Source organism: Sphingomonas swuensis (assembly GCF_039538045.1).
GTDB classification, from domain to species: domain Bacteria; phylum Pseudomonadota; class Alphaproteobacteria; order Sphingomonadales; family Sphingomonadaceae; genus Sphingomicrobium; species Sphingomicrobium swuense.
The window spans coordinates 220,480-265,000 of record NZ_BAABBQ010000001.1 but is presented as its reverse complement, the minus strand read 5'-3'; the positions used below and the strand labels follow the sequence as shown (position 1 = coordinate 265,000).

The following is a 44,521-nucleotide window of genomic DNA, read 5'->3' as shown; positions in this document are numbered from 1 at the left end:
TTCCTCAGCTCGGGCTCGGGCCACGACGAGGAAGTGCACCGGCACGTGAACGAGACTCACAAGGAGAATGACGAGTGACGACCAACGACCCGCGGCAGCCGGTCCTGCGGGTGACCCCGGGACCGAGCGACATCAACTCGAACGGGCACATCTTCGGCGGCTGGGTGCTGAGCCAGATGGACATCGCCGCCGGCATCGTCGCCGCGCGGCGCGCCAATGGCGCCGTCGCGACGGTCGCGATCGAGCGGATGGAGTTCATCGCCCCGATCGAACTCCGCGACCTGATCAGTGTCTATGCCGAGGTCGAGAAGGTTGGCCGGACCAGCATGCAAATCCGGATCGAGGTCGTCGCCGACCGCGATCGCGGCGAGCATCAGATCAAGGTGACGGAAGGACTGTTCACCTTCGTCGCGCTGGACGAGCAGCATCGGCCCCGTCCGGTCGACGCGGCCTAGCGCCGGAGCCGATAGCCAAGCTCGACCGAGCCGTTGGCGGGTATGACCGTCTCCCACAGCGTCTCGCCGTCACGGCGGACGAGCCTTCCGCTCGGCCCGAGAATCGGCGCATCGTCGTCGGTGCCGAGCACCACCTCGGCGGTGACCGGATGGGGGCGGTCGCTTGTCAGGAGAAGACGGTAGCGGGCGGCCGTGGCGCTCTGTGCGGTCCGGGTCAGGCGGGCGGTGACGCCCGGGGTCACTCCGGTCCGGAACTCGACCTTCTCGCCGACCGCGCGGTCGTCCATCGCCCGCTCGCCCACCAGCAGCGGCCGTGACGCCCCGTCGCGCAGGATGACGACGTTTCCGGCGGGGAGCGGCAGCCCGAGCCCCTCCTCGGGGCGGTTGCGGGTGCGCAGGATCAGCGTGGCGTCCTGCGCGTCCTCCTCGCTGTCCGCCGCAAAGCCGAATCGGTAGACCGGGGTGACCCTGACGGCCGGCTGATCGATCAGCCCGACCTGCTTCTGCGCGTTGGCGGCGACCGTGACCGGAAGCGGAATGCGATAGAGCTGCAGGTCGCCGAGGCGCTCGCGCGCGGCCATGACCCGCGAGCCAGCCACGACGATATCCTCGGCGCCAACCTCCATGACCGGCGCCGGCGCGGCCATTACCGGTGGGGGTGGCGAAGGCGGCGGTGGAGCGGGCGGCGCGATCTGGGGCACGACGCTGGTCGTGCCCTGCGGCCAGCAGCGCAGCCGGATAGCGGGCGCCTCGACCGGCGGGACCCTGGCATCCTCCCGGTTGACCCTGCCCGCCACCGCCTGGGTCGTCGCATCAATGAAGCTAGTGTCGTCGGTGCTTGCCAGCGTCAGCCCGGCCTGGAGATCGAGCGTCCGCTCGTCGGCCGAAAGCCGGCCGACATAGTCCGCCTGCCAGTCGAAGCCGGTGGCGAGATAGGAGAGGGTCACGGTTGCGGTGAGCGGCTGGCGCGAACGCATTCTGACCGACAGGGTCGGCCTGGCGGTGAGCCCCGCAGGAACGGCCCGATAGGTCAGCGTCTCGCCGAGCCCCGAGCAGCGGAGCGCCTCGATCCCCGCCGGAGTCTCGAGGACGACACCACCGTCGCTCCCGGTGCGGACGACCGCCTCCTGCTCGGTGACTCTGCCCGTAGCCCGGCTGGTGCGGCGCAAAGTCACCCGCTGGCCGAGCGAGCGATCGATCAGGCTTCCCGCCGAGAGCAGCAGCGCATCTCGATTGCGCTCGACGATGCCCTGCGGAAGCCCGCCGACGATCGCGCTCTGCGGAATGATCCCGCTTGCCACCCCTTCAAGGCGCAATTCCGATTCGCCCGCCGGGATGGTGACGGTGCGGGTCTCGCTGATCAGCGCATATCCGTTCAGCCAATCGCGCTCGAGCCGCCGGTTGCCGCGCGAGAGATCGCGATAGACGGTGACCTCGACCCGCTCGGCGCGCGGCGAGGTGACCGGCACCTGCGCGTGCGCGGGCCAAGACAGGCCGGCGGCGAGGAGAAGAGGCAGGCGCACTGGCCGCCGCCTGCCTAGAAGCGGGTATCGAAGGTGGCGGTGACGCTCACCTCGGCATTGGCCGGCACCGCGACCCGCCACAGCGCCTCGTCGGCCGAGCGCCGCTCGCTCTTCTGGCTTTCGGCGGTGATCCGCGTGTCGCCCCACAGTCCGCTCTGGACGAGTTCGACGGTCACCGGCCGCGGCCCGGCATTCGTCAGCCGGTAGCGCATCGCGGTCCGCCAGCGGCTTCCGTCCCCGCCGAGCCGGGTCCGCTGCTCGACGGTCGGCTGGACCTTGATGTCGAACGCCTGGCCGGTGGTGAGCCCCAGCTCGCTCCCCATCGGCGTGTGCCCGATCGACGATTCGCCGACGAACTGCGGGGTGCCGCGACTGTCGCGCTGGTAGACCCGCACCGTTCCAGCCGGAAGCGCATCGCCGAGGCCTTCCGCCCTGCCGGTCGAAAAGCGAAGCACCGAATTGACGCTGACGGGCTGCTGCGCGGTCGAGAGCCATCCGACCCGATATTCGTAGCTGCGCTGCGCCGGGCTTCCGGAAACGTCGAGGAAGCTGACCTGCTTCTGCTGTGCCTGAGCGATCGTCGTCCGCTCGGCCAGCGGGTAGAGATAATAGTCGCCGATCCGCTCGCGCCCGGCGGTTTCGACCCCGGCCCTGCGGACCGGCCCATTGCCACGCTGCCCGTCGGCATTGGCAACCAGAACCACGTCGGCGTTGCGATAGGCCGTGCCGCTCTGGTTGTTGAGCGTGATCCAGCCCTGCACGTCCATGCGCCCCGCGGCTTCGTCGAACAGGGCGACATAGTCGGCGCTCCAGGCGAGCCCCGGGGTCAGGTAGGTCAGCGTTACCGGCTGGCGCCCACCGCGCGGGGCGGTCAGCGTCACCGACAGCGTTGGCCGCGGCCTCAATCCCTCCGGCACCTTGTCGAAGATGACCCGGACCGGAAGCCCGTCGTCGCGAAGCACCTCGATGCGATCGCCGATCTGGAGCACGACTCCGCCGTTGGCGGCGAGCACGCGGGCGCGCTCGCGGGTCTCGGCACCGGTTGCGGGGTTGATCCGGACGATGGTGATCGTCTCGCCCACCGCCTTCTGCATCAGCGCCGCGGGACTCAGCAGGTCATAGTCGAAGTTCTGCTCGACGATGCCGAGCCCGTTGCCGGCGAGGGTCACCGTCTCGGCGCGGATCTGGGCGGAGACGTCGGGAAACTCCTGCCGCGACCGGCCCGCGGGCAGGTTCAGCTCGCGCCGGTCCTGCACCAGGGCGAGATCGTCGTTGTAGATGGTGATCGCGACCGAGCCCTGGGCGCTCGCCTCGGGCGCGGGGATGGTCTGCGCCGCTCCGGGCAAGCACGCCGCTGCCGCCAACAAGCCGACCAACATCCGCATGCGTCCCACTCCTACCCCGTTGGGGGCAGAAAGTGTGACATTATCACATGGACGTCAACCGGCTTGTGAAGGCGGTCAGAAGTCGAAGCTGGCGCGCGCCTGGACGCTGTCGACGCCGTAGCGGCGCTCGTCGATCGGCTTGGTCGAGAGCGGCCTCACGGTCGCCGCGAGCGGACCGCCGGTGATCCGCGCATGGCTGTACTGGAGGTAGAAGCGGAACCAGTCCTCCGGGCTCCAGACGAGTGAAGACAACAGCCCGAGCTGGGTCCCGCCACGGCCGAGCGCGACCGAGGGGGTCGAGGCGCCGGTGCTGAAGTTGGTCGCGAAACCACGCTTCAGCTTGCCCGAGTCGAGGTCCAGCCAGTCCACCCGGCTGTTGACCTGCAAAGCGCCCCAGCCACCCTTGCTGAAGGGCTTGGCGACCTTGGTGCGGTTCCACAGCGAATCGCGGAAGCCGCGGCTTTCCCCGGTCAGATAATAGCCGACCTCGGCATAGGCGCCGAAGAAGCCGGGATCGCCATCGGGCGTGATCTGGGTGAGACTAGCGAAGGCGTCGAGGGGATCGCCGCCGAGACGGCTTCCGGGCGCATAGGCGTCGACCCGCACCCATTGCGCTTCGCCGGTGAGGTGCAGGGGACCGAAGATGCCCAGCGCCTCGAGGCCGAGGATCGTGTCGCCGCGGGCAGCGAAGGCACCGGTGTCGACGAAGCGAACGTCGGTCAGCTGGCTGAACGGCCGCGCGCGAAGCCGCGCAAGCTGGTTGGTCGAAGGTGCCCCTGCCGATGTCGAGGCCGTGCCGCCATTGTTCGATTGATATTCGCGCATCTGGACACTGGCACCGAACTGCAGCTGGTCCTCGCCGAGCTTGGGCGACCAGGTCAGGCGCGAGGCGGCGATCCACCCGTCATTGTCGAGGCTGCTGTCGATCGAATGCGCGGCGAATAGGCCCGCCGACCAGCGCAGTTCGTCGGCCTTCCAGGTGCCCGCGAGACCGAGCCGGCGCGTGTTGACGAAGGCGTCGTTGAAGGCCGAGCGCTCGGCGAAGCTGATGAAGCGCGAGCTGGTCATCTGCTCGAGACCATTCAGGGTCTCGAAATTGCCCGCGGTCACCTCGTAGGGCTTGCCCGAAGGCGCATAGCTGAGCGTGACGTCGCCGAACCCGACCTGCGCATTGGCGAAGTCGGCCTCGACCTTGTAGGCGAAGCCCCCGGGGATGGTGCCCTCGACCCCGAGCCTCAGCCGGCGAACGCGCGTGTTGAAGCCGAGATTTCGGGTGACGACCGCGTCGCCGGGATTGCTGACGGTGCCGGCATCGAGCATCAGTCGCCCGCGCGGCTTGAAGCTCCAGCCGGCGGCCTTGTCCTCGAACTTCGGTGCCGCACCCCAGGTCGGGGTGACCTTGACGCTGGTCGCCTTGAGCGCCTCCACTTCCTTGCGGAGCGCTTCGATCTGCTGCTGGAGCTCGGCGATCTGCGCGGCCGGATCGGGCGCGGCCTGCGCCTCTGCTGCTTCCGGCGCCGCCAGCGCCAGCACTGCCGCCATCGTCATATTCAAGGTCATGTCGCCCGCCCTCGGTCCGAAGCGGGGCTTCGGACACGAGGACGCATTGCGACAATCCTATGACATTATCGTGACGAATTACGCAGCCGGTGCGATCTCCTCATCGCCCTCGGCAACGCGCGGGCGGCGGGTGCGGCGACGGGGGCGCGGTGCCTCCTCGGCCTCTTCGGCAAGACTCGGCTCGTCGCTGACGACCGGGCCGATCGCCGGCGGAAGGAAGTCGGCGATGCCGCCGGGCTGCTCGGACTCGCGCTCCTCGGACTGCTCCTCGTCGCGGGGACGACGCTCGAGCCGCTCGCGGCGCGGACGCTCCTCGCGCGGGCGGTCGTCGCGCGAACGATCCTCACGGGGACGGTCGTCACGTGAACGCTCTTCGCGCGGACGATCATCACGCGGACGATCCTCACGCGGACGTTCGTCGCGCGGACGCTCGCTGCGGTCGCGGCGCTCGTAGCGGTCCTGCCGCTCCCCACGGTCCTGCCGCTCGCCACGATCCTGGCGATCGCCGCGCGGCTGGCGCTCGGATCGCTCCTGGCGGTGCTCGACGATCTCGTCGCCGTCCTCGCCGTCGATCATCTCCTCGTCGCCATCGTCCTCGTCGTCGTCGTGACGCGGACGCTGGTCCTCGAAGCGCGAGCGGGTCTCGCCCAGCACCCGGAAATAGTGATCGGCGAACTGGAGATAATATTCGGTCTGGACGCGGTCGCCGGCAAGCTGGGCGTCGCGCGCCATGTTCTTGTACTTCTCGAGGAGCTGCGCGGCGTTGCCGCGGCTGCGCTGCTCGCGACCACCGCCGCCGCCGCCACCGCCTCCCCCGAGACCCTGCGGACGCTGACCCCCACGACCGCGACGGCGGCCGCCCTGGCGATTGTTCATCAAGCGTTGAGTTCCTTGACCACTAGCGCCGAAAATATCCTCGAAGCGCATGAACTGGTGTGCCGGACGGCGACCCTTTCGCTGTCCGGAGCCCCTCTGTCGTCGGTGTCGCGCCGAAGGTCGGCGCAGGCCAGGCGATTTCGTCGGGGGTCGCCTCGGTCGGCTCCACGAAGCGGACCGGTGCTGACAAGAGATGTAGCGGTCGCCGCCGCCTTTTCCAAGCCCTTATTGTGGGGCCGCTATGGTGAGGACCCTGGGCCGCCCGCCAAGGTCGCGGACCAGCGTCGGGATCAGGCCGTGCGAGGCGAACAACGCGGCGGCACTGTCGCGCTGGTCGAAGCCGATCTCGATCGCCGCGAACCCGCCCGGCGCGAGCAGGCGGCCGATCTCGGGAGCCAGCCGGCGATAGTCGTCGAGGCCGTCGGGACCCGCGAACAGGGCCTCCGCCGGCTCGTGCTCGGCGACGCCCGGCCCGAGCTCGGCATCGGCGGCGACGTAAGGCGGGTTGCAAAGCAGCAGGTCGAAGCGCTCGGTCACGCCGTCCGCCCAGTTGCCGCGGCGGAAGTGCGCCCGCGGGGAAAGCCCCAGCCGGTCGGAGTTGCGGCGGGCATAGGCGAGGGCCTCGGCGCTTCGGTCGATCCCGACCCCGGTCGCGCGCGGCCATTGGTCGAGCGCGGCTAGCAGCAGCGTCCCGGGACCGGTGCCGAGGTCGAGGATACGCTCGGGACCGTAGCTCCCGGCGAAATGCTCGATCGCGGCGGAGATGAGGGTTTCGCTGTCGGGCCTCGGGATGAGCGCGCCTGGCCCGACCTCCAGCTCGATGTTCCAGAAGGCGCGACGACCGACGATGTAGGCGACCGGCTCCCCTGCGCAGCGCCGGTCGAGATAGTCGGCGAAGCTTTCGGGGACCGGCCCCTCGGGCGGCGACAGGATCAGGCGGTCGCGCTCGATCCCGAGCGCATGCGCCATCAGCAGTTCGGCATCGAGCCGCGGCGTGTCGGTGCAGGAGGGCAGCCGGCGGACCGCCTCGTGCAGCGCGCGCTCGACGGGCTTCACGCCTCTTCGAGCCCCGCCAGTCGCTGCGCCTCGTCCTCGGCGATCAGCGCCTCGGTGAGTTCGCGCAGGCCCGGTCCCTCGAGAATCTCGGGAAGCTTGTGCAAGGTCAGGTTGATCCGGTGGTCGGTCACCCGCCCCTGGGGAAAATTGTAGGTTCGGATCCGCTCGGAGCGGTCGCCCGACCCGACCATGCTCCTGCGTGCACCCGCGCGCTCGTTGGCGAGCCGCTCGCGCTCAAGCTCAAACAGGCGGGTCCGGAGCACCTTCAGTGCCTTGGCCTTGTTCTTGTGCTGGCTCTTCTCGTCCTGCTGGATGACAACCAGCCCGCTCGGCAAGTGGGTGATGCGGACCGCGCTGTCGGTCGTGTTGACCGACTGCCCGCCGGGTCCCGACGAGCGGTAGACGTCGATGCGCAGATCCTTGTCGTCGATCTGCACGTCGACTTCCTCGGCTTCAGGCAGCACGGCGACGGTGGCCGCCGAGGTGTGGATCCGGCCGCCGCTCTCGGTCGCGGGCACGCGCTGGACGCGATGCACGCCGCTTTCGAACTTGAGCCGGGCGAAGACGCCGTTGCCGTTGATCGAAGCCACTGCCTCCTTGTAGCCGCCGACCTCCGACTGCGAGGCGCTGATCAGCTCGAATTTCCAGCCGCTCTCGTCCGCGAAGCGCTGGTACATGCGCAGGAGGTCGCCGGCGAACAGCGCGGCCTCGTCGCCGCCGGTTCCGGCACGAACCTCGAGCATGGCCGCGCGCTCGTCGGCCGAATCCTTGGGCAGCAGCTGCAGCGCCAGCGCGCGCTCGGCCTGGGGCAGCTTCTCCTCGATGAGGGAAAGCTCCTCGGCGGCCATGGCGCGCAGTTCCTCGTCGCCGTCGCGGGTCATCGCGCCGAGGCTCTCGCGCTCGGCGCGGAGACGGCGGACCTCGCGCGCGGCGGCCGCGACCGGCTCGATCTGCGCATATTCCTTGCTGATCCGGACGAAGGCGTCGGGCGCGAGGTCTCCGGCGGCCATTGCCTCGGACAGTTCCTGCCGCTTCGCCTCGATCTGGGCGATCCGCTCGGACGAGATCTGGGTCATGCGCTAAGCGCCGCGTGAAGCATGTCGAAGGCAACCGCGCGCTGCTCGCCCGTGGCGAGGTCCTTCACCTGCGCGGTCCCGCTCTCGACCTCGGTCTCCCCGAGGATGATGACGTGGGCGGCGCCCGACGAAGCAGCGCGCGCCATGCGCTTCTTCATGTTGCCGCGCAGACCCATGTCGGCGGTGATGCCCGAGCGGCGAAGCTCGGCCAGGATGCGCACTCCGGCCTGCTCGGCCGCCGTCCCCATCGGCACGATGACCGCCAGCGGCGCTTCCACGGCCGGCGCGTCGATCATCATGCTTAGCCGCTCGATGCCGGCGGCCCAGCCGATCGCCGGCGTGTGCGGGCCGCCGAGCGCCTCGATCAGCCCGTCGTAGCGCCCACCCGCGAGCACCGTGCCCTGCGCGCCGAGCGCGTCGGTGACGAACTCGAACGCCGTGTGGCGATAGTAATCGAGCCCGCGCACCAGTCGCGGCGCCCGTTCCCAGCGCACGCCGGCGGCATCGAGGCCCGAGGTCACCGCGGCGAAGAAGTCGCTCGCCTCGCTCGTCAGATAGTCGTCGATGACCGGCGCCGAATCGACGATCGGCCAGTCCTGGTGCGCCTTGCTGTCCAGAATCCGGACCGGGTTGCGGTCGAGCCGGTCGCGGCTGTCTTCGCTGAGGTCGGCACGGTGCGCGGCGAAGTGGCCATGAAGCGCGTCGCGCCAGGCCGAGCGGGTCGCCGGATCGCCGAGCGTGTTGAGCTTGCACACCACCGTGTCGCCGAGCCCAAGCTCGCGCAGCAGCTGGTCGGCGAAGCAGAGCACCTCGACATCGGCCTGTGGCTCGCCGGCGCCGAGGATCTCGGCGTCGAGCTGGTGGAATTGGCGGAAGCGGCCCTTCTGCGGCCGCTCGTAGCGGAAGGCCGGACCGTGGGTCGCGACCTTCAGGGGCGTGAACTGCTGCCAGCCCTCGGTCAGGAAAGCCCGGGCGATCCCAGCGGTGAACTCGGGGCGGAGGGTGACGCTGTCGCCCGAGCGATCCTCGAACGAATACATCTCCTTGGAGACGACATCGGTCGTCTCGCCGAGCGAGCGGGCGAAGACCGCAGTCGGCTCGAGCACCGGCAGTTCGACCCGCTTGAATCCGAACAGGCGCCGGACGCGATCGAAGGTCGCGACGACATGCGCGAAGCGGTCGGCCTCTTCGCCAAGGAGCGACTGCATGCCGCGGATCGGTTGGGGAGTGGAAATCTGAGCCATTTATCTGCGCGCCGCCACTAGCGGGTGGCGGCGCCGATGGCTAGGCGGATGCCATGCGTAACTTGGTCCTGCTCGCGGCACTGGCCGCTTCCACCGCCGCCTTCGCGCAGAACAGCGCTCCACTGGCCATCCCTCCCGTCTACAGCGTGCCCGCGGCCCGCGACGTTCCCTATCCCGGGACGATGCAGCTCGAGGTCGACGTCACGGACAGCGACCGGGCGATCATGAAGGTCCGCCAGCTCATCCCGGTGGCGGCCGCGGGCGACCTCGTCCTGCTGCTCCCGCGCTGGCTTCCCGGTGCCCATGGCCCCGATCAGAAGCCCGACAAGCTTGCCGGTCTCGAGATTCGCACCGCCGAGGGCGCGATCCTCCCCTGGGTCCGCGACACGGTCGAGACCAGCGGCTACCGCGTCAACGTCCCCGCCGGCACCCGCGCGATCGAGGCCCGCTTCCAGTTCGTGTCCCCGACCCAGCCCAACCAGGGCCGGATCGTGATGACTCCGTCGATCACCAACGTGCAGTGGGAAAATGTCTCGCTCTATCCGGCGGGCTATTACACCCGGCGGATTCCGGTCGAGGCGACCCTGGTCCTTCCCACCGGCTGGCAGGCGGCGACGGCGCTGCGCCCGAACGGTGCCGCCGCTGGTAGCGGCAACCGCATCCGCTACGGCACCGTCTCCTACGAGACTCTGGTCGATTCGCCGGTCTTTGCCGGCCGCTACTTCCGCAAGGACGACCTCGGCCATGGCGTGACGCTCAACAGCGTCGCCGACGCGCCCGAGGAGCTGAAGATCCCGGCCAACGTGCTCGCCAAGCACCGCGGGATGGTCGACCAGGCGATCAAGCTGTTCGGAGCCCGCCACTACGACCACTACGACTTCCTCAACGCGGTGACCGACGAACTCGGCGGCATCGGCCTCGAGCATCACCGTTCGACCGAGATCGACTCCTCGCTCGGCTACTACACCGAGTACGACAAGCGGATGTACGACCGGAACGTCTTCCCGCACGAGTTCGTGCACAGTTGGGACGGCAAGTTCCGCCGCGGTGCGGACCTGTTCACGCCCGACTACCAGACCCCGATGCGCAACAGCCTGCTGTGGGTCTACGAGGGTCAGACGCAATTCTGGGGCACGGTTCTCGAGGCGCGCGGCGGGATGACCTCGAAGCAGGACATCCTCGACCGGCTCGCGATGACCGCGGCCGGGCTCGACACCCAGCCCGGAAAGGCCTGGCGCCCGCTGCTCGACACCACCAACGATCCGATCATCCAGAACCGCGCGCCCGAACCCTGGGGCAGCTATCAGCGCTCCGAGGATTACTACAACGAGGGCATGCTGATCTGGCTCGAGGCCGATGCGATCATCCGCAGCGGGACCAAGAACCGGCGTGGCATGGACGATTTCGCCAAGGCCTTCTTCGGCATCCGCGACGGCGACTGGGGCACGGTCACCTACACCCGCGAGGATGTCATCGCGACGCTCAACCGCATCCATCCCTACGACTGGACGACCTTCCTCCACGAGCGGGTCGATCAGGTCCGTCCACGGGCGCCGCTCGAAGGCTTCACCCGCTCGGGCTACCAGCTCACCTACACCGACGAGCCGACCTCGGCCTGGAAGGCGCGCGAGGCGCTCGGCGGCAATGTCGACCTAAGCTACTCGCTCGGCTTCACGGCCAAGGGCGGCAAGCTGACCGGGGTGAAATGGGGCAGCCCGGCCTTTGCCGCAGCGCTTCGCACGGGCGACGAACTGGTGGCGATCGGAGAGCGCGCCTATTCGGACGACGCCTTGCGCAACGTCATTCGCGATGCCAAGGGCACTACCGCGCCTATCCGGCTGACCTACAAGCGCGGCAATGCCGTTCGCACGGTTGCGATCCCTTATGCGGACGGCCTGCGTTATCCGCGCTTTACCAAGGTCGGAAAGACCAAGGGCGCACTCGATATCCTTCTGGAGCCAAAGTGAACCTAGATCTCGTGCCGGCGGGGACCAACCCGCCCGAGTCCATCAACGTCGTGATCGAAGTGCCGATCGGCGGCGAACCGGTGAAGTATGAGCTCGACAAGACGTCGGGCGCGATCTTCGTCGACCGCATCCTGCACACCGCGATGCGCTACCCGGCGAACTACGGCTTCGTGCCCCACACGCTGGGCGAGGATGGCGATCCGCTCGACTGCCTGGTGATGAGCCGCTGGCCGTTCATGCCCGGCTGCGTCGTCCGCGCGCGGCCGATCGCGGTCCTTTTCCTCGAGGACGAGGCCGGCGGCGACGAGAAGTTGCTGGCGGTGCCCGAGGTCAAGACCTCGCCCTACTACACCGACATCAGCGAGGGCGATCACCTGCCGCCGATCGTGCTCGACCAGATCGCCCACTTCTTCACCCACTATAAGGACCTCGAGCCCGAAAAGTGGACCCGGGTGGGCCATTGGGGCGGACGCGAGGACGCGATGAAGGTGATCGTCGACGGGCTCGAGCGGGCCAAGCGCGAAGGCTTCTGAGGCCAGACCGGACGAAAAGACCCGCGGAAGCTCCGGCCTCCGCGGGTCTTTTTATGTCTAGCGGTTGCCGGCCTGCCCCTGCTGGCCGGCGCGGCGGACGAAGCGAAGCGGGATGAACAGCTTGCGGAAGCTGATCCCCACGGTCCGCCCGATCGGCTCAAGCCGGTCCGCCTGATAGGCGAAGGGGATCGTCCCGATGCCGTCGACCTGCGGCCGGGCATTGAAGATGTTGTTGATCTCCAGCCGGACCGAGCTGCCGCGGAAGAAGGGCGCCTTGGTGACGAGGTCCAGGCGCTCGCCGAGATTGGCGAACAGCCGGAGGTCGAAGGTCGCGTAGGGCGAGAAGCGCAGGTCGTCGCCGGCGCTGAATACCCTGGTCGCGCTGCGCCAGTCGGCCGACAGGCGAAGGCCGAGCCCGTTGTTGTAGTAGCCGCCCTCGACCTCGACCTGGTGGCGCGCCCGCCCGCCGGTCGCGCCGCTCGCCTCGCCATCGAGATAGTCGAGCACCGGAAGACCCGGCCCGATCACGAGCTCGTCGGCAAGCGTCACCGTGTGGGTCGCCGACAGGGTCAGGCGCCCGCCGCGGCCGCCGCCGCCGAACGGCCCGCCGCCCCCGCCGCCGCCACCGCCGAACCGGAAGCCGCCGCCACCACCTCCACCGCCACCGGCGCCGCGGCCCGCGCCGCGCGGCGCTCCGTCAGCAGTGGCGGCGGGCGGCTGACCATCGGCCGGCGGTGTTGCGCCGGGAGTGCCCGGAGCCGGAGGCGTGGCTCCCGCCCCGCGCGGTCCCGCGCCGGGAGGAATGAGCCCTTGCTGGCGGGCCCGGTCGACCAGCCGGTTGATCGTCGCCGGCGACGGTCGCTCGGTCCGAAGCGACTTGGTGAAGTCGAAGCCCCAGCGGAAGGTCTGGCGGCGCGAGCGTTCGGCATTGACCGGACGAAGGTCGACGCTGACCAGCCGCCCGCTCCCGTCGCGCACGAAGCGGTCGGGGAAGGCTGCCGCCAGCGCCGGGGTGACCGCGGGGAAGCCGATCTGCGGCGAATCGATGCTCTGCCGGACATATTCGGCGCGGAGGCGAAGGTCGGGATCCTCCAGCGGCTGCCAGTTGCCGCCGACCTTGAACACGTTGCGGCGGTCCGAATCGAGGTTGCGGTTGCCGCCGGTAAGGGTCGTCACCGTCACCGTCTCGCCGCGCACCGCGTCGAAGAACGGCACGCCACTGGTCTCGAGCAGGGGATCGCCGAGCTGCTGGAGCGAGGGCGCGCCCTCCTCCCGGGTCCAGCTGGTCAGGAAGCTGAGCCGCGGCACCGGCGACCAGTTGAGCCCCGCGCCGAGCGAGGACAGCGTCCCGAAGTCGCTCAGGCGACGGAGCCCGCCATTCACATTGGCAGTCAGCCGGCCGATCGACGACGCGCGCTCGGTGAGCGGCAGGTCGACGTTGGCCGAGCCCTCTAGGATCCGGCGGCTGAGGTCGGCCGAGGCCGGCACACCGCTGCGGCGGCTTCGGCTGTCGATCCCGAGCGCGCTCGCCCCGACCTTCAAAGTGACGTTGGCGGTTCCGGCCGGAAGGGTGAGCAGCGGCCCGTTGGCGGTGCCGTCGAGCACCAGCGACTGGCGGGTCGAGCGGCTGAGATCGCCGGTCAGCTCGGTATCGGCTTCGCTCCGCACCCGCTCGGCGTTGGCGGTCGCCGACAGGCGCCAGCGATCGATCTGCCCGTTCAAGGATCCGCCGAGCCCGAGCGTGTCGCTGTTGGTGCGGCGGGACAGGAAGTCGCCGTCGAGCAGGCCGAGCCCGCTGCTTCCGCGGCGGCGCTCCGCCTCGCCCGTCAGCGTGCCGCTGAAGACCTTGGAGACCGGCCTGCTGACGGTGCCCGACAGCCGCACCGTCTGCCCGGCGCCGGTGAGCGTCCGGAAGGGGCGGCTGTCGACCGTCTCGCCGGCGCGAAGGGCAATGTCGCGCTCGCTCTCGTAGAGCGGGTTGTTGCCCTCGACCCTGAGGTTGCCCGAGGTCCGCATGTTGTCGCGGATCATCAGCTTGCCGACGTCGGCGCGGCCCGTCGCATAGCCGCCATCGGTCGCAACCCGGCCGCCGACCTCGACCTGCGTCGAGTTGAAGCGGCGGCGGAGCACGATGTTCACCACCCGCTGGTCGGCCGCATAGCCATACTTGAGCGCGACTTCCTCGGGCAGGATCTCCATCCGCTGGATCGCCTCGGGGGGGAGGTCGCGGAGCTCACGGAAGCCCGAGATGCGCTGGCCGTTGAGCAGCACCACCGGCGGCCCGCTCGAGCGTCCGCGCGCGCTCCCGGTCTGCGCCGCAACCGAATCGAGCAGTTCCGAAATGCTGGTCGCGCCGGTCGCCCGGATGTCGCGGCTGTCGAGGACATTCTCCGCCGGGATGTTGCCGACCACCGATCCGCGCGGTCGCTGCCCCGTGACGGTAATCTCCTGGTCGACCGCTTCCTCTTCCTCCTCGCTGCCCTCCGCCGGCTGCGCGTCGGCCGGTTGCGCCGAGGTCGTCGAGACGACCGGCTCCGCCGCGACCGGGGGAACGGTCTGGGCCGCGGGAGGTGGCACCGGAGCCGTGGCGACGGGCGGCGGCGCATCCTGCGCTTGGGCGGGGACGGCAAGGATCGCGGCAGAGGAAAGCAGGAGCGGACGGATCATGGTTCTGGCAAACACTCGGGAGGACAAGAAGGAGCCACGCGGCTTGCCGCCCTGCGCTGAACCTGAAATGTCTTGCCACCTGCCCTTTCGACCAACGGGAGCGATGCTTTGACCAACGGTATGCGCCTACTGCCTCTCGCCGCCCTGCTGCTCGGAGGCTGTACGACGATCGCGGTCAGTCCCGGCTTCGATGATCTCGAGGACGGCACGGCGCCGGTCATGGCGGCCCCGCCGCCGCCGGGCCCACCCCGGCTGGAGAGCTTGTCGGCGGTGGAAAGCGTCCGCTCGGCGCAAGGCTGGATCGCCGCCAACGACCGCGTACTTCAGGCAGTCATCGCGCTCGATCCCACCGCGCTCGACCAGGCTGCCAGAGTCGACCGTGCGCCGCCGGGGAGGGGCCCGATGCGCGGCCGGCCGATCCTCATCAAGGACAATGTCGAGGTCGCCGGGATGCCGACCACCGCCGGGAGCCTGGCGCTGGCCGCCAACACCACCAATCGCGATGCGCCGATCATTACCCGCCTGCGCGAAGCCGGCGCGGTGATCCTCGGCAAGAGCAACCTCAGCGAGTGGGCGAACATCCGCTCGACCACTTCCATCTCAGGCTGGAGCGCGGTCGGTGGGCAGACCCGCAACCCCTGGGCGCTCGACCGCAACACCTGCGGCAGCTCGAGCGGCAGCGGGGCGGCGGTCGCGGCGGGCTATGTCGACTATGCGATCGGGACCGAGACCGACGGCTCGATCGCCTGCCCGGCCAGCTTCAACGGGGTGGTCGGCCTGAAGCCGACCCTCGGCTTCGTCTCCCGCACGCATATCGTGCCGATCAGCCATTCGCAGGACACGGCCGGGCCGATGACCCGCACCGTGCGGCAGGCGGCCGAGCTGATGAACGTCATCACGGGAAGCGATCCCGCCGACCCGGCGACCGCGCAAGCGGACGGGCACCGTTCCGACTTCGCTGCCGGCCTTTCCCCCGATGCACTCAAGGGGCAGCGAATCGCCGTGCTCCGCTTCGCCGGCGGCTTTGGAACCGAAGCGCTGTTCGACGCCGCCGTCACCGCGCTGAAAGGTGCGGGGGCGGATGTCGTCGAAGTGAAGGAGTTCAAACCCACCGGCGACTTCGGCGACGACGAGTTCAAGGTGCTGGTCGCGGAGCTGAAGACCGACCTCAACGCCTATCTGGCGAGCAGCCCGGCGGCGATCCCGAAAACGCTGGCCGAGGTGATCGCCTTCAACAAGGCCCAGGCCGCGGCGGAGATGCAGCTGTTCGGGCAGGAAATCTTCGAGATGGCGGAGAAGACCAGGGGCGTCGACGACCCCGCCTACAGGAAGGCGCGGGCGAACAGCCTGCGCATCGCCACGACCGACCTCGACCGGTTGCTGACCGAGAACAAGGCGGTCGCCCTGGTCTTTCCGACCTACCAGGCGGCGTGGAAGATCGATGTCGTGAACCGCGACGTGTCGAGCGGCGGCGGCAACGTCGGATCGATGGCGGCGGTCGCAGGCTATCCGCACCTGACCGTCCCGATGGGCCTGCTGCGCGGACTGCCGGTGGGACTGAGCTTCGTTGGTCCTCGCTGGTCGGACGCGAGGCTGCTCGCGCTCGGCAATGCCTATGAGCTGGCTCGGGGCGAGCTTCCGCGGCCGCGCTTCCTGCCGAGTATCGAGGAAGCGCCCGAATATGCCCCGGCACTCGGGCGCCAGCAGGTCAGGCCGTAAGCTTCAGCCCGGCGATCGCGCCGACGATCACCAGGATCAGCAGCAGCCGGATGGTGGTCGACGGCTCGTCGAAGAAGAGCATGCCGACCGCCACCGTCCCGATCGCGCCGATTCCGCCCCACACGGCGTAGGCGGTGCCCATCGGAATGTCGCGCGAGGCGCGTTCGAGCAGGCCCATCGACAGCGTCACGCTGACCAGGAAGGCGAGCGTCCAGGGCAGGTTGCGGAAGCCGTCGACGAACCTCAGCGATGTGGTGAAGCCGACCTCGAACAGGCCGCCGAGTATGAGCAGGAACCAGGCCATCGCCCTTCCCTAGTGCCTCACGCCCGCGAGTGCACCACCGGCCGGTGATCAGGGTGCGGCTTCGAGGTGCGGATTGGCCGCCTGCGGGCTGCGCGCGGCAAGGAGGCAGCCGCCGACGATCAGCGAGGCGCCGGCAAGCGTGAACGGCGACAGATGCTCGCCGAATACCAGCCACCCGAAGAGGGCAGCCCACAGGAACGCGGTATATTCCGTCGCCGCCAGATAGCTCGCCTCAGCCCGCGCATAGGCCCAGGACAGGAGCAGCAGCGAGGCCGTGGACAGCACCGCGGCAAGTAGCAGCGCCGGCCAGTGCGTTGCCGCCGGTGCACTGGTACCGACGAACGGCAGGCCGGTCAGCAGAACGGCGGTCACCGTCAGATTCTGGAAGAAGGCGATTTCCAGAGGGCCGGCCGCCTGGCTCTGCCGCCGCATCATGATGATGTTGATCGCGTAGAGTATTGCCGAGGCGAGGATGGCTAGGCTCCCAAGCAGCGCGTCGCGGCCAAGGTCGGCGCGGGCCTGGCCCACGAAGATGACGATCACGCCGGCAAAGGCGATGACCGATGCGCCGACCGTCCGCTTGCCGACCTCTTCGCCAAGCAGCACCGCAGCGAGGTAAAGCGCGATCAGCGGCGCGATGAAGGCGAGGGCGATCGCCTGCGCCAGGGGCACGTGACCGATGCCCCAGAAGAACAGCAGCCCCATGAAGCTCGTCAGCACCCCACGCTCGACATGGAGGCGAAGGACACGCCGCTCGGGCCAGCGCTTCCAGCCGGCAGCATAGCCGGCCCCTGCCATGACAACCCCGGCGAAGCTGCGCCACAGCATGGTCGAATAGACGCCGATGGCGAGCACCAGCCCCTTCATCACCGCATCCATGCCCGAGAAGAGCGCAATGCCGAGGGTCGCCACCGCGAAGGCAAGGATGGCGGAGGAACGCGGCGCGGTCATGGACGCGGCCTAGAGAATGCGCGGCCCGGCGCAAGCCGGGCGGCGAGACTTACTCGGCCGCGACCGGCTCGTCGACGGTGGCGGCCTCGATCTCGGCGGCCTTGGCCTCGACCAGCCGGACGATGTGGTCGATCATGTTCTCGTCCTGCACATGGTGGTCGGTGACGCCCGACAGGTAGACCATGTGCCGGCCATTGCCGCCGCCGGTGATCCCGATGTCGGTCTCGCGCGCCTCGCCCGGCCCATTGACGACGCAGCCAAGCACCGACAGCGACAGCGGGGTGCGGATGTGCTGCAGCCGCTCCTCCAGCTTCTCGACCGTGCGGATGACGTCGAAGCCCTGCCGCGCGCAGGATGGGCAGGAGACGACGCGCACGCCGCGGTTACGGATGCCGAGTGCCTTGAGCAGGTGGTAGCCGACCCGCACCTCCTCCTCCGGCTCGGCCGAAAGCGAGACCCGGATCGTGTCGCCGATCCCGCTCCACAGCAGCATGCCGAGCCCGATCGAGCTCTTGACGGTGCCGCCGATCAGCCCGCCCGCCTCGGTGATCCCGAGGTGGAGAGGGCAGTCGACCTGCGCGGCGAGGTCCTGGTAGGCGGCCACGGCGAGGAACACGTCGCTGGCCTTCACCGCGACCTTATATTCACGGAAGTCGTGGTCCTCGAGCAGGCGGATATGGTCGAGTGCGCTTTCGACCAGCGCTTCGGGGCAGGGCTCGCCATATTTCTCGAGGAGATCCTTCTCGAGGCTTCCGGCATTGACCCCGATCCGGATCGCGCAGCCGTTGGCCTTGGCCGCGCGCACGACTTCGGCCACCCGCTCGCTGCTCCCGATGTTGCCCGGGTTGATCCGGAGGCAGGCGGCGCCGGCGTCGGCGGCCTCGAGCGCGCGCTTGTAGTGGAAGTGGATGTCGGCGACGATCGGCACCTGCGCGGCGCGAACGATCTCGCGGAGCGCCGTGGTGCTCTCGACGTCGGGGCAGGAGACCCGGATGATGTCGGCCCCCGCTTCCTCGCAGCGGCGGATCTGGTCGATCGTCGCCCGCGCGTCGGCGGTCGGCGTGTTGGTCATCGTCTGGACGGTGATCGGCGCATCGCCGCCAACGGGGACGTTGCCGACCATGATCTGGCGGCAGTTCCGGCGCTCGATCGTGCGCCACGGACGGATTGCGGACATGCACCGCCATATAGGCTGCGAGCGTGACAGCGCCAAGGCAGGCTTTCGCCCGCTGATTCAGGGCGCTAAGGGCGGCGCGTGCCGATCCTCCGAATGCTTGCAGCGCTGCTCGCGCTGACCGTCGCCGCGCCCGCCGCGGCCTATTGGGAATATACCCACAAAATGGTGGCCAGCATCGCCTGGTCCGAGGTCAAGCCCGAGACACGGGTGAGGCTGCGTGCCATCCTCAGGGACGGCGGCCTGCTCGAAACCGCCGAGTGCCCGACCGCAACGCTCGAGCAGGCGAGTCTGTGGGCCGACTGCATCAAGCCGCTGGGCGATCGCTTCAGCTATCAGTCGAGCTGGCACTATCAGAACGTCAACGTGTGCAAGCCCTTCAGCCTCAAGGAAGCGTGCAAGGACGGCAACTGCGTGTCGGCGCAGATCGAGCGCAATGCCCGGCTACTGGCGGATCCCAAGCTTCCGAAGCGCGAGCGGGTGATAGCGCTGGCCTATCTCGTCCACTTCGTCGGCGACCTCGCCCAGCCGATGCACGGCGGCGATCGCGGCGACCTCGGCGGCAACCAGGTGCCGGTCGCCTATGGCGTCGTCGCCGGCCGCACCAACCTTCATGGCATCTGGGACGGCTGGATCCCGGAGCGCGCGGTGACGTCTCCGCCGGGCGGGCTCAAGGGTCTTCTCTCGGGTGTCAGCCCGGCCGAGAAGGCAAGGCTCGCCGGAGGCACGGTCGAGGACTGGAGCCGTGACGCGTGGGAGAACAGCCGCGACCTCGCCTACACCAGCATTCTCGGCGATCCCTGCCGCAAGCTCGGCAAGGACGAACGGCCGGTGCTCACCGAAGAGAAACTGCAGGCGCTGATCCCGCCGGTCCGCCGCCAGGTGCTTGCCGGCGGTCTCCGGCTGGCCCGGATGCTCGACGACGCGCTGCTCCTCGGCAAGGCTCCGGAGCGGCGGCGCAGCGGCAGCTAGAAGCCCAAGCGCCCTAGCGCTTGCCGCGCCGCTTCCACGCCCTGAACTCCTCCAGCTCGGAGGCGCTCATGTCGAGGTCGATCCGCTCCGACTTCGAAATGGCGAAGCGGATGAAGCCGAAGGTGAGCAGCGCCAGCAGCGTCAGAAAGGGTACCAGCATCCACAGGCCCCGGTTGAGGAGGGGGCTGAGGAAGATCGCAGGAACGCTCACCAGCACGACAAAGCCGACCAGCGTCGCCCAGCCCTTGGCGTTGCGCGGCGTGATTTGGATCCTGCCGCGCCCGCGGAAATAGGTGAACCAGGGGTCTTCCATCACTTGGCTCCCGTCACGAAGGCGGCCACCCGGTCGGCGAGGCCGGCGGTGAGCGGCCGATCGGCCTCGGCATAGGTGGCGAGGTTGGCGGCGCGCTCCGCCGGGCCGTCGCTGAGGACATGGCTCATCGCAGGGAAGAGGACGTAGGAAGCCCTTGGAGCCGCCTTCTTCAGCGCGTCGCCATTGGCGAGCCCGACCTGCACGTCGTGCCCACCCTGGACGATCAGCATCGGGCGTCGGACCGCCGTCGCGAGCCTGGACGGGTCCTGGCTCAAGAGCTCGATCATGAAGCCCTGGACCGCGGGGTTGAACAGGCTCTGGGCCAGCGCCGGATGCATGCCGTCGACCGACACCTTCCGCCCGGCTTCGAGCTCGGTCAGCGCCGCCTCGGCCGAAGCCAGGAACGGCGCATTGGCGGGGTTGGCGCGGAGTTGCTTGCGAATGGTTTGCCCAAGCGTTTCGCCCGGCGCGGCGAGCAGGACCACGCCGCAGACCCCTGGCGCATCGGCGGCACGAAGCGCGACCAGCCCGCCCTCGCTGTGCCCGGCGACCCACACGCACTTCTGTCCCGAGGCCTTGCGGGTCTTGTCGACCCAGGCGCGCAAGTCAGAATCATATTCGGCGAAGGTCGCCGTGTTCGGATTGCCCGCCGCGGCGCTCCCGAACATGCCGCGCTTGTCGATCCGGACGGTGGCGATGCCCTTCTCCGCCAGCGCTTCCGCCAGCTTGCGATAGCTGGCCGCCTTGATTCCGGCCGGATTGTTGCCGTCGCGGTCGGTCGGACCCGATCCGGGAATGATGACCATCGCCGCCCGGCTCTTCCCGCTCGGCAGCAGCAGTGTTCCAGCCAGTGAGTCGTTCGGGCCGGCGCGAAGTTCTGAGGAGCGCGGTGGAGCGGCAGCGATCGCTGCGGCGGCAAGCAACAGGCTCAGCATCATTCACTCTCCTTGGGTGGGCGTCCGCGCTTGACCGGCTGCGGGGGCGCAAGCTTGACCCCCCTCGCCTTGAGCGCCTCGCGAAGCAGGCATTCGACTTCGGCATTGGCGGAGCGGATGTTGGCCGTCGCGCAGCGCTCGACCGCGGCCCACAGCTCCGCGTCGATTCGCAGGGGAAAGGCCTTGCGCTCCGCCATGACCGCTTACTGGTACAGGCTGCCGGTGTTGACGACGGGCTGCGTGTCGCGCTCGCCGCACAGCACGACCATCAGGTTCGACACCATCGCGGCGCGGCGCTCGTCGTCGAGCTCGACGACATTCTTCTCGCTGAGCATGGCAAGCGCCATCTCGACCATGCCGACCGCACCCTCGACCAGCGTCTTGCGGGCGGCGACAACCGCCTGCGCCTGCTGACGGCGAAGCATCGCGCCGGCGATTTCCTGAGCATAAGCGAGGTGGGTGAAGCCGCATTCGTCGACATGGATGCCGGCGACCGTCAGCCGGGCATTGAGCTCGGCCCGGAGCTCGTCACCGACCTGGTCGTGGTTGCCGCGCAGCGTCACTTCGAGGTGCTCGAAATCGTCGTACGGATAGCGCGAGCCGATGGCGCGGATCCCGGCCTCGACCTGAACCGCGACGAACGCCTTGTAATCGTCGACGTCGAACAGCGCCTGCGCGGTATCCGTGACCCGCCAGACGACCTGCGCCGCCATCTCGATCGGATTGCCGCGAAGGTCGTTCACCTTGATCCGCTCGGAGATGAAGTTGTTCGAACGGACCGAGATCTTGCGCCGCATCTCCCACGGAAGGACCCAGCGCAGGCCCGTCGCGCGGTCGGTCCCGCGATAGCTTCCGAACAGGGTGATGGCTGCGGCCTGGTTGGGCTGCAGCATGTAGAAGCCGCACAGGATGAAGAGCAACGCGATCGGCGCGACGATCACCGCCGCCACCGCCAGCGGCGGACCGACGTCCTCCGCTCCGACCAGCCCGGCGATCCCGGCGACCTGGACGATGATGCCGACCAGCAGCAGAAGCAGCATCAGATAGCCGCTGAAGGTCCGCGCCGGCCGCTCGACGCTGGCATTGAGATTGCTTTGTCCCCTGTCACTCATGATCGAACTCCCCTTATCTGATATCACTTTTATATGTTCTCGATACATTGTGCAAGGGGGAGGTGCGCGGCTAGGGAGCGGGCATGACGAACTGGTCCCTGGTAGTACATGGCGGCTCCGGTGCGCTGGAGTTGAGCACGGAGGAAGAGGCCGCCGGGCGGGCCGGGCTCAACGCCGCGCTCGATGCCGGCGAGGCGGTGCTGAAGGGCGGTGGCTCGGCGGTCGACGCGGTCGAGGCCGCGGTCCGAGTGCTCGAGGACGATCCCGCCTTCAACGCCGGGCGTGGCAGCGTCCTCACCGCCGAGGGAAAGATCGAACTCGATGCCGCGATCATGGAAGGACGCGAGCGCCATGCAGGCGCGATCGCCGGGCTCACCACGGTCCGCAATCCGATCGGCGCGGCCCGCGCCGTCATGGACCACAGTCCGCACGTGATGCTGTCGCACGATGGGGCGGAGGAGTTCGCAGCGACTCGCGGGCTCGAGACGGTTGACCCTTCCTGGTTCGAGATCCCGGCCCGGCGCGAGGCGCTCGACAAGGTGCTCGCAAGCGGAGCCGGGTTTGACCTCGACGTCAAATATGGAACGGTTGGTGCGGTCGCGGTCGACCGGGACGGTCATGTCGCGGCGGCGACCTCGACCGGCGGGCTGACTGCAAAGCGCTTCGGCCGAATCGGCGATTCGCCGCTGATCGGAAGCGGCACCTATGCCGACGACCGCGCCTGCGCGGTGAGCTGTACCGGAGCGGGCGAACTGTTCATCCGTGCTGCGGCGGCGCACGAGGTCGGAGCGCGGATGCGGCTTGCCGGCGAATCTCTGCAGGACGCGGTCGACGATGTCCTCGCCGACGTGCTGGCGCTCGGCGGCAAGGGCGGGATGATCGCGGTCGCGCCGTCGGGCGAGGCGGCGTGGGGCTATACGACCCGCGGCATGTATCGCGGCCGTGCCAGCGCCGAGGGCGAACGGGAGGTGGCGGTCCATGCGGCTTGAACAGGCGGGCGCCGGCGACCTTCCCGAACTGCGTGCGCTGGTCGAACAGGCCTATCGCGGCGAGACGGCGCGCGCGGGCTGGAGCCATGAAGCCGACCTGCTGACCGGCCCGCGGACCAGCGTCGAGGAACTCCAGGGCTTTCTCGATTCGGGCGACCGGCTGCTCATTTGGCGCGATAGCGGCTCCATTCGCGCCTGCGTCCGGCTGGTCCCGCTCGGCAGCGACCGGGTCTACCTCGGCATGCTGACGGTCGATCCGGCAAGCCAGGGCAGCGGCCTCGGCAAGCGCCTGCTCGCCGCCGCGGAAGCTTATGCCCGCGAGGTGCTCGGTGCCGGGGAGATGGAGATGCAGGTCTTCAGCCGCCGCCGCGAGCTGCTGAGTTTCTACGAGCGCCGGGGTTATCGTCCGACCGGCGAGCGACGCCCTTTCCCCTACGAGGAATGGCCCCAGGCAGGAGCGCTGTTCGAGGACCTCGAGTTCGTCGTCCTCGAAAAGGCGCTCTAGGTCACCATTCCGAGCAGCGTCGCCACCTTGTCCGCCTCGTGCGCAGGCTTGTCGGTGCGGATTCGACTGATTCGGGGAAAGCGCATCGCCAGTCCCGACCGGTGGCGTTTGCTGAGATGGATCGAATCGAACGCGACCTCGAGCACCAGCGTCTTCTCGACCTCGCGAACCGGCCCGAATCGCTGCACCGTGTGGCGACGGACGAATCGGTCCATCCACTTCAGCTCCTCGTCGGTGAAGCCCATGTAGGCCTTGCCGACGGGCAGCAGCTCGCCCTCCTCGTTCCAGCAGCCGAAGGTGAAGTCCGAGTAGAAGGACGAGCGTTTGCCCGAGCCGCGCTGGGCGTACATCATCACGCAGTCGGCGGTCAGCGGATCGCGCTTCCACTTGTACCACAGGCCGACCCGGCGTCCCGCGACATAGGGCGCGTCGCGGCGCTTGAGCATCATGCCCTCGATCGCCGCGTCGCGTGCGCCCGAGCGGATCTCGGCCAGCTCGCCAAAGTCCTTCGCCTCGATCAGCGAGGAGAGGTCGAAGCGTTCGGGGTCGAGCTGCCCCATGAAGGCCTCGAGCCGAGCTCGGCGCTCGGACCAGGGCAGAGGACGAAGGTCCTCGGTCCCGTCATACAGGAGGTCGTAGAGACGGACGAAGGCGGGATATTCGTCGCGGGTCTTGGCCGAGACGACCTTGCGACCGAGCCGCTGCTGGAGCGCATTGAAGCTCGCCGCCGACCCGCCATGCTCGTCGAGCCCCTGCCCCGCCCCGCGCACCAGCAGTTCGCCGTCGAGCACGGCCGGCGTCCGGAACGCCTCGGCGACCTCGGGGAAGCTTCGGGTGACGTCGTCGCCGGTGCGGCTGTAGAGCCTCGTCTCGCCGCCGGCATGGACGATCTGCAACCTGATGCCGTCCCACTTCCACTCGGCGGCATAGGCGTCGAGGTCGAGTTCGGCATCCTCCAGCGGATGGGCGAGCATGAACGGCCGGAACACCGGCACGTCCTTGGCGGTCGGCTGCGGGCCACGCCGCTCGCCCCAGGCGAACAGCTCGAGATAGGGCGGCTTCAGGCCATGCCAGACTTCCTCGACCGCTTCGACATCCACCTCGAAGGCGTCGGCGAAGGCCTGCTTGGCGTTGCGCGCATTGATCCCGACGCGAAGCTCGCCGGTGGCGAGCTTGAGCAGTGCGTAACGGCCGCTGGCATCGAGGTGGTCGAGCATCGCCGCGAGCACCGCCGGCGCGTCCGAGCGGCTCGCGGCGCGAAGCCGGCCGACCGCTTCCGAAATGCTGATCGTGCCGTCGTCGAGCTCGCCCTCGGGCGACGGCCAGAGCAGCGACACGGTCTCGGCGAGATCGCCGACATAATTGTGGCTCATCCGCAGCAGCAGCGGATCGACCCGGTCCGACGCGAGCGCCCGGATGACCGCGCCCTTGACGTGCGGAATGTCGAGCGTGCCGGTCAGGGCGGCGAGCGCGAGGCCCCGGTCGGGATCGGGGGTGCGCTGGAGATAGTCACCGATCAGCTTGAGCTTGGCCAGCCGCGAGCGAGTGTAGACCAGGGCATCGAGCAACTGCGAGAAGGCGCGCATCCCCGCTCAATGCGCGAGGGAGGGCGCGGGTCCGTAACGACCCTTAGTTCAGGCGAAGCGCGACCGCGGCAAGGACTGCCTGGCGCTCGGCGGCGGAGGCGGCGGCAAGCGCGTCGCCGGCATGATCGAGGCAGGCACCGGTCGCCACCCGGCAGCCGGGCAGAAGCGCCAGCTGCGAGGACAGGCGGGCCAGGCCCTCGAGCGCGTCATAGCCGCCGCGATCGGCCTCGGCCCTGATCTCGTCCATCCGGGCGTGGATATCGAGCGGGCTCAGCCGCGCCGCGCGGCTCTTGAGATCGAGAAGCCGGACCTGCAGATCGCGCAGCGAATCACCCATCTTCACCTCCATGCCTGGGGCGAGGATGCGCCCGCCCGGTAAACAGGGGCCTAAGCCTCTCTCGTGACTGGCGGTTGACGGCTACGTGATCTTGACAAGTCAGCCCGGCGCGGCCATTGGCCACGCCGAACGGGCGGCGCTCTTGGCGTCGCTCTTTGCTTTTCAATTCCCAAGCGGACGCAAAACGATGGCCAAGCCGGCAACCGTCAAGATCAAGCTCGTGAGCACGGCCGACACCGGCTTCTTCTACGTGACCAAGAAGAACCCGCGCAACACGACCGAGAAGATGACCTTCCGCAAGTATGATCCCGTCGTGCGCAAGCACGTCGAGTTCAAGGAAGCGAAGATCAAGTAATCTTCTGGGCGGCTTTCGAGCCGGCCTGGCAGAACCAGCCGCGAACAGCGGTTCAAGGGCGCTTCGGCGCCCTTTTCTGCGTTCGCGGCCTGGGCATGGCGAAGGCGACGGGTCAGACCGCCGCCGGCACTTCCTTGGGCAGCAATGCGCTCACTTCGGCGACGAAGCGCGCCACCGAGATCGGCTTGGAGACATAGGCCTGCGCGCCCGCGGCGCGGATTCGGTCGTCGTCGCCATTCCCCGCATAAGCGGTCACCGCCATGATCGGCACCTCGGCAAGGCTCGGCTCGGCCCGGATCTGGCGGATGAGGTCGAGGCCGCTGACGTAGGGCAGCTGGATATCGGTGATGACCAGCTCGGGCTGGAATTCGCGCGCAGTCTCGAGCGCGACGCGGCTGTCGGTCACCGGACGCGCCTCGTGGCCGTGCGCCGAAAGGAGGTCGCAGAACAGCTTGATGTTGAGGGCATTGTCCTCGACAACCAGGATCCTGGCCATGGCTAGCTGCTCCTCACCACCATCTTATAGGCGATCATGCGAAGGTCCGTAAACGACGGCGACCCGACGGAAGTTGCCCTGACCGCCTTGGCCGTCTCCCTGGGGGACGATGCACGGGCCTCGCGGCTCCTCGATCTGACCGGTCTCAGCCCGTCGGACCTGCGCGAGCGGGCGGCCGAGCCCGACGTGCTCGTCGCGGTGCTCCGCTTCCTCGAGGACCATGAGCCCGACCTTCTCGCGGTCGCCGAGGCGATGGGCCGGAAGCCGCAGGAACTGGTCGCCGCCCGGAGCGCTCTCGAGGCATGAACCGACCCATATTGATTACCGACTGCGACGAGGTGCTGCTGCACATGGTCCGCCATTTCTCCGGCTGGCTTGAGGAGGAGCATGCCATCCTCTTCCGGCCCGAGGAGGGCGACATGGCCGGCGCGCTCAAGTTCCGCGACGGCGGCGAGCGGGTGCCGAGCGAGCGCGTCTGGGAGCTGCTGTGGGGTTTCTTCGAGACCGAGATGCACCGCCAGACCATTGTTCCTGGCGCGGTCGAGGCGCTCGGCACGATCGGCGAGAAGGCCGACATCGTCGTGCTCACCAACCTCGGCGAGGAATCGCGCGACGGTCGGATCGAGCAGCTCGCCCGATTCGGGATCGCGCATGAGGTGGTCTGCAACCGCGGCGGCAAGGGCGAGCCGCTGAAATCGATCATCGCGCGGCATGGCGCCGGCCGGAGCGTGTTCGTCGACGACCTCGCCGTTCATCATGCCTCGGTCGCGAAACATTCGCCCGACACCTTCCGGCTGCACATGATCGCCGAGCCGACGCTCGCCGCCGCGACTGCGCCCGCCGAACACGCCCATGCCCGGATCGACGACTGGGCTTCGGCGACCCCCTGGATCCTCGAACGACTGGAAGGCCGCGCCTCATGAAGACCGCTCTCATCACGGGGACCACCGCGGGAATCGGAGCCGCCGCCGCGCGCGCCTTCGTCGCCGCTGGCTGGAAGGTGGTCGGGACCGGCCGCCGCGAAGATCGCCTGCAGGCGCTTCAGGAGGAACTCGGCGCGGCTTTCCTGCCGCTGGTGGTCGACATGCGCGACCTGGGCGCAGTGGAGCGGCTGGCGGCGCTGGAGGGCGAGTGGAGCGGGCTCGACTGCCTCATAAACAATGCCGGCCTCGCCCCGCCCATGTCCGATCTCCAGGACAGCAAGTGGGAGGATCTCGAGACGGTCCTCGAGACCAACATCTCCGGCCTGGTCGCGCTGACCCGCGCCTGCCTGCCGCGGCTGATCGAGCGCAAGGGCCTGGTGGTCAACCTGTCCTCGGTCGCGGGCAACTACCCCTATCGCGGCGGCGCGGTCTACGGCGGGAGCAAGGCCTTCGTCCGTCAGTTCGGCCTGGCCCTGCGCAATGACCTCGCCGGGACCGGGGTACGGGTGACCTCGATCGAGCCGGGGATGGCCGAGACCGAGTTCACCCTCGTCCGCAACGGCGGCGACCAGGCCGCGTCGGACGCGCTCTACGCCGGGCTCGACCCGATGACCGCCGAGGACCTGGCCGAGACCATCCTGTGGGTGGCGAGCCGGCCCGCCCACCTCAACATCAACTCGCTCGAGCTGATGCCGGTCCGGCAGAGCTGGGCCGGCTTCGCGATGGACCGCCAATCTTGACCTTGCCGCCTGAAGAAGCCACTCGCGCCGCCATGAGCATCGACCAGCGTCTCGCCGAACTCGGCATCACCCTTCCCCAGCCTGCAGCTCCGGTCGCGTCCTACGTGCCCGCGGTGCTGACCGGAAACCTGCTCCACATCTCGGGCCAGATCAGCTTCGCCGAGGACGGCAGCCTGATCACCGGCCGGCTTGGAGACGGTGTCTCGCTGGAAGAGGGCCAGGCGGCGGCGCGTCGCTGCGGGCTGATGCTGGTGGCGCAGATCAAGGCGGCGGTCGGCTCGCTCGACCGGGTCAGCCGGATCGTGAAGCTCGGCGTGTTCGTCAATTCGGCGGGCGACTTCACCGACCAGCCCAAGGTCGCCAACGGCGCTTCCGACCTCATGTTCGACATCTTCGGCGAAGCGGGCCGCCACGCCCGCTCGGCGGTCGGCGTTCCGACCCTTCCGCTGGGGGTTGCCGTCGAGGTGGACGCGATTGTCGAGGTCCGCGACTGATCCGCTCGATCCGGGACCGGCGGGCTTTGCCCATCGCGGTCTGCACTCGGGCGACGATCCTCCCGAGAACTGCCTGAGCGCTTTCGCCGCCGCGATCGCGGCGGGCGCGGGGATCGAGTGCGATCTCCGGCTCACCCGCGACGACCGGATCGTCGTCTTCCACGATTCGGATGCGCTTCGGCTGTGTGCCGATCCCGCCGTGATCGGACGCTCGTCACTCGCCGAGCTAGGCGCGCTGCGGGTCGGCGGCGCGCCATTGCCGACCCTCGAGGGCCTGCTTCGGCTGGTCAGGGGCCAAGTCCCGCTGCTGCTTGAGGTAAAGGTCGAGCGCGACCTTTGGCGATGGCCCCCGGCACTCGCCAGCGCGCTTGCGGGCTACCACGGCCGCTTCGGCGTGATGAGCTTCGAGCCGCGGCTCATCCGGCTGGTGAAGAACAAGCTGCCCGGCTGGCGCCGCGGACTGGTAGTCGGAGACAAGTTGGGACCCGTCCGGCGCGCAATTGCGCTCCGCCTTGCCGAGCCCGACTTCCTTGCGGTCCAGCGCGGCACGGCTCAACGCGGATGGGTCGCCCGCGAGCGCCGGCGCAAGCCCGTCTACGCATGGACCGTCCGCACCGCCGAACAGCGCCGCACCCTTTCGGATCAGGTGGATGCACTTATCTGGGAGGGCGATGGCCGACCGTGACCCGCCCAGCATCCGAATCAGCGACTCGGTCGCGCAGATCGCCCCGGAGCAATGGGACGGCCTTGCCGAGGCGGCCGACCCCTTCCTTTCCCATGCCTTCCTGAGCCTGCTCGAGCGATCGGACAGCGTCGGCGAGGGCAGCGGCTGGAGCCCGCTCCCCTTGCTGGTCGAGCAGGACGGCAAGGTCGTCGCCGGCGCGCCGGCCTATCTGAAGAGCCACAGCCAGGGCGAATATGTATTCGACCAGGGCTGGGCCGACGCCTGGGAGCGCGCCGGCGGCGACTATTACCCAAAGCTGCAGATCGCGGTGCCCTTCACCCCGGTGGTCGGGCGTCGGCTGCTCGGCTCGGCGCCGGAACTGGTGCTTGCCGGGGCCGAGGCGGTGGTCCGCCAGAACGACCTCTCTTCCGCCCATGTCACCTTCCTCGATGAGGCCGAGGCCGAGCTGGCGAAGTCGCGCGGATGGCTGGTGCGCCACGGGATCCAATATCATTGGCGCGATCGCGGCTACGGCACCTTCGATGATTTCCTCGCCGCGCTGTCGAGCCGCAAGCGCAAGGCGATGCGCAAGGAGCGCGAGGCGGCCCGCGCCGGCCTGACCTTCCGCCACCTGCGCGGACGCGAGGTCGGCGCTTCCGAGATGGACGCCATGTGGGGGTTCTACCAGGACACCGGCAGCCGCAAGTGGGGCCGCCCCTATCTCACGCGCGCCTTCTTCGATTCCGCGGTGGAGTCGCTCGGCGACCAGCTACTGCTGTTCCTCGCCGAGCGCGACGGACGTCCGATCGCCGGAGCGCTCAACTGGGTCGGCGACGACACGCTCTACGGCCGATACTGGGGCTGCTCGGAGGAGGTGCCGTTCCTCCACTTCGAGCTCTGTTACTATCAGTCGATCGAGTGGGCGATCGCCAACGGCCGGTCGACGGTGCAGGCCGGTGCGCAGGGCGAGCACAAGCTGGCGCGGGGCTACGAGCCGGTGCGGACCCACAGCGTCCACTTCATCCCGCATCCGGGCTTCCGCGATGCGGTGGCGCGCTTCCTCGTCGACGAGCAGGCGATGGTCGCCGCCGAGCTCGAGGCGCTCGCGGCTGAGCTTCCATTCCGCAAGGAGTAGTTCGCGGACAAAGAAAAAGACCCGCCAGGATCGCTCCCGGCGGGCCTTCTGCCCCTCGCTGACGACGCGAGTGTCTGGTTTAGCCCTGGAGGGGGCTCAGGTTGACCGCGGCATGCTTGCCACGACGGTCGACCTCGAGTTCGAACTCGAGCCGGTCGCCCTCGTTCAACGAGGTCATTCCGGCCCGCTCGACCGCCGAGATGTGGACAAAGGCGTCCGGCTGTCCGTCATCGCGCTGGATGAAGCCGAAGCCCTTCATCGCGTTGAAGAACTTGACCGTTCCCGAAGCCTTCTCGCCGGTCAGCTGGCGCTGCGGCGCTGCTTCCGCGGCGCGCTCGACCGCGATCGGCTCGCCGTCGATGCGCAGGTTGGTCGCCGAGACGCGGCCACCGCGGTCCACGAGCGTGAACTCGAGCGGCTGGCCGTCGGCGAGGTCGGTGAGACCCGCCTGCTCGACCGCCGAGATGTGGACGAACACGTCCTCACCGCCGTCGTCGCGGACGATGAAGCCGAAGCCCTTCTGCGGGTTGAAGAATTTGACGATGCCCTTGCCTTCGCCGACGACCTGCGGGGGCATTCCGCCACCAGCGCCGCCGCCGCGAAAGCCGCCACCGCCGCCACCGCCGCCGAAGCGACCGCCGCCGCCACCGCCGAAGCGATCGCCGCCACCACCGCCGCCGCCGTAGCCGCCGCCACCGCCGCCGCGATAGCCACCGCCACCGCCACCGCCGTAGCCGCCGCCACCACCGCCACCGCGATAGCCACCGCCGCCGCCGCCGAATCGGTCACCGCCACCGAAGCCGCCGCCACCGCCGCCGAAATCACCGCCGCCGCCAAAGCCGCCACCGCCGAAATCGCCGCCACCGCCGCCGCCGAAATCACCCTTGCTGTCGCGTCCGCGACCGCCGCGGTCGCCCTTACGCCCTCGATCGTAACCCATGCCCGTGCAAACTTCCTCGAACCCTGATTCTCTTCAAACCAACGCGCTGGGCTCAACGGCGCAACCGGTCACGAACATGGCCTTGCGGACATGCTTCCGTTGCGGACCTTACAGGAAAAAACCGGCACTCACTAGCCGTTTGTCTCGCCTGCAAGGTCAGGACCGGTTAAGCGGGCGCGAGCTTAAGGACCTTCGCTGACACCATGGCCATTCATTTCCACGAAGAAGACCTGCCCGGAACCGACCTGTTTGCACCGGGGCCGATCGCGGTCGACACCGAAGCCATGGGGCTCCACCCGGGTCGCGACCGGCTATGCCTGGTGCAGCTGTCGGACGGTGGCGGCGACGAGCATCTGGTCCGATTCTCGCCCGGGAGCGACTATGCCGCGCCCAACCTCAAGGCGCTGCTGGGCGATCCGGACCGCCTCAAGCTCTACCATTTCGCGCGCTTCGACATCGCGATCATGCGCCACTACCTCGGGATCATGGCGGCGCCGCTCTACTGCACCCGCACCGCCTCGCGGCTGATCCGCACCTACACCGACCGCCATGGCCTAAAGGAACTGGTCAAGGAGCTGCTCGGCACCGACCTCAACAAGCAGCAGCAGACCAGCGACTGGGGCGGACCCGAGCTTAACGACGCGCAGCGCGACTATGCCGCGAGCGATGTCCGCTACCTCCATGCGCTGAAGGAGCGCCTCGACCTTCGCCTTGCCCGCGAGGGGCGGACCGCGCTCGCCCAGGCCTGCTTCGACTTCCTTCCTGCCCGCGCCGAGCTCGATCTCGCCGGCTGGCCGGAAGAGGATATCTTCGCACACAGCTGATGAGCGAAGCCGCCAACATCCAGCGGACACGCAACCAGCAATGGGCCGAGCCCGGAAGCCGTCACGACAAGTTCGTGCGAACGCTGAAGATCGCCCTTCCCTCAGCCGTCGGCGTCGTCGCCGCGGTGTTCCTGACTCTCCCGCTGACCAAGCAGGCCGAGGTCAGCTTCATCCTCGACAAGAAGGACGTCAGCCGGGCCGAGGAGCGGATGAAGATCGAATCGGCCCGCTACACCGGGACCGACGACAAGGGGCAGCCGTTCGAACTGACCGCCAACAGCGCGATCCAGCAGACCAGCGACGTGCCGGTAGTCGACGTCCAGGGAATGCGCGCAAGGCTCGGCCTCGCCCAGGGGCCGGCGACCATCCAGGCGCTGCAGGGTCGCTACGACCTCGACAAGCAGAGCGTGCTGGTCAGCGGACCGGTCCGGGTAAGCGGCCCCGAGGGCGAGCAGTTGCTGACGCGTGACGTGCTGCTCGACCTCAAGGCGCGGCAGGTCCGCAGCACCGGGCGGATCAGCGGCCGGCTCCCGACCGGAACCTTCGATGCGAGCAGCCTCTCGGCGGATCTCGGCACCCGGCAGGTCGCGCTGAACGGCGGAGTGAGCGGCCAGCTCAAGCTCGGCACCTTCCAGGCGGGCCGGATGCGCGCGGACCTCGAGAAGCGGATTGTGGTGCTCGATGGGCGTGCGCGGTTGAAAATCAGCCCCGGGACGGTCAGATGAGCCGCATGGGGTTTCCTCGCATCATCGCCGCAGCACTCGCGCTCGCCACCATGACGGTGGGCGGGGTCGCGATCGCGCAGACCCAGGGCGGCCCGATCTCGGCATTGAAGGGGCATGACAGCAATGCCCCGATCAATGTCGAAAGCGACCGGATCGAAGTGCAGGACCGGGCCGACCGGGCGATCTTCGCCGGCAACGTCCAGGTCCGCCAGGCCGAGCTCAGCCTCTCGGCCGAGCGGCTGACCCTCGCCTACACCAACAGCGGCAAGCTGGAGATCGACCGTCTCGATGCCAGCGGCGGCGTGGTGGTGCGCTCGCCGTCCGAGACCGCGCGTGGCCAGTTCGGGGTCTACGACATCAACCGCCGGCTGATCACGCTGGTGGGCGGAGTCCGGCTCGAGCGCGGCGAATCGAGCATTTCGGGCGGACGGCTGACGATCGACCTCGAAAGCGGCCGGGCGGTGGTCGATGGCGGCCCCGTCGGTGCCGGCGAGCGCGGCGGCCGGGTCAGCGGGCGGTTCACCGTTCCGCAGCGCGGCCGCTGAAACCCATGAACGAGGCCAGCAGCATCGAACGGCCGGGCCCCGGCTCCGGCACCGATGTCATGCGCGGCCTCGCCGTCTGCAGCCTCGCCAAGAGCTACGACAAGCGCCAGGTGCTGCACGACGTCAGCCTCGAGGTGCATCGCGGCGAGGTCGTCGGACTGCTCGGCCCCAATGGTGCCGGCAAGACCACCTGCTTCTATTCGGTGATGGGGCTGGTCAAGCCGGACGCCGGGCGGATCATGCTCGACGGTCGCGACATCACCCGGCTTCCGATGTACCGCCGGGCGATCCTCGGCCTCGGCTATCTGCCGCAGGAAACCAGCATCTTCCGCGGCCTGACGGTCGAGCAGAACATCATGGCGGTGCTCGAAGTCGCCGAGCCTGACCGCGACGCGCGCCACGCGCGGCTGGAGAAACTGCTCGGCGAGTTCGGACTGACCGGCCTTCGCGCGTCGCCCGCCATGGCGCTGTCGGGTGGCGAGCGGCGTCGCTGCGAGATCGCCCGGGCGCTCGCCGCCGACCCCAAGATCATGCTCCTCGACGAGCCTTTCGCCGGCATCGATCCGATCTCGATCGGCGACATCCGCGACCTCGTGAAGGAACTGAAGGGCCGCGACATCGGGGTCCTCATCACCGACCATAATGTGCGGGAAACGCTGGACATCGTCGACCGCGCCTGCATCATCTACGACGGACAGGTGCTGTTCGCCGGGACTCCGGAAGCACTGGTCGCGGACCAGGACGTTCGCCGGCTGTATCTCGGCGAGAGTTTCGAACTGTAAGGGCGTAGAGCGACATCATGGGATTGGGTCCGGGACTTCAGCTCCGCGCAGCCCAGTCGCTGGTGATGAGCCAGCAGCTGCAGCAGGCGATCAAGCTGCTCCAGCTGACCAATCTCGAAGTCGAGGCGGCGATCGCCGAGGAGCTCGCCCGCAATCCCCTGCTCGAGGCCGGCACCGGCGACGTCGTGATCCGCGAGGATGTCGAGTTCGGCGACGAGGCAGCCGAGCCTAAGGGCGCCGACCAGCTCGGCGGCAAGGGCGACGAGGCGCTCGATCGCGACTGGACCGAGGCCGCGGCCGAGACCGACGCTTCATACGAGATCGGCGGCTCCGACGACGAGGGTTTCGACTTCGACCGGCTGTCTTCCTGCGAGACCGCGCTCTGCGAGCATCTCATGGGGCAATTGCACGGCGCTGGCGGCGCGGCGGGGCGAGCGGCCGAGGCGATCGTCCACGAGCTCGAGGAGACCGGCTGGCTGACCACCTCGCTCAAGGACATCGGCGAAGCGCTCGAGCTGCCCCTCAAGGACGTCCAGGCCGGGCTCCGGCTGGTCCAGGCCTGTGACCCGCCGGGTGTCGGAGCGCGCGACCTGTCCGAATGCCTCGCCCTGCAGGCCCGGGCCGCCGACCGCTACGATCCCGCGATGGCGCGGCTCATCAGCAACCTCGACCTCCTCGCCCGCGGGCAGATGGCCGCCTTGAAGCGGATCTGCGGGGTCGACGACGAAGACCTTGCCGACATGGTGCGCGAACTTCGCGCCTATGACCCCAAGCCGGGCTGCCGCTTCGCCCCCGAGCCCGCCACCACCGCCGAACCCGACGTGTTGGTGCGCCGGACGGCGAACGGCTTTGCGGTCGAACTCAATCCCGCCACCCTGCCCCGCGTGCTGGTCAACCGCCGCTACCATGCCGAGCTCAAGGCCTCGGCCAAGGACAAGCGCAGCCGGGCCTGGCTGTCCGAACATTATCAGAGCGCGTCCTGGCTGGTCCGCGCGCTCGACCAGCGCGCCCGCACCATCGTCCGGATCGTCGGCGAGATCATCACCCACCAGGAAGGCTTCTTCCGCGAGGGGGTGCGCGCCCTTCGCCCCCTTACCATGACCCGCGTCGCCGAGGCGGTCGAGATGCACGAGAGCACCGTCAGCCGGGTCGCCTCGGCCAAGACCCTGCTGTGCGAGCATGGCCTCTTCGAGCTGCGCTACTTCTTCTCGAGCGGAGTCGCCGCGGACGATGGCGAGGGCGCGTCGGCGGAGGCGGTCAAGGCGGCGATCGGCAAGCTGGTCGCGGCCGAGACCGAGGTTCTGAGCGACGACGCATTGGTCGACCTGCTCAAGGAGCAGGGCTTCGTGCTCGCCCGGCGAACCGTCGCCAAGTATCGCGAGGCGATGGGGATCGGCTCCAGTGTCCAGCGCCGACGCCAGCGCGCGATCCAGGGCAAGGCCGCCTAGAAGCCGACCCTCGCCCAGATCGGCAGATGGTCGCTGGCAAGCCGGGCATGGGCACTGTGGTGCACCCCGGCCGCCTCGATCCGCAGCTCCTTGTCGACGATGATTCGGTCGAGCACCGCCACCGGCCGCCGGGCATGGAAGCTCGGACCCGTCGGGGCGATGCGGAAATCGCCGTCGAGGTCCCTCAGGCAGCCCGCCGCGGCACGCCACTCGTTGGTGTCGCCCATCAGCACCGTCGGCATCTTGTGCGGGCGCGCTCGCACCGCCGCGAGGATCGCCTGCATCTGCCGGCGGCGCCACAGGCCGCTGAGGTCGAGGTGGAGCCCGACCACCCGGATCGGCCGGTCGCCGACCAGCAGCTCGGCCAGCACCGCCCCACGCGGCTCGAGCGTCGGAAGCTGCAGCGCGGCGACGTCGAGCACGCCGACATGGCTCTTCACCAGGATCGCGTTGCCGTGCCAGCCGATGTTGCGCGTATCGACCTTGAGGAATTCGTCGACCCGCGCCGAGACCGTCGGCATCGCGTCGAACATGCGCCGGTTCTTCACGCCCAGCGGCACCGGGCGATAGGGCGAATGTGCCTCGAACAGCTCGTGCGGCACCGCCGAGGCGCGCCCGCCCGTCCGACGATCGGCCTCCTGGAGCGCGACGATGTCCGCCCCGATCTCTTCGAGCACGTGGAGCACGCGATGCGGATCGCGGCGCCGGTCGGTGCCGAGCGCCTTTCGCATGTTGTAGCTCGCGAGGGTGACGATTGGTGCGCTCACTGGAATCCCTAAAGCGCTCGCCCGGAGAGCCGTTCCCTAGACGTCCAGATTGGCCACGCTCAGCGCGTTGTCCTGGATGAACTCGCGGCGCGGTTCGACGACCTCGCCCATCAGGCGCGAGAAGATCTCGTCGGCGACGTCGGCCTGGCCGACCTCGACCCGCAGCAGCGAGCGGTTCGCCGGATCGAGCGTCGTCTCCCACAACTGCTCGGCGTTCATCTCGCCCAGCCCCTTGTAGCGCTGGATCGACAGCCCCTTGCGGCCGGCCCCGAGCACCGCGTCGAGCAGTTCGCTAGGACGGGTGATGCTCGCGGGCTTGCCCTTGGTGTCGGCGGCGGCCTGCTCGGCAGCCTCCTCGCCCTCGCCCGGTCCGACGGTCGGCTCGGCCTCGACCGCGGTGCCCTTCTTCATGGTGCGAAGCGTCGAGGGTCGCGCATAGGTGTCGCGCTGCTCGCCGGCCAGCGTGTGGAGCTTGCGCGCCTCGGCCGAGGTGATGAAGCTCGGCTCGACGATGGTGACATCGGTCACCCCGCGCCACAGGCGGCGGAGGAGATAGCCGCCCTCGGTCGCGAGTTCGCCCGACCACTTGCCTTCGGGATCGCCGAGCTGGAGCCAGTCGGAGACCTTGCCGATCGCCTCGCGGCGCCCGCCTTCGCTCAGCTCGGGATCGAGCGCGCCGGCCAGCGCCAGCGCCTCGAGCAGCGCGGGGTCGTACTTCTTGGGAGCATAGCGGAGCAGGGTCCGCATCCGACGCGCATGGTCGACGAGGCTCTTGAGGTCGGCGCCCTGGCGGACTTCGCCCGAGCTCTCGAGCTGAAGCCCCTCGAGCCCGGCGTCGACCAGATAGTCGTCGAGCTGGGCGTCGTCCTTGAGGTAGACCTCCGAGCGGCCGCGCGCGACCTTGTAGAGCGGCGGCTGGGCGATCAGCAGGTGCCCGGCCTCGATCAGCTCGGGCATCTGGCGGTAGAAGAAGGTCAGCAGCAGGGTGCGGATGTGCGCGCCGTCGACGTCGGCGTCGGTCATGATCACGATCTTGTGATAGCGCAGCTTGGAAAGGTTGAACTCCTCGCGGCCGATCCCCGTGCCGAGCGCCTGGATGATCGTCCCGATCTCGCGGCTCGACAGCATCCGGTCGAAGCGCGCCCGCTCGACGTTGAGCAGCTTGCCGCGCAGCGGAAGGATCGCCTGGTTCTGGCGGTTGCGGCCCTGCTTGGCCGAGCCACCGGCCGAATCGCCCTCGACGAGGAACAGTTCGGACAAGGCCGGATCGCGCTCCTGGCAGTCGGCGAGCTTGCCCGGCAGCGAGGCGATATCCATCACCCCTTTGCGGCGGGTCAGCTCGCGGGCGCGCTTGGCGGCCTCGCGGGCGGCGGCGGCATCGATGATCTTCTGGATGATCGCGCGCGCGTTGACCGGATTCTCCTCGAGCCACTCGGTCATCTTGTCGCTCATCAGCGCTTCCAGCGGCTGGCGCACTTCGGAGGAGACCAGCTTGTCCTTGGTCTGGCTCGAGAATTTGGGATCGGGCAGCTTGACCGAGACGATCGCGGTCAGGCCTTCGCGCATGTCGTCGCCGGTGAGGGTGACCTTCTCCTTCTTCAGCATGCCGGACTTCTCGGCATAGCCGTTGACGGTGCGGGTCAGCGCCGCGCGGAAGGCCGCCAGGTGGGTGCCGCCGTCGTGCTGCGGGATGTTGTTGGTGAACGGAAGGACGTTCTCATAATAGCTGTCGTTCCACTCGAGCGCGACGTCGATGCCGATTCCGTCGCGCACCGCCGAGATGGCGATGGGATCGGGGAAGAGCGGCGTCTTGGCGCGGTCGAGATACTTCACGAAGGCCGCGATGCCGCCTTCGTAGAAGAGCTCGACTTCCTTGCGCTCCTCGTGCCGCGCGTCGGCGAGGACGAGCCGCACGCCCGAGTTGAGGAAGGCGAGCTCGCGATAGCGATGCTCGAGCTTCTCGAAGTCGAAGTCGGTGATCTTGAAGGTCGCGGGCGACGGCAGGAAGGTGACCTGCGTCCCCTTCTTGCCTTCGGGCGCGGGGCCGACGACCTTCAGGGGGGCGACGGCATCGCCGTGGGCGAAGCGCATGTAATGCTCCTGCCCGTCGCGCCAGATGGTGAGGTCGAGGAATTCGCTGAGCGCGTTCACCACCGACACGCCGACGCCGTGGAGGCCGCCCGACACCTTGTAGGCATTGTCGTCGCTGGTGTTCTCGAACTTACCGCCGGCGTGGAGCTGGGTCATGATGACCTCGGCCGCGGACACCCCTTCCTCGGCGTGGATCCCGGTCGGGATGCCGCGCCCGTTGTCCTCGACCGTGACCGAACCGTCGGGGTTAAGCTGGATCAGGATCCGGTCGCAATGGCCGGCGAGCGCCTCGTCGATGGCGTTGTCGCTGACCTCGAATACCATGTGGTGCAGGCCCGAGCCGTCGTCGGTGTCGCCGATGTACATGCCGGGCCGCTTGCGCACCGCGTCGAGGCCCTTGAGGACCTTGATGCTGTCGGCGCCGTAGGAGTTCTGGTTCGCTTCTTCTGCCATGGAAAACCTATAGCGGAGTGGCCCCGGAAGTCACGTGCGCGTGCGTATGCGCGCGTGAGGGCAGCCCCGGCCGAAACGACGAGGGCCGGGACCTTGGAAGATCCCGGCCCCGGCCGTTAACATCGTCGATGGGTGAGGCTTAGCCGGCGCGGCGCTGACCGCCGTTACCGCCGCCGTTGCCGGGACCGCGGCGACGCTGGCCGCCACCCGGACGGCCGCCGCCAGCACCACCGCTCGCACCACCGGCCGGACGCTGCCCGCCGTGTCGCTGCTGCTGCTGGCCGCCCGAGGGCGCCTGCGGGCGCGCAGGATTGCCGACCGGGCCGCGGCTCGCACCGGGAACGCCGCGCATCGAGCGACCGCCCTCGCGCGGACCGCTGCGATCCTCGGGCATGTCGGCGCGCGGATCATTGCGCGGCAGGCCGTAGCGCTGCGGGTCGCGCGGATGGCCCCGGGCGCCACTCTCGTTGCGGCGGTTGCGCTGGTTCTGCTGCGGCTCGCGCTTGGGTTCGGGCTTGAGGCGCTTCAGCGCCTCGACGGCCTGCATGAAGCCCTGCGGAAGCGCTTCCTCGGTCAGCTTCTGGCGGGTCAGCTTCTCGATGTCCTTGAGGTAGGGCCGCTCCTCGCGGTCGCAGTAGCCGATCGCGATCCCGTCCGCCCCGGCGCGCGCGGTGCGGCCGATCCGGTGGACATATTGCTCGGGCACGTTCGGCAGGTCGTAATTGACGACGTGGCTGACGCCCGGGATGTCGATCCCGCGCGCCGCGATGTCGGTCGCGACCAGGATCGGGACGCTGCCGTCGCGGAACGCTTCGAGCGCCTTCTCGCGCTGCGGCTGGCTCTTGTTGCCGTGGATCGCGTTGGCGGCGATCCCCGAGGCGCCGAGCATCCGGACGATCTTGTCGGCGCCATGCTTGGTCCGGCTGAACACCAGAGTCCGCTCGACGTCCTTGCCGTTCTGGAAGAACAGGGTGAGGAGCGCGGTCTTCTCGGCCTGGTTGACGAAGGTGACCCGCTGCTCGACCCGCTCGGCGGTGGTGGCGACCGGGGTCACCGCGACCTCGGCCGGGTTCTTCAGATATTCGTCGGCGAGCTGCTTGATCGTCTTCGGCATGGTCGCCGAGAAGAACAGCGTCTGGCGCTTGGCCGGGATGATCTTCACGATCTTGCGGAGCGCGTGGATGAAGCCGAGGTCGAGCATCTGGTCGGCCTCGTCGAGCACCAGGATCTCGAGCTCGCGAAGGTTGATCGCGCGCTGGTCTACGAGATCGAGCAGGCGGCCGGGGGTCGCGACCAGCACGTCGAGGCCGCGCTGAACGGTGCGAAGGCTCTTGGCGTTGGCAACGCCGCCGAAGATCACGCCGACGGTGGTCTTGAGCTGAGCGCCATAGGCCTCGGCGTTTGCGGCGATCTGGCTTGCGAGCTCACGCGTCGGGGCGAGCACCAGCATGCGGATCTGGCCCGGCTTGAGGAAGGCCGGACGATTGGCGGCGAGCCGCTGCAGCGAAGGCGCCATGAAGGCCGCGGTCTTGCCGGTGCCGGTCTGGGCGATGCCGAGCAGGTCGCGTCCGTCGAGGACGTAGGGAATGGCCTGCGCCTGGATCGGCGAGGGAACGGTGTAATTCTTCGCGGCAAGCGCGTTGAGAAGGGGCGTCGAAAGCCCGAGTTGTTCGAAATTCATCTGTATATCCAACGTGGTGCGCCCGACCGCGAAGGACCGCGGTCAGGAGCTGGGTTGCTCAAGAACCCCGCGTGACGTGGAGAACTTATTGGGTGAACCGAGACGCGGGCCGGCGCCCGAAGGCTGCCGATCACGCCGCTTTGTGGCGTCTCGCTGCGGGCCATATAGGTGAAGACCCCGCTCTTGTCCACTCAGGCCCGGCCGACGTGCACCATGGTCGCGTCTCCGACCCCCTCGAACAGCGCCGCCTCGGTCGCCGTCATCCACACCTGCCCGCGCCCCTCGAGCCGCTCGAACAGTGCGGCGCGGCGGCCGGGATCGAGATGCGCCGCGACCTCGTCGAGCAGCAGCAAGGGCGGCGCTCCGCGGCGCGCGGCAACGAGATCGGCGTGGGCGAGGACGAGGCCGAGAAGCAGCGCCTTCTGCTCCCCGGTCGAGCAGCGCGCCGCGGGCTGGGCCTTGGCGGCGTGGGTCACCAGCAGATCCTGCCGGTGCGGCCCCTCGGTCGCCCGCCCGGCCGCCGCGTCACGCCCGCGATTGGCCCGGAGCGTCGCGGCAAGGTCGCGGCCCTCGCCGCCGTCGAGCGCGATCGTCGCCTTTGCGAAGCGGTCGTCGGGGGTCGCGACCAGCCGCTCGGCCAGCCCCGCCACCGTCCGGCCACGCGCCGCGGCGAGCTCCTCGCCATGCTCGGCCATCCCGGTCTCGAGCGCCGCCAGCCACTGCGGATCGGCGCCCTCGGGCTCGGCCAGCAGCTTGTTGCGGGCGCGCATCGCGGCATCGTAGCGGGCGGCATGGTGGGCGTGCCCGGGCTCGAGCGCCAGCACCAGCCGGTCGAGGAAGCGACGACGGTCGCTTGCCGGCCCGGTGAAAAGCCGGTCCATCGCCGGGGTCAGCCAGACCACCGCCAGCCACTCGGCGAGGCTGTTCACCGCCGCCGCCGCCGAGTTGATCCGGACGACCCGCCGCTCGGGCGCGGTGGCCAGCGTGCCGGTGCCGATGACACTCCCCTTCTCGCTTGCGGGAAGGGGTTGGAGAGAGGGCATGTCGCTATCGCCCAACCCTTCCCGCGAGCGGGAGGGGAGAAGCTCGGCGCTCACGCCCCATCCGCCCGGCCCGTCGCTCCGCGCCATCTCGCCGAGCGCGCTTCCGCGCAGGCCTCGCCCCGGGGCGAGCATCGACACCGCCTCGAGGATGTTGGTCTTGCCCGCGCCATTCTCGCCGTGGAGGCAGACGAACCCCGGCCCGGGCCGGAGCTCGAGCCCGGCATGGTTGCGAAAGTCGGTCAGGGTCAGCCGGGCGAGCACCTCAGGCGGTGACGGCAGGCCGCCCGGAGCGCGCCCAGTGCATCGCCCAGATCACCAGTCCCATGCTCAGCGGAAGATCGAGGAAGGTGGTGTAGAACAGCCAGGCGTCGGTCGAGAGCAGCTTGACCGCCACCCAGTTGCCGCCCGCCATCGCCGCCGCGACCAGCCCCATGGCGATCGCCAGCCGGCGCTCGTCCACGTCGGTGAAGGCAAGGTAGCGGTTGACCCCGGCGCCGAGCTTCCGGCCATTCAGCACAAGCCCGTCGAACAGGAAGCAGCCCGCTCCGATCAGCCCGATGATGGTCGAGCGCTGCTTGATGATCTCCTCGTCGTCGAAGGCGATCGCGAAGCCTGCCGAAAGCAGTAGCATGAACACGCCGAACAGCATCATCCCGCCGACGAGGTCGACCCTGACGAAGCGCTGAATCACCACCAGCGACAGGCCGACCGCCGCCCCGACCAGCGCGGCGGTCTTGAGGTCGGTCAGCTTGGCGACGACGAAGAACAGGATGCCGGTGGCGATGTCGACCGCGATCGGCACCTTGTTGCGGGCCAGCTTGCCGGGATCATAGGCCGCCTGCCCCGCCTGGTTGCGGTCGGTCAGCGCCTTGGCGAAGCGCTCGGGGAAGGCGATCCGGCGGCCGGGATGGCTTTCATGGACCAGCGCTCCGTCGAGCCGGGCTGCGATGCCCACGCTCCCGATGCTGATGTAGCCCGCCTCGACCACCAGTACGCGACCGTCGGGCAGGGTGGCGGCAAGCCGGTGGTTGCGCACCGCTTCGGCGCCATGCGCGGGAGTAGCGTCCTCCGCGACGAAGCTTCCGTCGACCCACAGCGAGCTGAACAGCCCGGTCGTTCGGGCATCGACCAGCACCATGCACTCGTGGTCGAGGCCGAGGCGGAATGGCCGCTTGTAGAGCCACATGCGGGTGCCGCTGGGCGAAGCGGGGACGGCGTCGGGACTGGTCGGATGGCTCATTTCGCCCCATCGTTAAGCAGAGACGGCCCGGCTCTTCCAGTCGCTACCGCTTCGGGGCGGAGGGAACGCACTTGGTGCCGACCGCAACCTCCGTTGCCTCGCAGCGCGGAGGGTCGGGCTCCGCCTGGGGCGGGATCCCGACCATCGTCACCGGCGGCGGGGGAAGCGGAATCGGCGGCGGCGTCGCCGAGGTCAGCGCGAAGATCACCGCGGTCAGCACGGAGGCGAGTCCGAGGCTGATCCGGCTCCATTTCTTGGGCAGGGGATCGGGTTCGATCGGGCGATAGACGTGGTGCGGCTGCCAGTTCGACCGTCGCGGGGCCGCGGAGGCGCCGGCGGTGAAGGTGGGCGCCTCGCTGCCCTTGCTCCGCTGCCGGTCGTAGGCCGCGCGCTTGTCCGGATCGCCGAGGCAGTCGTAGGCCTCGTTGATCTCGGTCGCCCGGGCCGCGGCGTCGTCCGACGGGTTCACGTCCGGATGGTGGCGGCGCATGAGGTTGCGATAGGCCATCCGGATCGCCCCGCTCTCGGCCTCGGGCGCGACGCCGAGGACGGCGTAATAGTCGGCGGCAGCCTGCACGGTGCGGGAATAGCCTGCCCGCTCAAGGGGTTCAACGGGGCCGATGGACCGTCAGGCAGACGCGGTTCGAAAGCCGCGAGCCCGGTCGAAGGCGGGTCGTCAGCGCTCGCCTTCTCTGCGCCTGATCAGGTGCCGAATGCCAAGCCCCGCCGCACCCGCGATGAGGAGCGTCGGCACAAGAACCATGAGCAGGAAACCCCTCCGGCAGGCTGCATCGGGAGCGCAGTCGCCGAGGGCATCGAGCAGGACCAGAAACGCAAACAGCGGAACGCCCACCACCATGGCCACGCCGCAACCCCATCGGTCGGCCCGGTCGAGGCCCCCTTCGTACCGCTCACTCATGCAAGGAGGGTAGCGGTGGCAAGGAAGTCCGCAATGGGTGGGAAGCGGACATTGCTAATCTATGCGCGATGGCGATGATGAATCGACCGGACAGCGAGGTTTCTATGAGAATTTACAAAGCTGCAATGCGACATGCGTCGATGACCTTGTTCATCGTTAGCTTCGTGATTTTTCTGATTGGCTTCGGCCAAGCGCTGCTCGCCCTCAAGAATACGAGTGGGAACTCCGGCCTTGTTATGGGTGAACCCATAAGCGAGCGGGTTGAGCATCTTCTCCTATTCGTTACCGGGACTTTCGCTGCCCTCACATCCGCTGCCCTCCCCTTCATGGGCGCGGTCGCAATTGAGCGCTGGGACCGGCGCAATCAACCAGAAGCATGACGCAGCCTCCTGTCGCCGGAATGTCCGCTTAGTTCGCGAGCGGACTGTCTGCTGTGGGTGGAAAGCGGGCCTAAACGTTGCGGTTCATATCCTGCTGCCGCCACCTAAAAACGGCACTCCAAAGTGTGAGGCACAGGAGAGCGCCCGTGACCCAGAAGAAGTAGTTATCCAACCCATTGATGCCACTGAAATGAAGAATTGTCAGGGTGAAGCCTGAACCAGCGGCGAAGGTGAGTAATCTCTCAACGATAGCCTTGGTATTCATCGTGGACGCTCCAGCTGGAAGCCAGGTCACCGGATGGTGCTCTTTGCATCCGGTGCGGAGACTACCGTACACAATTCAATGCCCGCAACGGGTGGAAAGCGGACATTGACGCTGAATTAGCGGCGGTTACACCTGAGGTCATGCTGAGAACCGGCATTTTAGCAGCAGGCGTGTTGGTTCTGAGCGGGTGCTCGGATGGGTGCTCGAACAGCATAATCAACCGCGCAGATGCTCCAGACGGGCTACATAGCGCCGTCTTGTTCCAGCGAGATTGTGGCGCGACCACCGGCTTCTCAACTCAAGTCTCGGTGGTCGAGCACGGAGACCAGCCGACCGGGGGCGGCAACACCTTTCGCGCTGACGACGATCATG

The 44,521-nt window shown here is 68.7% G+C and carries 49 protein-coding genes (2 of these 49 running past the window's edge); 22 read left to right on the top strand and 27 right to left on the bottom strand.

Features of this window, described 5'->3' with window-relative positions:
- Together ABD727_RS01385 and ABD727_RS01380 are read left to right on the top strand one after the other, a co-directional pair.
- On the top strand, nucleotides 1-78 hold the 3' end of the coding sequence (locus tag ABD727_RS01385) for a hypothetical protein (protein ID WP_344705604.1). The gene continues 219 nt to the left of window position 1, outside the view; 78 of the gene's 297 nt are visible here — the last part of the coding sequence; its start codon lies beyond the left edge, outside the window; its stop codon occupies nucleotides 76-78.
- A complete protein-coding gene (locus ABD727_RS01380; protein ID WP_344705603.1) occupies nucleotides 75-455 on the top strand; it encodes an acyl-CoA thioesterase in 381 nt (126 codons plus the stop codon). Before ABD727_RS01385 ends, ABD727_RS01380 begins: the two co-directional genes overlap by 4 nt.
- Here the strand turns inward: ABD727_RS01380 and ABD727_RS01375 are convergent.
- The 7 genes from ABD727_RS01375 to hisS form a co-directional block, all read right to left on the bottom strand.
- Nucleotides 452-1,978, bottom strand: a complete 1,527-nt coding sequence (locus tag ABD727_RS01375; RefSeq protein WP_344705602.1) for a DUF4139 domain-containing protein — start codon at nucleotides 1,976-1,978, stop codon at nucleotides 452-454. The genes ABD727_RS01380 and ABD727_RS01375 overlap by 4 nt on opposite strands.
- Nucleotides 1,979-1,992: 14 nt before the next feature.
- Nucleotides 1,993-3,363: a DUF4139 domain-containing protein gene (locus ABD727_RS01370; RefSeq protein WP_344705601.1), complete on the bottom strand. Its 1,371-nt coding sequence runs from the start codon at nucleotides 3,361-3,363 to the stop codon at nucleotides 1,993-1,995.
- A gap of 75 nt (nucleotides 3,364-3,438) precedes the next feature.
- Complete coding sequence (locus ABD727_RS01365) at nucleotides 3,439-4,923, bottom strand: OprO/OprP family phosphate-selective porin (RefSeq protein WP_344705600.1); 1,485 nt, start codon at nucleotides 4,921-4,923, stop codon at nucleotides 3,439-3,441.
- A 78-nt stretch (nucleotides 4,924-5,001) separates the two neighbouring features.
- Nucleotides 5,002-5,799 carry a DUF4167 domain-containing protein gene (locus ABD727_RS01360; RefSeq protein ID WP_344705599.1) on the bottom strand — a complete coding sequence of 266 codons (798 nt, stop codon included), beginning with the start codon at nucleotides 5,797-5,799 and terminating at the stop codon, nucleotides 5,002-5,004.
- A gap of 225 nt (nucleotides 5,800-6,024) precedes the next feature.
- Nucleotides 6,025-6,855, bottom strand: a complete 831-nt coding sequence (gene prmC, locus ABD727_RS01355; RefSeq protein ID WP_344705598.1) for a peptide chain release factor N(5)-glutamine methyltransferase — start codon at nucleotides 6,853-6,855, stop codon at nucleotides 6,025-6,027.
- Nucleotides 6,852-7,931 carry a peptide chain release factor 1 gene (gene prfA / locus ABD727_RS01350; protein WP_344705597.1) on the bottom strand — a complete coding sequence of 360 codons (1,080 nt, stop codon included), beginning with the start codon at nucleotides 7,929-7,931 and terminating at the stop codon, nucleotides 6,852-6,854. The genes prmC and prfA overlap by 4 nt, the downstream gene beginning before the upstream one ends.
- Nucleotides 7,928-9,175 (bottom strand): histidine--tRNA ligase, encoded by a 1,248-nt coding sequence (hisS, locus tag ABD727_RS01345; RefSeq protein ID WP_344705596.1) that lies wholly within the window; start codon nucleotides 9,173-9,175, stop codon nucleotides 7,928-7,930. Before hisS ends, prfA begins: the two co-directional genes overlap by 4 nt.
- Nucleotides 9,176-9,228: 53 nt before the next feature.
- Here hisS and ABD727_RS01340 point away from each other — a divergent pair, with 53 nt between their 5' ends.
- Both ABD727_RS01340 and ppa read left to right on the top strand, forming a co-directional pair.
- Entirely contained in the window at nucleotides 9,229-11,142 is a 1,914-nt protein-coding gene (locus ABD727_RS01340) for a M61 family metallopeptidase (RefSeq protein WP_344705595.1), read from the top strand.
- Complete coding sequence (ppa, locus tag ABD727_RS01335; protein ID WP_344705594.1) at nucleotides 11,139-11,675, top strand: inorganic diphosphatase; 537 nt, start codon at nucleotides 11,139-11,141, stop codon at nucleotides 11,673-11,675. The genes ABD727_RS01340 and ppa overlap by 4 nt, the downstream gene beginning before the upstream one ends.
- A gap of 57 nt (nucleotides 11,676-11,732) precedes the next feature.
- Here ppa and ABD727_RS01330 read toward each other — a convergent pair whose 3' ends face one another.
- Nucleotides 11,733-14,342 carry a TonB-dependent receptor plug domain-containing protein gene (locus ABD727_RS01330; RefSeq protein WP_344705593.1) on the bottom strand — a complete coding sequence of 870 codons (2,610 nt, stop codon included), beginning with the start codon at nucleotides 14,340-14,342 and terminating at the stop codon, nucleotides 11,733-11,735.
- Nucleotides 14,343-14,462: 120 nt separating this feature from the next.
- Here ABD727_RS01330 and ABD727_RS01325 point away from each other — a divergent pair, with 120 nt between their 5' ends.
- Nucleotides 14,463-16,061 carry an amidase gene (locus ABD727_RS01325; RefSeq protein ID WP_344705592.1) on the top strand — a complete coding sequence of 533 codons (1,599 nt, stop codon included), beginning with the start codon at nucleotides 14,463-14,465 and terminating at the stop codon, nucleotides 16,059-16,061.
- On the opposite strand, the gene ABD727_RS01320 is transcribed toward ABD727_RS01325, so the two are convergent.
- The 3 genes from ABD727_RS01320 to ispG are packed head-to-tail and all read right to left on the bottom strand — an operon-like array spanning nucleotide 16,051 to nucleotide 18,493.
- Entirely contained in the window at nucleotides 16,051-16,365 is a 315-nt protein-coding gene (locus tag ABD727_RS01320; RefSeq protein ID WP_344705591.1) for a DMT family transporter, read from the bottom strand. The genes ABD727_RS01325 and ABD727_RS01320 overlap by 11 nt on opposite strands.
- Nucleotides 16,366-16,413: 48 nt before the next feature.
- Complete coding sequence (locus tag ABD727_RS01315) at nucleotides 16,414-17,316, bottom strand: DMT family transporter (protein WP_344705590.1); 903 nt, start codon at nucleotides 17,314-17,316, stop codon at nucleotides 16,414-16,416.
- Nucleotides 17,317-17,365: 49 nt separating this feature from the next.
- Complete coding sequence (gene ispG, locus ABD727_RS01310) at nucleotides 17,366-18,493, bottom strand: flavodoxin-dependent (E)-4-hydroxy-3-methylbut-2-enyl-diphosphate synthase (RefSeq protein WP_344705589.1); 1,128 nt, start codon at nucleotides 18,491-18,493, stop codon at nucleotides 17,366-17,368.
- A gap of 78 nt (nucleotides 18,494-18,571) precedes the next feature.
- On the opposite strand from ispG, the gene ABD727_RS01305 reads away from it, so the two are divergent.
- Complete coding sequence (locus tag ABD727_RS01305) at nucleotides 18,572-19,462, top strand: S1/P1 nuclease (protein WP_344705588.1); 891 nt, start codon at nucleotides 18,572-18,574, stop codon at nucleotides 19,460-19,462.
- A 13-nt stretch (nucleotides 19,463-19,475) separates the two neighbouring features.
- On the opposite strand, the gene ABD727_RS01300 is transcribed toward ABD727_RS01305, so the two are convergent.
- Genes ABD727_RS01300 through ABD727_RS01285 form a run of 4 tightly spaced genes read right to left on the bottom strand, consistent with a single transcriptional unit; the run spans nucleotide 19,476 to nucleotide 21,822 of the window.
- Nucleotides 19,476-19,775, bottom strand: coding sequence for a hypothetical protein (locus tag ABD727_RS01300; RefSeq protein ID WP_344705587.1), 300 nt, complete (start codon nucleotides 19,773-19,775; stop codon nucleotides 19,476-19,478).
- Nucleotides 19,775-20,710, bottom strand: coding sequence for an alpha/beta hydrolase (locus ABD727_RS01295; protein ID WP_344705586.1), 936 nt, complete (start codon nucleotides 20,708-20,710; stop codon nucleotides 19,775-19,777). The genes ABD727_RS01300 and ABD727_RS01295 overlap by 1 nt, the downstream gene beginning before the upstream one ends.
- Nucleotides 20,710-20,907, bottom strand: a complete 198-nt coding sequence (locus ABD727_RS01290; RefSeq protein WP_344705585.1) for a type II toxin-antitoxin system antitoxin — start codon at nucleotides 20,905-20,907, stop codon at nucleotides 20,710-20,712. The genes ABD727_RS01295 and ABD727_RS01290 overlap by 1 nt, the downstream gene beginning before the upstream one ends.
- Before the next feature lie 6 nt (nucleotides 20,908-20,913).
- The gene (locus tag ABD727_RS01285; protein WP_344705584.1) at nucleotides 20,914-21,822 is read right to left on the bottom strand and encodes an SPFH domain-containing protein; all 909 of its coding nucleotides are present in this window, start codon (nucleotides 21,820-21,822) and stop codon (nucleotides 20,914-20,916) included.
- Nucleotides 21,823-21,905: 83 nt separating this feature from the next.
- On the opposite strand from ABD727_RS01285, the gene ABD727_RS01280 reads away from it, so the two are divergent.
- Entirely contained in the window at nucleotides 21,906-22,811 is a 906-nt protein-coding gene (locus tag ABD727_RS01280; RefSeq protein ID WP_344705583.1) for an isoaspartyl peptidase/L-asparaginase family protein, read from the top strand.
- Entirely contained in the window at nucleotides 22,801-23,316 is a 516-nt protein-coding gene (locus tag ABD727_RS01275) for a GNAT family N-acetyltransferase (protein WP_344705582.1), read from the top strand. Before ABD727_RS01280 ends, ABD727_RS01275 begins: the two co-directional genes overlap by 11 nt.
- On the opposite strand, the gene ABD727_RS01270 is transcribed toward ABD727_RS01275, so the two are convergent.
- Both ABD727_RS01270 and ABD727_RS01265 read right to left on the bottom strand, forming a co-directional pair.
- Nucleotides 23,313-24,902, bottom strand: coding sequence for a cisplatin damage response ATP-dependent DNA ligase (locus ABD727_RS01270; RefSeq protein ID WP_344705581.1), 1,590 nt, complete (start codon nucleotides 24,900-24,902; stop codon nucleotides 23,313-23,315). The genes ABD727_RS01275 and ABD727_RS01270 overlap by 4 nt on opposite strands.
- 43 nt (nucleotides 24,903-24,945) lie before the next feature.
- Nucleotides 24,946-25,239 carry a hypothetical protein gene (locus ABD727_RS01265; protein WP_344705580.1) on the bottom strand — a complete coding sequence of 98 codons (294 nt, stop codon included), beginning with the start codon at nucleotides 25,237-25,239 and terminating at the stop codon, nucleotides 24,946-24,948.
- Between the two features lie 187 nt (nucleotides 25,240-25,426).
- Here ABD727_RS01265 and rpmG point away from each other — a divergent pair, with 187 nt between their 5' ends.
- Nucleotides 25,427-25,594, top strand: coding sequence for a 50S ribosomal protein L33 (gene rpmG, locus ABD727_RS01260; protein ID WP_160736254.1), 168 nt, complete (start codon nucleotides 25,427-25,429; stop codon nucleotides 25,592-25,594).
- Between the two features lie 112 nt (nucleotides 25,595-25,706).
- On the opposite strand, the gene ABD727_RS01255 is transcribed toward rpmG, so the two are convergent.
- Nucleotides 25,707-26,090: a response regulator gene (locus tag ABD727_RS01255; RefSeq protein WP_344705579.1), complete on the bottom strand. Its 384-nt coding sequence runs from the start codon at nucleotides 26,088-26,090 to the stop codon at nucleotides 25,707-25,709.
- Between the two features lie 36 nt (nucleotides 26,091-26,126).
- Between ABD727_RS01255 and ABD727_RS01250 the strand changes: the two genes are divergently transcribed.
- From ABD727_RS01250 to ABD727_RS01225, 6 genes are read left to right on the top strand one after another with little or no spacing between them, the layout of a single operon-like run.
- Nucleotides 26,127-26,396, top strand: coding sequence for a DUF3572 domain-containing protein (locus tag ABD727_RS01250; protein WP_344705578.1), 270 nt, complete (start codon nucleotides 26,127-26,129; stop codon nucleotides 26,394-26,396).
- A complete protein-coding gene (locus ABD727_RS01245; RefSeq protein WP_344705577.1) occupies nucleotides 26,393-27,013 on the top strand; it encodes an HAD family hydrolase in 621 nt (206 codons plus the stop codon). Before ABD727_RS01250 ends, ABD727_RS01245 begins: the two co-directional genes overlap by 4 nt.
- The gene (locus ABD727_RS01240; RefSeq protein WP_344705576.1) at nucleotides 27,010-27,753 is read left to right on the top strand and encodes an SDR family NAD(P)-dependent oxidoreductase; all 744 of its coding nucleotides are present in this window, start codon (nucleotides 27,010-27,012) and stop codon (nucleotides 27,751-27,753) included. Before ABD727_RS01245 ends, ABD727_RS01240 begins: the two co-directional genes overlap by 4 nt.
- 32 nt (nucleotides 27,754-27,785) lie before the next feature.
- The gene (locus ABD727_RS01235) at nucleotides 27,786-28,247 is read left to right on the top strand and encodes a RidA family protein (RefSeq protein WP_344705575.1); all 462 of its coding nucleotides are present in this window, start codon (nucleotides 27,786-27,788) and stop codon (nucleotides 28,245-28,247) included.
- Nucleotides 28,228-28,932 (top strand): glycerophosphodiester phosphodiesterase family protein, encoded by a 705-nt coding sequence (locus ABD727_RS01230; RefSeq protein WP_344705574.1) that lies wholly within the window; start codon nucleotides 28,228-28,230, stop codon nucleotides 28,930-28,932. The genes ABD727_RS01235 and ABD727_RS01230 overlap by 20 nt, the downstream gene beginning before the upstream one ends.
- Nucleotides 28,919-30,046, top strand: coding sequence for a GNAT family N-acetyltransferase (locus ABD727_RS01225; RefSeq protein WP_344705573.1), 1,128 nt, complete (start codon nucleotides 28,919-28,921; stop codon nucleotides 30,044-30,046). Before ABD727_RS01230 ends, ABD727_RS01225 begins: the two co-directional genes overlap by 14 nt.
- A 79-nt stretch (nucleotides 30,047-30,125) precedes the next feature.
- Here ABD727_RS01225 and ABD727_RS01220 read toward each other — a convergent pair whose 3' ends face one another.
- Entirely contained in the window at nucleotides 30,126-30,986 is an 861-nt protein-coding gene (locus ABD727_RS01220; protein ID WP_344705572.1) for a cold-shock protein, read from the bottom strand.
- Between the two features lie 203 nt (nucleotides 30,987-31,189).
- Between ABD727_RS01220 and ABD727_RS01215 the strand changes: the two genes are divergently transcribed.
- From ABD727_RS01215 to rpoN, 5 genes are read left to right on the top strand one after another with little or no spacing between them, the layout of a single operon-like run.
- Nucleotides 31,190-31,810: a ribonuclease D gene (locus tag ABD727_RS01215; RefSeq protein WP_344705571.1), complete on the top strand. Its 621-nt coding sequence runs from the start codon at nucleotides 31,190-31,192 to the stop codon at nucleotides 31,808-31,810.
- A complete protein-coding gene (lptC, locus tag ABD727_RS01210; protein WP_344705570.1) occupies nucleotides 31,810-32,535 on the top strand; it encodes an LPS export ABC transporter periplasmic protein LptC in 726 nt (241 codons plus the stop codon). Before ABD727_RS01215 ends, lptC begins: the two co-directional genes overlap by 1 nt.
- Before the next feature lie 5 nt (nucleotides 32,536-32,540).
- Nucleotides 32,541-33,080 (top strand): LptA/OstA family protein, encoded by a 540-nt coding sequence (locus ABD727_RS01205; protein ID WP_344705569.1) that lies wholly within the window; start codon nucleotides 32,541-32,543, stop codon nucleotides 33,078-33,080.
- Between the two features lie 5 nt (nucleotides 33,081-33,085).
- Nucleotides 33,086-33,862, top strand: coding sequence for an LPS export ABC transporter ATP-binding protein (gene lptB, locus ABD727_RS01200; protein ID WP_344705568.1), 777 nt, complete (start codon nucleotides 33,086-33,088; stop codon nucleotides 33,860-33,862).
- A 17-nt stretch (nucleotides 33,863-33,879) separates the two neighbouring features.
- Complete coding sequence (gene rpoN, locus ABD727_RS01195) at nucleotides 33,880-35,310, top strand: RNA polymerase factor sigma-54 (protein ID WP_344705567.1); 1,431 nt, start codon at nucleotides 33,880-33,882, stop codon at nucleotides 35,308-35,310.
- Here the strand turns inward: rpoN and ABD727_RS01190 are convergent.
- The 7 genes from ABD727_RS01190 to ABD727_RS01160 all read right to left on the bottom strand — a co-directional run bounded on the left by ABD727_RS01190 (nucleotide 35,307) and on the right by ABD727_RS01160 (nucleotide 43,504).
- Nucleotides 35,307-36,065, bottom strand: coding sequence for an endonuclease/exonuclease/phosphatase family protein (locus tag ABD727_RS01190; RefSeq protein WP_344707997.1), 759 nt, complete (start codon nucleotides 36,063-36,065; stop codon nucleotides 35,307-35,309). The genes rpoN and ABD727_RS01190 overlap by 4 nt on opposite strands.
- A gap of 48 nt (nucleotides 36,066-36,113) precedes the next feature.
- Nucleotides 36,114-38,621, bottom strand: a complete 2,508-nt coding sequence (gene gyrB / locus ABD727_RS01185; RefSeq protein ID WP_344705566.1) for a DNA topoisomerase (ATP-hydrolyzing) subunit B — start codon at nucleotides 38,619-38,621, stop codon at nucleotides 36,114-36,116.
- 139 nt (nucleotides 38,622-38,760) lie between these two features.
- Complete coding sequence (locus tag ABD727_RS01180) at nucleotides 38,761-40,302, bottom strand: DEAD/DEAH box helicase (RefSeq protein WP_344705564.1); 1,542 nt, start codon at nucleotides 40,300-40,302, stop codon at nucleotides 38,761-38,763.
- 191 nt (nucleotides 40,303-40,493) lie between these two features.
- On the bottom strand, nucleotides 40,494-41,606 hold the full coding sequence (locus ABD727_RS01175; protein ID WP_344705563.1) for a DNA replication/repair protein RecF: 1,113 nt from the start codon (nucleotides 41,604-41,606) through the stop codon (nucleotides 40,494-40,496).
- A gap of 1 nt (nucleotide 41,607) precedes the next feature.
- A complete protein-coding gene (locus tag ABD727_RS01170; protein WP_344705562.1) occupies nucleotides 41,608-42,585 on the bottom strand; it encodes a septation protein IspZ in 978 nt (325 codons plus the stop codon).
- Nucleotides 42,586-42,628: 43 nt separating this feature from the next.
- Complete coding sequence (locus ABD727_RS01165; RefSeq protein ID WP_344705561.1) at nucleotides 42,629-43,162, bottom strand: J domain-containing protein; 534 nt, start codon at nucleotides 43,160-43,162, stop codon at nucleotides 42,629-42,631.
- A 99-nt stretch (nucleotides 43,163-43,261) separates the two neighbouring features.
- A complete protein-coding gene (locus ABD727_RS01160; RefSeq protein WP_344705560.1) occupies nucleotides 43,262-43,504 on the bottom strand; it encodes a hypothetical protein in 243 nt (80 codons plus the stop codon).
- Nucleotides 43,505-43,572: 68 nt separating this feature from the next.
- Here ABD727_RS01160 and ABD727_RS01155 point away from each other — a divergent pair, with 68 nt between their 5' ends.
- Nucleotides 43,573-43,884 carry a hypothetical protein gene (locus ABD727_RS01155; RefSeq protein WP_344705559.1) on the top strand — a complete coding sequence of 104 codons (312 nt, stop codon included), beginning with the start codon at nucleotides 43,573-43,575 and terminating at the stop codon, nucleotides 43,882-43,884.
- Nucleotides 43,885-43,954: 70 nt separating this feature from the next.
- On the opposite strand, the gene ABD727_RS01150 is transcribed toward ABD727_RS01155, so the two are convergent.
- Complete coding sequence (locus tag ABD727_RS01150) at nucleotides 43,955-44,149, bottom strand: hypothetical protein (protein ID WP_344705558.1); 195 nt, start codon at nucleotides 44,147-44,149, stop codon at nucleotides 43,955-43,957.
- Between the two features lie 140 nt (nucleotides 44,150-44,289).
- Here ABD727_RS01150 and ABD727_RS01145 point away from each other — a divergent pair, with 140 nt between their 5' ends.
- A protein-coding gene (locus tag ABD727_RS01145; protein ID WP_344705557.1) for a hypothetical protein crosses the window boundary here: on the top strand, nucleotides 44,290-44,521 show its 5' portion. Its footprint extends 158 nt past the window's final position; only the first 232 of its 390 coding nucleotides appear in the window; its start codon is at nucleotides 44,290-44,292; its stop codon lies beyond the right edge, outside the window.

Coding starts and splice junctions, on each gene's coding strand:
- prfA (WP_344705597.1), bottom strand. CDS start 7,931: ATGACCCAGATCTCGTCCGAGCGGATCGCCCAGATCGAGGCGAAGCGG.
- ABD727_RS01205 (WP_344705569.1), top strand. CDS start 32,541: ATGGGGTTTCCTCGCATCATCGCCGCAGCACTCGCGCTCGCCACCATG.
- ABD727_RS01215 (WP_344705571.1), top strand. CDS start 31,190: ATGGCCATTCATTTCCACGAAGAAGACCTGCCCGGAACCGACCTGTTT.
- ABD727_RS01365 (WP_344705600.1), bottom strand. CDS start 4,923: ATGACCTTGAATATGACGATGGCGGCAGTGCTGGCGCTGGCGGCGCCG.
- hisS (WP_344705596.1), bottom strand. CDS start 9,175: ATGGCTCAGATTTCCACTCCCCAACCGATCCGCGGCATGCAGTCGCTC.
- ABD727_RS01320 (WP_344705591.1), bottom strand. CDS start 16,365: ATGGCCTGGTTCCTGCTCATACTCGGCGGCCTGTTCGAGGTCGGCTTC.
- ABD727_RS01240 (WP_344705576.1), top strand. CDS start 27,010: ATGAAGACCGCTCTCATCACGGGGACCACCGCGGGAATCGGAGCCGCC.
- ABD727_RS01180 (WP_344705564.1), bottom strand. CDS start 40,302: ATGAATTTCGAACAACTCGGGCTTTCGACGCCCCTTCTCAACGCGCTT.
- ABD727_RS01370 (WP_344705601.1), bottom strand. CDS start 3,363: ATGCGGATGTTGGTCGGCTTGTTGGCGGCAGCGGCGTGCTTGCCCGGA.
- ABD727_RS01220 (WP_344705572.1), bottom strand. CDS start 30,986: ATGGGTTACGATCGAGGGCGTAAGGGCGACCGCGGCGGTCGCGGACGC.
- ABD727_RS01235 (WP_344705575.1), top strand. CDS start 27,786: ATGAGCATCGACCAGCGTCTCGCCGAACTCGGCATCACCCTTCCCCAG.
- ABD727_RS01170 (WP_344705562.1), bottom strand. CDS start 42,585: ATGAGCCATCCGACCAGTCCCGACGCCGTCCCCGCTTCGCCCAGCGGC.
- ABD727_RS01265 (WP_344705580.1), bottom strand. CDS start 25,239: ATGGGTGATTCGCTGCGCGATCTGCAGGTCCGGCTTCTCGATCTCAAG.
- ABD727_RS01250 (WP_344705578.1), top strand. CDS start 26,127: ATGCGAAGGTCCGTAAACGACGGCGACCCGACGGAAGTTGCCCTGACC.
- lptC (WP_344705570.1), top strand. CDS start 31,810: ATGAGCGAAGCCGCCAACATCCAGCGGACACGCAACCAGCAATGGGCC.
- ABD727_RS01315 (WP_344705590.1), bottom strand. CDS start 17,316: ATGACCGCGCCGCGTTCCTCCGCCATCCTTGCCTTCGCGGTGGCGACC.
- ABD727_RS01285 (WP_344705584.1), bottom strand. CDS start 21,822: ATGAGTGACAGGGGACAAAGCAATCTCAATGCCAGCGTCGAGCGGCCG.
- ABD727_RS01290 (WP_344705585.1), bottom strand. CDS start 20,907: ATGGCGGAGCGCAAGGCCTTTCCCCTGCGAATCGACGCGGAGCTGTGG.
- ispG (WP_344705589.1), bottom strand. CDS start 18,493: ATGTCCGCAATCCGTCCGTGGCGCACGATCGAGCGCCGGAACTGCCGC.
- lptB (WP_344705568.1), top strand. CDS start 33,086: ATGAACGAGGCCAGCAGCATCGAACGGCCGGGCCCCGGCTCCGGCACC.
- ABD727_RS01275 (WP_344705582.1), top strand. CDS start 22,801: ATGCGGCTTGAACAGGCGGGCGCCGGCGACCTTCCCGAACTGCGTGCG.
- ABD727_RS01330 (WP_344705593.1), bottom strand. CDS start 14,342: ATGATCCGTCCGCTCCTGCTTTCCTCTGCCGCGATCCTTGCCGTCCCC.
- rpmG (WP_160736254.1), top strand. CDS start 25,427: ATGGCCAAGCCGGCAACCGTCAAGATCAAGCTCGTGAGCACGGCCGAC.
- ABD727_RS01300 (WP_344705587.1), bottom strand. CDS start 19,775: ATGGAAGACCCCTGGTTCACCTATTTCCGCGGGCGCGGCAGGATCCAA.
- ABD727_RS01255 (WP_344705579.1), bottom strand. CDS start 26,090: ATGGCCAGGATCCTGGTTGTCGAGGACAATGCCCTCAACATCAAGCTG.
- ABD727_RS01325 (WP_344705592.1), top strand. CDS start 14,463: ATGCGCCTACTGCCTCTCGCCGCCCTGCTGCTCGGAGGCTGTACGACG.
- ABD727_RS01155 (WP_344705559.1), top strand. CDS start 43,573: ATGGCGATGATGAATCGACCGGACAGCGAGGTTTCTATGAGAATTTAC.
- ABD727_RS01340 (WP_344705595.1), top strand. CDS start 9,229: ATGCGTAACTTGGTCCTGCTCGCGGCACTGGCCGCTTCCACCGCCGCC.
- ABD727_RS01295 (WP_344705586.1), bottom strand. CDS start 20,710: ATGCTGAGCCTGTTGCTTGCCGCCGCAGCGATCGCTGCCGCTCCACCG.
- ABD727_RS01245 (WP_344705577.1), top strand. CDS start 26,393: ATGAACCGACCCATATTGATTACCGACTGCGACGAGGTGCTGCTGCAC.
- ABD727_RS01225 (WP_344705573.1), top strand. CDS start 28,919: ATGGCCGACCGTGACCCGCCCAGCATCCGAATCAGCGACTCGGTCGCG.
- ABD727_RS01270 (WP_344705581.1), bottom strand. CDS start 24,902: ATGCGCGCCTTCTCGCAGTTGCTCGATGCCCTGGTCTACACTCGCTCG.
- ABD727_RS01360 (WP_344705599.1), bottom strand. CDS start 5,799: ATGAACAATCGCCAGGGCGGCCGCCGTCGCGGTCGTGGGGGTCAGCGT.
- gyrB (WP_344705566.1), bottom strand. CDS start 38,621: ATGGCAGAAGAAGCGAACCAGAACTCCTACGGCGCCGACAGCATCAAG.
- ABD727_RS01280 (WP_344705583.1), top strand. CDS start 21,906: ATGACGAACTGGTCCCTGGTAGTACATGGCGGCTCCGGTGCGCTGGAG.
- ABD727_RS01150 (WP_344705558.1), bottom strand. CDS start 44,149: ATGAATACCAAGGCTATCGTTGAGAGATTACTCACCTTCGCCGCTGGT.
- ABD727_RS01160 (WP_344705560.1), bottom strand. CDS start 43,504: ATGAGTGAGCGGTACGAAGGGGGCCTCGACCGGGCCGACCGATGGGGT.
- rpoN (WP_344705567.1), top strand. CDS start 33,880: ATGGGATTGGGTCCGGGACTTCAGCTCCGCGCAGCCCAGTCGCTGGTG.